General features: G+C 71.1%; 56 protein-coding genes, 1 tRNA gene, 1 other RNA gene and 1 pseudogene (2 of these 59 running past the window's edge). 34 read left to right on the top strand and 25 right to left on the bottom strand.

The features are described from left to right. The 7 genes from prfB to AB7F12_RS04325 all read left to right on the top strand — a co-directional run. On the top strand, positions 1-664 hold the 3' portion of the coding sequence (prfB, locus tag AB7F12_RS04355; protein ID WP_428499924.1) for a peptide chain release factor 2. Its footprint begins 446 nt before the window's first position; only the last 664 of its 1,110 coding nucleotides appear in the window; its start codon lies off the left edge, out of view; it ends in the stop codon at positions 662-664. A gap of 130 nt (positions 665-794) precedes the next feature. Further along, a complete protein-coding gene (ftsE, locus tag AB7F12_RS04350; RefSeq protein ID WP_428499922.1) occupies positions 795-1,490 on the top strand; it encodes a cell division ATP-binding protein FtsE in 696 nt (231 codons plus the stop codon). Positions 1,491-1,524: 34 nt separating this feature from the next. Continuing rightward, positions 1,525-2,427: a permease-like cell division protein FtsX gene (gene ftsX, locus AB7F12_RS04345; protein ID WP_428499921.1), complete on the top strand. Its 903-nt coding sequence runs from the start codon at positions 1,525-1,527 to the stop codon at positions 2,425-2,427. Positions 2,428-2,458: 31 nt separating this feature from the next. Next, positions 2,459-2,944 (top strand): SsrA-binding protein SmpB, encoded by a 486-nt coding sequence (gene smpB / locus AB7F12_RS04340; RefSeq protein WP_147102473.1) that lies wholly within the window; start codon positions 2,459-2,461, stop codon positions 2,942-2,944. Further along, positions 2,941-3,846 (top strand): amidohydrolase family protein, encoded by a 906-nt coding sequence (locus AB7F12_RS04335; RefSeq protein ID WP_428499919.1) that lies wholly within the window; start codon positions 2,941-2,943, stop codon positions 3,844-3,846. The genes smpB and AB7F12_RS04335 overlap by 4 nt, the downstream gene beginning before the upstream one ends. Positions 3,847-3,952: 106 nt before the next feature. After that, positions 3,953-4,324, top strand: a transfer-messenger RNA (tmRNA) gene (gene ssrA / locus AB7F12_RS04330). A 107-nt stretch (positions 4,325-4,431) separates the two neighbouring features. Continuing rightward, a complete protein-coding gene (locus AB7F12_RS04325) occupies positions 4,432-5,796 on the top strand; it encodes an MFS transporter (RefSeq protein WP_428499918.1) in 1,365 nt (454 codons plus the stop codon). A gap of 36 nt (positions 5,797-5,832) precedes the next feature. Here the strand turns inward: AB7F12_RS04325 and AB7F12_RS04320 are convergent, their stop codons facing one another. Then, on the bottom strand, positions 5,833-6,555 hold the full coding sequence (locus AB7F12_RS04320) for a VIT1/CCC1 transporter family protein (RefSeq protein ID WP_428499917.1): 723 nt from the start codon (positions 6,553-6,555) through the stop codon (positions 5,833-5,835). A 116-nt stretch (positions 6,556-6,671) separates the two neighbouring features. Between AB7F12_RS04320 and AB7F12_RS04315 the strand changes: the two genes are divergently transcribed. Genes AB7F12_RS04315 through AB7F12_RS04305 form a run of 3 tightly spaced genes read left to right on the top strand, consistent with a single transcriptional unit; the run spans position 6,672 to position 9,291 of the window. Then, positions 6,672-7,982 (top strand): cryptochrome/photolyase family protein, encoded by a 1,311-nt coding sequence (locus AB7F12_RS04315; protein WP_428499916.1) that lies wholly within the window; start codon positions 6,672-6,674, stop codon positions 7,980-7,982. Positions 7,983-8,039: 57 nt separating this feature from the next. After that, positions 8,040-8,534 carry a MauE/DoxX family redox-associated membrane protein gene (locus AB7F12_RS04310; RefSeq protein WP_428499915.1) on the top strand — a complete coding sequence of 165 codons (495 nt, stop codon included), beginning with the start codon at positions 8,040-8,042 and terminating at the stop codon, positions 8,532-8,534. 1 nt (position 8,535) lies between these two features. Next, positions 8,536-9,291 (top strand): DsbA family protein, encoded by a 756-nt coding sequence (locus tag AB7F12_RS04305; RefSeq protein ID WP_428499914.1) that lies wholly within the window; start codon positions 8,536-8,538, stop codon positions 9,289-9,291. Between the two features lie 51 nt (positions 9,292-9,342). Here AB7F12_RS04305 and AB7F12_RS04300 read toward each other — a convergent pair whose 3' ends face one another. Further along, complete coding sequence (locus AB7F12_RS04300; RefSeq protein ID WP_428499913.1) at positions 9,343-11,319, bottom strand: S9 family peptidase; 1,977 nt, start codon at positions 11,317-11,319, stop codon at positions 9,343-9,345. Positions 11,320-11,392: 73 nt separating this feature from the next. On the opposite strand from AB7F12_RS04300, the gene AB7F12_RS04295 reads away from it, so the two are divergent. Then, positions 11,393-11,465, top strand: a tRNA-Ala gene (locus tag AB7F12_RS04295). A gap of 91 nt (positions 11,466-11,556) precedes the next feature. Here AB7F12_RS04295 and AB7F12_RS04290 read toward each other — a convergent pair. Beyond that, positions 11,557-12,765, bottom strand: coding sequence for a tyrosine-type recombinase/integrase (locus AB7F12_RS04290; protein WP_428499912.1), 1,209 nt, complete (start codon positions 12,763-12,765; stop codon positions 11,557-11,559). Continuing rightward, the gene (locus AB7F12_RS04285; protein WP_428499911.1) at positions 12,762-12,977 is read right to left on the bottom strand and encodes a helix-turn-helix transcriptional regulator; all 216 of its coding nucleotides are present in this window, start codon (positions 12,975-12,977) and stop codon (positions 12,762-12,764) included. The genes AB7F12_RS04290 and AB7F12_RS04285 overlap by 4 nt, the downstream gene beginning before the upstream one ends. Before the next feature lie 295 nt (positions 12,978-13,272). Between AB7F12_RS04285 and AB7F12_RS04280 the strand changes: the two genes are divergently transcribed. Both AB7F12_RS04280 and AB7F12_RS04275 read left to right on the top strand, forming a co-directional pair. Beyond that, positions 13,273-15,012, top strand: coding sequence for a DUF6119 family protein (locus AB7F12_RS04280; protein ID WP_428499910.1), 1,740 nt, complete (start codon positions 13,273-13,275; stop codon positions 15,010-15,012). A gap of 31 nt (positions 15,013-15,043) precedes the next feature. Further along, positions 15,044-15,928: a nucleotidyltransferase domain-containing protein gene (locus AB7F12_RS04275; protein ID WP_428517868.1), complete on the top strand. Its 885-nt coding sequence runs from the start codon at positions 15,044-15,046 to the stop codon at positions 15,926-15,928. A 69-nt stretch (positions 15,929-15,997) separates the two neighbouring features. Here AB7F12_RS04275 and AB7F12_RS04270 read toward each other — a convergent pair whose 3' ends face one another. Genes AB7F12_RS04270 through AB7F12_RS04260 form a run of 3 tightly spaced genes read right to left on the bottom strand, consistent with a single transcriptional unit; the run spans position 15,998 to position 22,331 of the window. Further along, a complete protein-coding gene (locus AB7F12_RS04270; RefSeq protein ID WP_428499906.1) occupies positions 15,998-19,075 on the bottom strand; it encodes a type I restriction endonuclease subunit R in 3,078 nt (1,025 codons plus the stop codon). Between the two features lie 53 nt (positions 19,076-19,128). Beyond that, complete coding sequence (locus AB7F12_RS04265) at positions 19,129-20,364, bottom strand: hypothetical protein (protein ID WP_428499905.1); 1,236 nt, start codon at positions 20,362-20,364, stop codon at positions 19,129-19,131. Then, on the bottom strand, positions 20,364-22,331 hold the full coding sequence (locus tag AB7F12_RS04260; RefSeq protein WP_428499903.1) for a type I restriction-modification system subunit M: 1,968 nt from the start codon (positions 22,329-22,331) through the stop codon (positions 20,364-20,366). The genes AB7F12_RS04265 and AB7F12_RS04260 overlap by 1 nt, the downstream gene beginning before the upstream one ends. Positions 22,332-22,794: 463 nt before the next feature. Here AB7F12_RS04260 and AB7F12_RS04255 point away from each other — a divergent pair, with 463 nt between their 5' ends. Then, positions 22,795-23,943: a DUF932 domain-containing protein gene (locus AB7F12_RS04255; RefSeq protein ID WP_428499902.1), complete on the top strand. Its 1,149-nt coding sequence runs from the start codon at positions 22,795-22,797 to the stop codon at positions 23,941-23,943. Positions 23,944-24,036: 93 nt separating this feature from the next. Further along, on the top strand, positions 24,037-25,194 hold the full coding sequence (locus AB7F12_RS04250; RefSeq protein ID WP_428516531.1) for a hypothetical protein: 1,158 nt from the start codon (positions 24,037-24,039) through the stop codon (positions 25,192-25,194). Between the two features lie 75 nt (positions 25,195-25,269). Here AB7F12_RS04250 and AB7F12_RS04245 read toward each other — a convergent pair whose 3' ends face one another. Then, a complete protein-coding gene (locus tag AB7F12_RS04245; RefSeq protein ID WP_428499899.1) occupies positions 25,270-25,506 on the bottom strand; it encodes a hypothetical protein in 237 nt (78 codons plus the stop codon). Between the two features lie 77 nt (positions 25,507-25,583). On the opposite strand from AB7F12_RS04245, the gene AB7F12_RS04240 reads away from it, so the two are divergent. From AB7F12_RS04240 to AB7F12_RS04210, 7 genes are all read left to right on the top strand, one after another. Beyond that, positions 25,584-25,919, top strand: coding sequence for a hypothetical protein (locus tag AB7F12_RS04240; protein ID WP_428499898.1), 336 nt, complete (start codon positions 25,584-25,586; stop codon positions 25,917-25,919). 174 nt (positions 25,920-26,093) lie between these two features. Next, positions 26,094-27,839 (top strand): ParB/RepB/Spo0J family partition protein, encoded by a 1,746-nt coding sequence (locus AB7F12_RS04235; protein WP_428499897.1) that lies wholly within the window; start codon positions 26,094-26,096, stop codon positions 27,837-27,839. A 74-nt stretch (positions 27,840-27,913) separates the two neighbouring features. Beyond that, complete coding sequence (locus AB7F12_RS04230; RefSeq protein WP_428499896.1) at positions 27,914-28,360, top strand: hypothetical protein; 447 nt, start codon at positions 27,914-27,916, stop codon at positions 28,358-28,360. A 127-nt stretch (positions 28,361-28,487) separates the two neighbouring features. Next, positions 28,488-28,883, top strand: coding sequence for a hypothetical protein (locus AB7F12_RS04225; protein ID WP_428499895.1), 396 nt, complete (start codon positions 28,488-28,490; stop codon positions 28,881-28,883). Between the two features lie 623 nt (positions 28,884-29,506). Continuing rightward, the gene (gene ssb / locus AB7F12_RS04220; RefSeq protein WP_428516533.1) at positions 29,507-29,995 is read left to right on the top strand and encodes a single-stranded DNA-binding protein; all 489 of its coding nucleotides are present in this window, start codon (positions 29,507-29,509) and stop codon (positions 29,993-29,995) included. A gap of 265 nt (positions 29,996-30,260) precedes the next feature. After that, a complete protein-coding gene (locus tag AB7F12_RS04215; protein ID WP_428516535.1) occupies positions 30,261-31,244 on the top strand; it encodes a bifunctional DNA primase/polymerase in 984 nt (327 codons plus the stop codon). Positions 31,245-31,750: 506 nt separating this feature from the next. After that, positions 31,751-31,969 carry a hypothetical protein gene (locus AB7F12_RS04210; protein ID WP_428502121.1) on the top strand — a complete coding sequence of 73 codons (219 nt, stop codon included), beginning with the start codon at positions 31,751-31,753 and terminating at the stop codon, positions 31,967-31,969. Positions 31,970-32,077: 108 nt separating this feature from the next. Here AB7F12_RS04210 and AB7F12_RS04205 read toward each other — a convergent pair whose 3' ends face one another. Beyond that, positions 32,078-33,931, bottom strand: coding sequence for a UvrD-helicase domain-containing protein (locus AB7F12_RS04205; protein ID WP_428502120.1), 1,854 nt, complete (start codon positions 33,929-33,931; stop codon positions 32,078-32,080). Next, on the bottom strand, positions 33,924-35,858 hold the full coding sequence (locus tag AB7F12_RS04200) for an ATP-dependent nuclease (protein WP_428502119.1): 1,935 nt from the start codon (positions 35,856-35,858) through the stop codon (positions 33,924-33,926). The genes AB7F12_RS04205 and AB7F12_RS04200 overlap by 8 nt, the downstream gene beginning before the upstream one ends. 713 nt (positions 35,859-36,571) lie before the next feature. Here AB7F12_RS04200 and AB7F12_RS04195 point away from each other — a divergent pair. From AB7F12_RS04195 to AB7F12_RS04180, 4 genes are read left to right on the top strand one after another with little or no spacing between them, the layout of a single operon-like run. Next, a complete protein-coding gene (locus AB7F12_RS04195) occupies positions 36,572-36,928 on the top strand; it encodes a hypothetical protein (RefSeq protein ID WP_428517866.1) in 357 nt (118 codons plus the stop codon). Further along, positions 36,925-38,367, top strand: a complete 1,443-nt coding sequence (locus AB7F12_RS04190; protein ID WP_428502116.1) for a relaxase/mobilization nuclease domain-containing protein — start codon at positions 36,925-36,927, stop codon at positions 38,365-38,367. Before AB7F12_RS04195 ends, AB7F12_RS04190 begins: the two co-directional genes overlap by 4 nt. Positions 38,368-38,407: 40 nt before the next feature. Next, positions 38,408-39,016 carry a hypothetical protein gene (locus tag AB7F12_RS04185; protein ID WP_428502115.1) on the top strand — a complete coding sequence of 203 codons (609 nt, stop codon included), beginning with the start codon at positions 38,408-38,410 and terminating at the stop codon, positions 39,014-39,016. Further along, complete coding sequence (locus AB7F12_RS04180; protein WP_428502114.1) at positions 39,013-39,813, top strand: hypothetical protein; 801 nt, start codon at positions 39,013-39,015, stop codon at positions 39,811-39,813. Before AB7F12_RS04185 ends, AB7F12_RS04180 begins: the two co-directional genes overlap by 4 nt. Here AB7F12_RS04180 and AB7F12_RS04175 read toward each other — a convergent pair. The 13 genes from AB7F12_RS04175 to AB7F12_RS04115 form a co-directional block, all read right to left on the bottom strand. Continuing rightward, the gene (locus AB7F12_RS04175) at positions 39,765-40,352 is read right to left on the bottom strand and encodes a prepilin peptidase (protein ID WP_428502113.1); all 588 of its coding nucleotides are present in this window, start codon (positions 40,350-40,352) and stop codon (positions 39,765-39,767) included. The two genes, AB7F12_RS04180 and AB7F12_RS04175, sit on opposite strands and share 49 nt — an antisense overlap. Continuing rightward, complete coding sequence (locus AB7F12_RS04170) at positions 40,349-43,495, bottom strand: LysM peptidoglycan-binding domain-containing protein (protein WP_428502112.1); 3,147 nt, start codon at positions 43,493-43,495, stop codon at positions 40,349-40,351. Before AB7F12_RS04170 ends, AB7F12_RS04175 begins: the two co-directional genes overlap by 4 nt. Beyond that, positions 43,492-43,923 carry a hypothetical protein gene (locus AB7F12_RS04165; RefSeq protein ID WP_428502111.1) on the bottom strand — a complete coding sequence of 144 codons (432 nt, stop codon included), beginning with the start codon at positions 43,921-43,923 and terminating at the stop codon, positions 43,492-43,494. The genes AB7F12_RS04170 and AB7F12_RS04165 overlap by 4 nt, the downstream gene beginning before the upstream one ends. Further along, positions 43,920-44,363 (bottom strand): TadE/TadG family type IV pilus assembly protein, encoded by a 444-nt coding sequence (locus tag AB7F12_RS04160; RefSeq protein ID WP_428502110.1) that lies wholly within the window; start codon positions 44,361-44,363, stop codon positions 43,920-43,922. The genes AB7F12_RS04165 and AB7F12_RS04160 overlap by 4 nt, the downstream gene beginning before the upstream one ends. Next, on the bottom strand, positions 44,360-44,770 hold the full coding sequence (locus AB7F12_RS04155) for a TadE/TadG family type IV pilus assembly protein (RefSeq protein WP_428502109.1): 411 nt from the start codon (positions 44,768-44,770) through the stop codon (positions 44,360-44,362). The genes AB7F12_RS04160 and AB7F12_RS04155 overlap by 4 nt, the downstream gene beginning before the upstream one ends. A 10-nt stretch (positions 44,771-44,780) precedes the next feature. Next, positions 44,781-44,987: a hypothetical protein gene (locus AB7F12_RS04150; RefSeq protein WP_428500337.1), complete on the bottom strand. Its 207-nt coding sequence runs from the start codon at positions 44,985-44,987 to the stop codon at positions 44,781-44,783. A 31-nt stretch (positions 44,988-45,018) separates the two neighbouring features. Then, positions 45,019-45,909: a hypothetical protein gene (locus AB7F12_RS04145; protein ID WP_428500336.1), complete on the bottom strand. Its 891-nt coding sequence runs from the start codon at positions 45,907-45,909 to the stop codon at positions 45,019-45,021. Further along, on the bottom strand, positions 45,906-46,841 hold the full coding sequence (locus tag AB7F12_RS04140; protein ID WP_428500335.1) for a type II secretion system F family protein: 936 nt from the start codon (positions 46,839-46,841) through the stop codon (positions 45,906-45,908). Before AB7F12_RS04140 ends, AB7F12_RS04145 begins: the two co-directional genes overlap by 4 nt. Next, positions 46,838-48,232 carry a CpaF family protein gene (locus AB7F12_RS04135; protein ID WP_428500334.1) on the bottom strand — a complete coding sequence of 465 codons (1,395 nt, stop codon included), beginning with the start codon at positions 48,230-48,232 and terminating at the stop codon, positions 46,838-46,840. The genes AB7F12_RS04140 and AB7F12_RS04135 overlap by 4 nt, the downstream gene beginning before the upstream one ends. Continuing rightward, positions 48,229-48,972 carry a hypothetical protein gene (locus AB7F12_RS04130; RefSeq protein ID WP_428500333.1) on the bottom strand — a complete coding sequence of 248 codons (744 nt, stop codon included), beginning with the start codon at positions 48,970-48,972 and terminating at the stop codon, positions 48,229-48,231. Before AB7F12_RS04130 ends, AB7F12_RS04135 begins: the two co-directional genes overlap by 4 nt. Before the next feature lie 5 nt (positions 48,973-48,977). Further along, on the bottom strand, positions 48,978-49,601 hold the full coding sequence (locus tag AB7F12_RS04125; protein ID WP_428500332.1) for an SAF domain-containing protein: 624 nt from the start codon (positions 49,599-49,601) through the stop codon (positions 48,978-48,980). Continuing rightward, positions 49,598-50,167 carry a hypothetical protein gene (locus AB7F12_RS04120; RefSeq protein WP_428500331.1) on the bottom strand — a complete coding sequence of 190 codons (570 nt, stop codon included), beginning with the start codon at positions 50,165-50,167 and terminating at the stop codon, positions 49,598-49,600. The genes AB7F12_RS04125 and AB7F12_RS04120 overlap by 4 nt, the downstream gene beginning before the upstream one ends. Positions 50,168-50,448: 281 nt before the next feature. Beyond that, a complete protein-coding gene (locus AB7F12_RS04115) occupies positions 50,449-50,958 on the bottom strand; it encodes a hypothetical protein (protein ID WP_428500330.1) in 510 nt (169 codons plus the stop codon). Between the two features lie 462 nt (positions 50,959-51,420). On the opposite strand from AB7F12_RS04115, the gene AB7F12_RS04110 reads away from it, so the two are divergent. Continuing rightward, positions 51,421-51,642, top strand: coding sequence for a hypothetical protein (locus tag AB7F12_RS04110; RefSeq protein WP_428500342.1), 222 nt, complete (start codon positions 51,421-51,423; stop codon positions 51,640-51,642). Here the strand turns inward: AB7F12_RS04110 and AB7F12_RS04105 are convergent. Then, complete coding sequence (locus tag AB7F12_RS04105) at positions 51,628-51,795, bottom strand: hypothetical protein (RefSeq protein WP_428500341.1); 168 nt, start codon at positions 51,793-51,795, stop codon at positions 51,628-51,630. The two genes, AB7F12_RS04110 and AB7F12_RS04105, sit on opposite strands and share 15 nt — an antisense overlap. Positions 51,796-51,826: 31 nt before the next feature. Continuing rightward, positions 51,827-52,192, bottom strand: a pseudogene (locus tag AB7F12_RS04100) (hypothetical protein); the annotation flags it as partial. Here AB7F12_RS04100 and AB7F12_RS04095 point away from each other — a divergent pair. The 7 genes from AB7F12_RS04095 to AB7F12_RS04065 all read left to right on the top strand — a co-directional run. Continuing rightward, positions 52,125-52,520, top strand: coding sequence for a hypothetical protein (locus AB7F12_RS04095; RefSeq protein WP_428500329.1), 396 nt, complete (start codon positions 52,125-52,127; stop codon positions 52,518-52,520). The pseudogene AB7F12_RS04100 and the gene AB7F12_RS04095 overlap by 68 nt on opposite strands. 86 nt (positions 52,521-52,606) lie before the next feature. After that, the gene (locus AB7F12_RS04090) at positions 52,607-52,786 is read left to right on the top strand and encodes a hypothetical protein (RefSeq protein ID WP_428500328.1); all 180 of its coding nucleotides are present in this window, start codon (positions 52,607-52,609) and stop codon (positions 52,784-52,786) included. A 26-nt stretch (positions 52,787-52,812) separates the two neighbouring features. Next, positions 52,813-53,562, top strand: coding sequence for a Crp/Fnr family transcriptional regulator (locus AB7F12_RS04085; protein ID WP_428500327.1), 750 nt, complete (start codon positions 52,813-52,815; stop codon positions 53,560-53,562). Positions 53,563-53,564: 2 nt separating this feature from the next. Then, positions 53,565-53,798, top strand: coding sequence for a hypothetical protein (locus tag AB7F12_RS04080; RefSeq protein ID WP_428500326.1), 234 nt, complete (start codon positions 53,565-53,567; stop codon positions 53,796-53,798). A gap of 27 nt (positions 53,799-53,825) precedes the next feature. Continuing rightward, entirely contained in the window at positions 53,826-54,101 is a 276-nt protein-coding gene (locus AB7F12_RS04075; protein WP_428500325.1) for a TlpA family protein disulfide reductase, read from the top strand. Positions 54,102-54,105: 4 nt separating this feature from the next. Then, positions 54,106-54,975, top strand: coding sequence for a cytochrome c biogenesis CcdA family protein (locus AB7F12_RS04070; protein WP_428500324.1), 870 nt, complete (start codon positions 54,106-54,108; stop codon positions 54,973-54,975). A gap of 16 nt (positions 54,976-54,991) precedes the next feature. Continuing rightward, positions 54,992-56,141: the 5' portion of a DUF3179 domain-containing protein gene (locus tag AB7F12_RS04065; protein WP_428500323.1), read on the top strand. Its footprint extends 38 nt past the window's final position; the window shows 1,150 of its 1,188 coding nt (coding positions 1-1,150); its start codon is at positions 54,992-54,994; the stop codon falls past the right edge of the window.

The following is a 56,141-nucleotide window of genomic DNA, read 5'->3' as shown; positions in this document are numbered from 1 at the left end:
GTACCTGCGCTGGGCGGAGCGCCACGGCTACGGCGTCGACGTCTACGACACCTCGTACGCGGAGGAGGCGGGCATCAAGTCAGCGACCTTCCAGGTCCACGCCCCCTACGCCTACGGGACGCTGTCGGTCGAGCAGGGCACGCACCGGCTGGTGCGCATCTCCCCGTTCGACAACCAGGGCCGCCGCCAGACCTCGTTCGCGGGCGTCGAGGTCACCCCGGTCGTCGAGTCGACCGACCACATCGACATCGACGAGAAGGAGCTGCGTGTCGACGTGTACCGCTCGTCGGGGCCGGGTGGCCAGGGCGTCAACACGACCGACTCCGCCGTCCGGCTGACCCACATCCCCACCGGGATCGTCGTGTCCTGCCAGAACGAGCGCAGCCAGATCCAGAACAAGGCCACCGCGATGGTCGTCCTGCAGGCCAAGCTGCTGGAGCGCAAGCGCCAGGAGGAGCGGGCCCTCATGGACTCGTTGAAGGACACGGGCTCGTCGTGGGGCAACCAGATGCGCTCCTACGTCCTGCACCCGTACCAGATGGTCAAGGACCTGCGGACCGACTACGAGGTCGGCAACCCGGGAGCGGTGCTCGACGGCGACCTCGACGGCTTCATCGAGGCCGGGATCCGCTGGCGCCGCCAGCAGCAGTCCGAGGACAACTGAGCCATGTGAGTGGCTCCGGCCAATCACTCTCAGTGATGAATCCGGTGCGATCCGCGAGCGGTCGGCGCGCCGCGCCGAGGGGACGGGTCGGAGCCCGGCTGCGGGGGTCGCGACCGGTACCGTCCCAGCCGTGATCCGCCTGGAACGCGTCACCAAGATGTACAAGACGTCGACGCGCCCCGCGCTCGACCGGGTCTCGGTGTCGGTCGAGAAGGGCGAGTTCGTCTTCCTCATCGGGCCGTCGGGATCGGGCAAGTCCACGTTCCTGCGGCTGCTGCTGCGCGAGGACCTGCCGACGCGCGGGAAGATCACCGTCGCCGATCTCGACGTCGCGAAGCTGCCGCGTCGGCGGGTGCCGCGGCTGCGGCAGCGGATCGGGTGCGTCTTCCAGGACTTCCGGCTGCTGCCCAACAAGACCGTCGGCGGCAACGTCGCGTTCGCCCTCGAGGTGATCGGCAAGCCGCAGGCCACCATCGGCCGGGTCGTCCCCGAGGTGCTGGAGCTGGTCGGGCTGGAGGGCAAGGCCGACCGGATGCCGCACGAGCTCTCCGGCGGCGAGCAGCAGCGCGTCGCGATCGCGCGGGCGTTCGTGAACCGGCCGCTGCTCCTGCTGGCCGACGAGCCGACGGGCAACCTCGACCCCGACACCAGCCAGGACATCATGCTGCTGCTGGAGCGGATCAACCGCACGGGCACGACCGTGGTGATGGCCACGCACGACCACTCGATCGTCGACTCGATGCGCCGCCGGGTCGTGGAGCTCGACCTCGGCCAGGTCGTCCGCGACGAGTCGCGTGGCGTCTACGGGGTGGGCCGCGCGCAGTGAGTGTCGCCGACGTACTTCTTCCCGCGGAGGCGGAATGAGAACCGACTTCGTCCGCCGGGAGGTCGCCACCGGCCTACGCCGCAACGTCACCATGACGATCGCCATGGTGCTGACGACGGCGATCTCGCTCGCCCTCGTCGGCACCGGGCTGCTCGCGGTGCGCACGATCGACTCCACGGAGGCGATCTACGCCGACCGGCTGGAGGTGCAGGTCGCACTCACCCAGGACGTGTCGTCGGCCGACACCGACTGCAGCCAGCCCATCTGCCAGGGCATCAGGACGACGCTGCAGAACTCGCCGCTCGTCGAGTCGGTCAGCTACGAAAGCCAGCAGGCGGCCTACGAACGCTTCCAGGAGCTGTTCGCCGGCCAGTCGATCGCCGACGTCGCGCGTCCGCAGTCGTTGCCCGCCACGCTGCGGGTCAAGCTCGCCGACCAGGACAACGGCGCGGAGGCGGTCCGGCAGGCGATGGACGGCCAGGTCGGGGTGCGCACGGTCATCGACCAGCGCGACGTCGTCGGCAAGCTGTTCGACTTCCTCGGCGGCGTGCGGAACGTGACGTTCGCGCTGGCCCTGGTCCAGGCCGTCGCGGCACTGCTGCTGATCTCCAACACGGTGCAGGTGTCGGCGTACACGCGCCGCGTCGAGGTGGGTGTGATGCGCCTGGTCGGCGCGACGCGCTGGTACACGCAGCTGCCGTTCCTCATCGAGGCCGTACTCACCGGCGTCGCGGGTGCGGTGCTCGCGGGCGTCGGGCTCGTCGTCGCGAAGTTCGTGTTCATCGACGACCTGCTGGCCGGGATCGCGCAGAACGGCGTCATCCCGCCGGTCACGGTCTTCGACGTACTGGAGACGTCGATCTGGCTGGTGCCGATCGGCGCGGCGATCGCGGGCGTCACCGGCTACGTGACGCTGCGGCTGTACGTGAAGGTCTGAAACCCCTTTCCCGTCCGCGTAGGCTGGTCGGGTGAAGGAGAAAGGCCGCAAGGTGATCGCGCAGAACCGCAGGGCGCGACACGACTACGCCATCCTCGACACCTACGAGGCCGGCGTCGCGCTGATGGGCACCGAGGTGAAGAGCCTGCGGTTGGGTCGTGCCTCGCTCGCCGACGCCTTCGCCACGATCGACGACGGCGAGGTGTGGCTGCGCGGGCTGCACATTCCCGAGTACACCCACGGCAGCTGGACCAACCACGAGCCGCGGCGGACGCGCAAGCTGCTGCTGCACCGCCGGGAGATCGAGAGCCTCATCGGCAAGACCCGCGAGGGCGGCCTGACGCTCGTGCCGCTGGCCCTGTACTTCAACGAGGGCAAGGTCAAGTGCGAGGTGGCGCTGGCCAAGGGCAAGAAGTCCTACGACAAGCGCCAGGACCTCGCCAAGCGCGACGCCGACCGTGAGGTGCAGCGGGCGTTCGGTCGCGCGGCGAAGGGGCGCGCCCGGGAGTTGCGGTGACGGTTCCGCCGCCGCCGGTCGACGACGCGGACGTCGCGCGGTTCGTGGGTGAGTTGGGCCTGCCGGGGATCGTCGACACGCACACGCACTTCATGCCCGACCGGGTCATGGCCAAGGTCTGGGCGCACTTCGCGAAGGGCGAGGAGTACTACGGGCGGCCCTGGCCGATCCACTACCAGGTCCCCGAGGACGAGCGGCTGTCGATCCTGCGCGACCTGGGTGTGCTGCGGTTCGCGCCGCTGGTGTACCCGCACAAGCCCGACATGGCGGAGTGGCTCACGCAGTGGGCGCTCGACTTCGCGGCGGCCACGCCGGGCGCGGTGCCGACGGCGACGATGTTCCCGGAGCCGGGGGTCGTCGACTACCTGGGCAAGGCGGTCGACGCCGGCGCGCGGCTGGTGAAGGTGCACGTGCAGGTCGGCGGCTACGACCCGCGCGACGCGTTGCTGGCGCCGGCGTGGGGGCTGCTCGCGGAGGCGGGTGTCCCGGCCATGGTGCACTGCGGGCACGGCCCGGTGTCGGGAGCCCACACGGGTCTCGACGTGTTCGGGGAGGTCCTGGCCGCGCACCCGCGGCTGCGGGTCGTGCTGGCCCACGCGGGGATGCCCGACTTCGTCGACGCGCTGGCGCTGGTCGACCGGTATCCGGGTGTCATGATCGACACGACCGTCGTGGGGACGGGGTTCGCCGAGGAGATCGCGCCGCTGCCGCCGGACTGGCCTGCGCGGCTGGCCGGGGTGGCCGACCGCGTGGTGCTGGGGACGGACTTCCCGAACATCCCCTACGGCTACCACGAGCAGGTCGCCGTGATCGCCGGCTGGGCGGCGGCCGACGACCGGCTGGGCGTGGGGTTCCTGAGGTCGGTGCTGCACGACGCGCCTGCGCGGGTGCTCGGGGTCTGACGGCGGTCCACGGCACGACGCGCCGTCGGGCCGTCCGGGTATTCGGGATGAACCGGCGGCGCTGCCGCGTTAGGATGACGTGTCCGCCCACAACGGGTGGACGCCAGGGGGTGAACGGTTTCGACTTCGGATGTAGATCGAGGTGAAGCGTGCCGAGGAAGGCGACGATGATCTCGTTAACCACCCGTCGCAAAAAATCAAGCGCCGACAAGAGTCAGCGCGCGTACGCCCTCGCCGCCTGAGCGAGGAGCGTCGCTGTCGGACCGGGGGCTCCCTCGCCCCGGACCCCGGCATCATTCAGAGGGATCACCGTGCGGGCCGGTCGCGGGCTCGCACGGGACATCTCACAGCGACTGGGATCGTCACTCCGGCTTGTTCGCGTGACCGGAGGGTCCGAGTAGAGGCATAGCGGACTGCGCACGGAGAAGCCCTCGTGAAGCAACGGAGGACCCGGGTTCGATTCCCGGCACCTCCACACCCCTGATGCACCGGGGCCGCACCGCTCGATCGAGCGGGGCGGCCCCGGTGCTGGTTTCCGGCACTCCGCGGCGCCGACGCCCCGCCTCGATTAGCCTTGCTCACGAAATGGACGAGAGGGATCAGGTGGGAATGCGGGGCAGGTCCGGCAGCACGGGCACGACGACGGTACGGCTACCCCGGGAGATCTGGGTCCTGGTCGGTGCCTCGTTCGTCATCGCGGTCGGGTTCGGTCTCGTCGCGCCCGCCCTGCCGACGTTCGCCCGCAGCTTCGACGTCGGCGTGACCGCGGTGTCGCTCGTCATCAGCCTGTTCGCGGTGTTCCGGCTCGGGTTCGCCCCGGTCAGCGGGCGGCTGGTCAGCCGGTTCGGCGAACTGCGCGTCTACGTCGTCGGCCTCGGCATCTCCGCCGCGTCGAGCGCGCTCTGCGCGTTCGCGGCGAACTACTGGCAGCTGCTGTTCTTCCGGGCGTTCGGCGGCATCGGTTCGACGATGTTCACCGTCTCCGCGATCTCGCTGCTCGTCCGGCTCGCCCCGCCCGAGGCGCGCGGCCGGGCGTCGGGCAGCTGGGCGACGGGCTTCCTGCTGGGGAACGTCGCCGGCCCCCTGCTGGGCGGCCTGCTCATCGGGTTCGGCCTGCGGGTGCCGTTCCTCGCCTACGCCGTGGCCGTGCTCGTCGCGCTGGTCCTCACCGCCGTCATGCTGCGCGGACGTACCGGCCCGCCCGTCTCGGCCGACCCGTCCGCCGCGCCGGCCGCGACGTTCCGCTCCGCGTTCGGCCATCCCACCTACCGGGCCGCGCTGGCCGCCAGCTTCGCCAACGGCTGGGCCGTCTTCGGCGTGCGGGTCGCGATGGTGCCCCTGTTCGTGGTCGAGGTGCTGCGCTACGGCGATGCCTGGTCGGGGTACGCCCTGGGCGTCTTCGCCGCCGGCAACGCCGTGACACTGATGGTGTCCGGCCGCTGGGCGGATCGCGCCGGGCGCAAGCCCCCGGTGATGACGGGTCTGGCGATCTCCGCCGTGGGCACCGCGGTTCTCGGGCTCATCGAGTCCATGCCGGTCTTCCTGGTCCTGTCGCTGGTCTGCGGTATCGGCAGCGGGCTCGTCAATCCCGCGATGACGGCGGCGGTCGCCGACGTCATCGGGGCCAAGGCCCGCGGCGGCACCGTCCTGGCCGGCTTCCAGATGGCGGGCGACCTGGGCGCGATCATCGGCCCGCTCGCCGCCGGTGCCGTCGCCGAGCAGGCCGGGTTCGGCTGGGCGTTCGGGGTGACCGGCGCGATCTCGGCGCTGGCGCTGCTGTTCTGGCTCCGGGCCCCGGAGACCCTCCCGGCGGGGGGTGCCGTCGCCGCCGACGACTCCATCCCCGACTGCGTGGCCGCCGAGGCCGGTCCGACCGCCCTCACGACCTCGCCCGGGATGGCGCCGGTCGTCGCGCCCGCGGCGGTCCGTGAGCCCCGCGAGGAGAAGTAGCGGGCCGGCTCACCCCATGTCCGGGTGCGCGGCGGGTCAGGCCGTCGCCACCCCGATCAGGGTGCCGACGAGGTAGGTCGCGCCCGCCGCGATCGCCCCGAACATCAGCTGCCGCAGCCCGGCACCCCACCACGAACGTGCCGTGAAGCGCGAGGTCAGCGCCCCGGCGACGAACAACCCCACGGCGCCCACCGCCAGGCCCAGCCACAGCGACGACGACCCGAACAGGAACGACAGCAGCGGGATGATCCCGCCGACCGCGAAGCACAGGAACGACGACCCCGCGGCCACCCACGGCGACGGCGACTCGTCGGGGTCGACGCCGATCTCCTGGGTGACGTGCAGCTTCAGCTCGAGCTCGGGGTTGGCGTGCAGCTCCATCGCCACCGCTTCGGCCGTCGCGTCCGACAGGCCCATCTCCCGGTAGCGGTCGATGAGCTCGGCCCGCTCCGCCTCCGGGTGCCGGCGCAGCTCGTCGCGCTCGGCGGCCACCTCGGCCTGCACCGCATCGTTCTGCGCGCTGACCGACGCGAACTCGCCCAGGGCCATCGAGAAGGCGCCCGCCACCAGGCCCGCCATGCCGGTCAGGATGATGCCCTCGCGGTCGACCCCGCCGCCGCCGACACCTGCCACCAGCGCGATGTTGGTGACGAGCCCGTCCATCGCGCCGAACACGGCGGCGCGCAGCCAGCCACCGGACACGTCGGCGTGGTGATGGCCGGACGCGTGTGCGGCGGCCTCCTCGGCAGGCACGGACATGTCGCCAGGGTACCCGACTGATCGTCCATGTTGGACTCAAGTGAGCCTGCCCTCCGGTCGGGGGAGGCACACCTGCCCGACGCGCGCCGCGGGTCGAACAGCCGCATGCTGGGGCGATGCAACCGCTGCTGGTCTTCGCCGACCAGCTCGGCCGGCACGTGCACTCGACGGCACTCGAACAGGTCGGCCGGCCCGTCGTCGTGCACGAGCCGACCTCGCACGCCGCGGCCGACCTCGTCGACCGGCTGCGCAGGGACGGGCTCGTCGCCGACGTCCTGCCGACACCCACGTTCGCCCTGTCCCGGGCGGAGTTCACGCAGTGGGCCGGCGACCGCGAGACCTTCCGGATGGAGGACTTCTACCGTGCCCAGCGCACCCGGTTCGACGTGCTCATGGACGGTGAGCAACCCGTCGGCGGGAAGTGGAACCACGACCACGACAACCGCGAGCCGCCGCCCAAGGGCGCCCGCACGCTCGACGTCCGCGGCCCCTGGACGCCCACCGAGGACGACATCGACAGCCGCGTCCGCGCCGACCTCGACGCCGCCGGCCACCCCACCGTGGGCCAGGACGGCCCGCGGCTGTTCGCCGTCACCCACACCGAGGCGCGCACGGCGCTGCGGCACTTCGTCCGCCACCGCCTCGCCGCGTTCGGCCCCTACGAGGACGCCGTGCTCGGCGACGACTGGGCGATGGCGCACTCGCTGCTGTCGGTGCCGCTCAACATGGGTGTCCTGCACCCCCTCGACGCCGTGCACGCCGCCGAACAGGCCCACCGCGCCGGCGCGGTCCCCATCGCCGCGGCCGAGGGCTTCGTCCGCCAGGTCCTGGGCTGGCGCGAGTACGTGTGGCACCTGTACTGGCGGTTCGGCAAGGGCTACCTGCGCCGCAACGCCCTGCGCGCCCACGCCCCGCTGCCCGACTGGTGGGCCGACCTCGACGCCGACGCCGTCACCGCGAACTGCCTGCGCACCGCCCTGCAAGGGGTCCGCGACCGCGGCTGGACCCACCACATCCAGCGGCTCATGATCCTCGGCAACCACGCCCTGCAACGCGGCTACCAGCCCCGCGAGCTCACCGAATGGTTCGCGACGGCGTTCGTCGACGGCTACGGGTGGGTGATGCCGCCCAACGTCATCGGCATGAGCCAGCACGCCGACGGCGGCATGATGGCGACGAAGCCCTACTCCTCGGGCGGCGCGTACGTGAACCGGATGTCCGACCACTGCCACGACTGCGCCTTCGACCCCCGCAAGCGCCTCGGCGACGACGCCTGCCCCTACACCGCCGGCTACTGGGCCTGGGTGCACCGCCACGCCGACCTGCTCGCCGGCAACCACCGCACCGCCCGCGCCGTCTCCGCCATGCGCCGGCTGGCCGACCTCGACGCCGTCCTCGACCAGGAGAGCGCCCGCGAGAGGTTCTGACCCGATCGGGACAGTGCCCCCGGACGATCTCTCAGGTTTCGTCGATACGCTGATCGAGTGGAGCGCGGGCGGATCCTCGATGTCATCGGGACCCTCGCGCGGCTCGGTCTCGCCGCGGTGTGGCTCGTGTCCGGCGCCATCAAGGCCGCCGATCCCGACCAGACCTACATCGCCGTCCGCGCCTACGACGTACTGCCCACCGACGTCGTCTCCGTCGTCGCCACCGTGCTGCCCTGGCTGGAGCTCGCCCTCGGCGTGCTCCTGCTGGTCGGGCTCGGCACCCGCGCGGTCGCCGTGCTCTCGGCGCTCGTGCTCGTCGTGTTCGTCGCAGGCGTCGTCCAGGCCTGGGCGCGCGGGCTCTCCATCGACTGCGGCTGCTTCGGCGGCGGCGGCCAGGTCGCACCCGACGCGACCGCCTACGGCACGGAAGTCCTGCGCGACGTCGGATTCCTACTGCTCGCCGGGTGGCTCATCTTCCGCCCGCACACCCTGTTCGCGCTCGACGGGCGCCTGGAGACCCGGCCGCAGGTGCGGTCGGAAGAGAGGAACTGACGTGGGCGGAGCCTCGCGCAGCGAGAAGCAGCGCAAGCAGGCGGCCAACCAGCGGCTCGCCGCGGCCGGGATCACCCCGAAGCAGAGCGGGCCGTCGAGGGGCACCCGGATCGCGCTGGTCGTCGTCGCGGCCGTGGTCGTCGTCGCCGGCGTCATCGGCTACTTCGTGATCTTCAACCGCAACTCGACGGCCCCGAACTTCGCGGTCGCCGCCAGCGGCACCGTCGTCACCGCGGGCAAGGCCGACGCCCCCGTGACCGTCGACGTCTACGAGGACTACCTCTGCCCCGTCTGCGAGCGGTTCGAGTCCCGCTACGCCGACGACATCACCGCCGCGCTCAACGACGGCAAGGTCAAGGTCAACTACCACTCGACCGCGATCCTCGACAGCCTCACCACCCCGCCCGGCTACTCCACGCTCGCCGCCAACGCCGCACTCTGCGCCGTCCCGGCCGGCATCTGGCCCGCCTACCACAAGGCCCTCTACGACGAGCAGCCCGCGGAGAAGAGCGCCGGACTGACGGCGCAGCAGCTCGTCGACATCGGCACCAAGGCGGGCGCGACGAGCCCCGACTGGGCCACCTGCGTGACCGGCAACGGCAACGCCGCCGCCATCGGCGCGGCGACGAAGGCCGCCATCGCCAACCCGGCGCTGCTCACCAACGGGCAGTTCGGCACCCCGACGATCCTCGTCGGCGGTCAGAAGATCGACCTCAACGACAGCAAGTGGCTGTCGAACGCGATCGCCGGCAAGTGAGCCTGTGACCGCCCGGTGAGTGGCGACGGTCGCCGGAGCGACCATCGCCACTCACGACCTCCCGGGAGCCCGGCCGCCCAGGTGCCGGGCGAACCAGTCGAGGATGATCTCCGCCCGCTGGATGCGGTGCCGCGGCGAGCCCGTCCGGCTCAGGCCGTGGCTCTCCGAGTCGAACCGGTGGTACTCCACCGGCCTGCCCAGCATCCGCAGCGCCACGAACAGCTGGTCGGCCTGGTCGACGGGGCAGCGCAGGTCGTCCTCCGAATGCAGGACCAGCACCGGCGTCCGCACGTCCTGCACGTAGGTGATGGGCGACATCCGCCGGTAGACGTCCGGGCGCCGCACGTGGTCGACACCGATCTCGAAACGGAAGAACCCCGCCACGTCCGACGCCCACTCCAGCGACTCCAGGTTGTTCACCGCCCGCTCGCTGCACGCCGCGGCGAACCTGTCGGTGTGCCCGATCAGCCAGCTCGTCAGGTAGCCGCCGTACGAGCCGCCCAGCACCCCCACCCGGTCCGGGTCCAGGTCCGGGTTCGCGGCCAGCGCCGCGTCCAGCACCGTCAGGACGTCGTCGGCGTCGACCCCGCCCCAGCCCGTCCCCGGGTCGATCTCGGCCTCCGGTGCCCGGATCGCCCGCGCCCACGCCTGCGTGCCACCCGTCGACCCGTGCGGGTTGCAGTACACGACCGCGTACCCCGCGCCCGTCCACATCTGGAACTCGTCGAACCACGTCTCGCCGTACTGCGTCATCGGGCCACCGTGGATCGACAGCAGCACCGGCGTCCGCGCACCCGCGGGCTCCGCGGGCCGCACCAGCCACGCGTCGATCTCCCCGCCGCCCGTGGACGCCACCGTGAACCGCTCCGGCTCCCGCGGCGGCACCGCCGCGTGGAACGCGTCCCCGACCGCGGTGAGGCGCCGCTGCGTCCCGTCGGGGTCCAGCACGAACAGCTCGGGCAACGACGTCGCCGTCGACGCGGTGAACGCCAACGTGCCGCCCGCCTCGTCGTAGCCGGTCACCCACCGCCTGCCCGCGACGACCGGCGCGCTCGGCCCGCCCGCCACCGGCACCCGCCTGACGTGGACGCTGCCGTGGTCCTCGCACGAGAACAGCAGCCCGTCGCCGTCCCACACCGGCGACCGGGCCCCCGGCATCGGCAGGCACTGCCGGTCCAGCTCCGCGGTCAGCACCGTCTCCTCGCCCGTCGCGACGTCGATCACGACGACCTGGCTGTGCGTGTGCACCACCCGGGGGTCCTCGGCGAGCGCCGCGATCCGCGTCCCGTCCGGCGACCACGACGGCATCTGGTGGGCGAACGTCCGGCGCGTCAGCGCCCGCGGCTCCGTCCTGCCCGTGGGATCCACGAGATGGACGTCGGACAGGATGGGGGAGACGTCCCAGTCGTCGTAGCGGGCGGCCGTCACCGCGATCGTCGCGCCGTCCGGGGCCCATGCCGGCCCGCCGTGCTCGAACGGTCCGCCCGCCACCACGGTCGGCGCCGCCGACCCGTCCACCGGCACCACGAACACGCTGCGCGGCCGGTCGACCGTCCAGCCCTCACCGTCCAGGCGCGTGAACAACCGCTCGATCCGCCGGGGCGGGCGGGCCCTCTCGTCCGGCCCGTCCAGCCGCGACGTCCGCTCCCGCGACGCGAACGCGATCCGCGACCCGTCCGGGGACCACGCCGGCTCCTCGACCGCCTCGTCCCGGGTGCACAGCGTCCGCACCTCGCCGGGGCCGTCGACGGGCGCCACGTGCAACGTCGACCGTTTGTCGGCGCCGCGACGGCTCGTGAACGCCAGCCACCGCCCGTCCGGTGACCAGACCGGCTGCCCGTCGCCGTGCTCACCCGCCGAGAACGGCCGCGGCGGTTCCGACCCGTCGGCCGCCGCGATCCCCACCGCGCTCCGGTAGACGTTGTCGTCGAGACCGACACGGGTCACGACGAAGGCGACCAGCCTGCCGTCCGGCGACACCCGGGGGTCGTCGACCAGCGCGATCCGGGCGATGCCGACGGGCTGCACCCCCGAACCGTAGGTGAGAGGTGACCCCGTTGCAGGGGGTCGTACGGGGCCGTGTACGGTTTCCACATCGCAAGGGGCTGTGGCGCAGCTGGTAGCGCACTTGACTGGCAGTCAAGGGGTCAGGGGTTCGAATCCCCTCAGCTCCACCCTTATCTCTCGATCATCATCTCTGCGGAATCCGCAGTTCAGCGGCTCGCTGCCAGTCGTTCTGGCGTTCTCGAACTCTGATTCCATGATCTACATTGCCTGGGGCTGGGGACCACCTGGGGACCGCGGAGCGCCCAGGTACGCGGTCAGCGCGCTCCCGGCGGCCGTGATGGCCCGGTGGTCGGGGTGCAGGTACCGCTGAGTCGTGGTGATCGCCGCGTGGCCGGCGATGACCCGCAGGACGTGCACGGGGACCCCGGCGTCGGCCATCCAGGTGAGGCCGGTGTGCCGGAGATCGTGGCGACGTAGGTGTTCCAGACCGAGCCCGGCGACGACCTCGTCCCACTGCGTGGCGTCGCGGAGAACCGCCGTTGCGATCCGGCCTCCACGCGGGCCAGTAAAGAGCCGTCCGTCCGGGCGCTCCCGGCCATCGCCCATGCGCCGCCGGACGACGTCCCGCACCTCCGCGATGAGGGGGACGACCCGGGCGCGCTTGCCCTTGGTCCCCTTGTCGGCCAGGCCGCCCGGGGACGGCGTCGTCTGCCGGCGGACGGTCCAGAGCCAGGTGTCGGTGTCGATGTCCCCGACGCGGCAGCCGGCGACCTCGCCGATGCGGGCGGCGGTGCTGGCCGCGAACAGCACGACGTCGCCCCAGCCGCGGTACTGGCCGGAGGACCGCGCAACGAGGGCGTCGGCCAGCCGGGCCAGCGTGGCCCAGTCCGGGAGCGCGAGCGAACGCGGGTCGTCGAGCTCATCCTCGGCCTTGCGGAACGTGTGCTGCCACCCGGTGACCCGCGCAGGGTTGCGGTCGATCACCCCGTCACGGACAGCTTGTTCCATGATCCGGACGAGGATGGCGAGACTGTTCTTGATCGTAGAATGGCTGCAGCCGTCCGCGATCCATCCGTTCACCGCCCGATCGACGCCGCCGTTGGTGATCATCCGCGGCGCGATGTGCCCGAGCGTGGGGAGGACGCGTCGGCGCCAGCCGGCGAGGTACGGGTCGAGGGTCTTCGGCTCGAGGCCACGGATGGCCAGGCTCATCACTGACTCGCCGTACTCGGCAAGCGTCATGGTGACGGTCTCAGGGCGCACGCCGCTGTTGGCGAGGCGTTGCATCTGGTCGATCCAGGCCCGTGCGGCGTCCTCGTTGTCGAAGGCCTCGGATCTGGATGGGCGCTTGCCCGTCGAGGGGTCGGTCCAGCGCACCCGCGCGCGGTAGGGGAGAGGGCGGTCAGGCCGGTACTCGACGTCGCCACGGACGGCGACGTCGAGCGGCGGACCGACCTCTCCGCTCATGCCGCAGCGCCCGGGTCGACTCGTTGGGTCCGGAGCCAGGTCTCGACGTCCGACACGGCATAAATCGTGTGCCGGGCGGAAACCCTGACGAACGGCGGCCCCTGAGGGCGGCGTGCAGTGCGCCACCGACGCACGGAGGACGGGTCGACGCCAAGGAGCTCGGCGAGCTGCTCCGTGGTGTACCAGCGTTCGGCGGTGATGCCCGGTTCCATCGATCAGCTCCTACGGCCTGTTCGCTTCGGTCGCGGTGAGTCGCGGCCGCGACCGATCATGCCGAGCCGCGTGGCCAGATCCGTGATCGATGTGTGGTCCCTGCAGGATCGCGGTGTGGTCGTGCAGTTGCTCCACATGAGGATGCTCGGAGGAGCAATGCCCGTCCAGCCCGAAACCGGGCAAGCTGTGGACAGGTCGACCGCGTCGTGCAGACGCGCATGCGGTGGGACGTGGCAGGTTCAACGATTTCACTGGCCGTGACTGATCCGACACGATCGGGCACACTGATCTGCAATGGTGCCGGTCCACGCGATGCTCATGGTGCGGGACGCCGATGTCATGGATCTGATCGAGAAGTTTGGACCAGACACTGGTTGCGAGTGGTACGAGCTCGATGGCGCGGGGCGCGCGTTGGAAGCAGTACCGCGTCCCGCGGCAGCCGCCGCGGTCCAGGCCGTTGTACGGCGTGTCTCCCCGTCGACAGCCGCATGGAAGCCGTTCCTGGCCGGTCTGGGTGTGCCCATCGATCTAACGCCCGCTCCGGACGGGGAGTCGGCCCTCGTCGTCGTTCGGACCGAGGCCGACCCGGCCCGAACCGTCATCTTCTGCTTCGGTACCGCGTCCCAATCTGTCCCCAAGGATGTCATCGACGGCAGGTTCGGCCTGATCGTGGCACTCAACAAGCACTGCGGTGGTGCAGCGATCCCGGCTTGGCGTCCACAGCGCGAGCGATCGCGGCGGCGGGGCACGGCTGACTCCCCGGTGGCGGTGCGTCAGCTCCAAGCCGACGTCCGCGGCGGGCATCGGCACAGCCTGGTGGCGAAGAGCCCTTCGCCATCGCCGGTCGAGGGGCTCGGCTTCGACACCGTCGCCGACCTGCTCCGCGCGATCCGCGTCGTGACCGAGGACGACATGATGCCCGACCTGGATGGCGGCCGCGGGCTCCGGTTCAACACCCCGCTTGATGGGTGGTCGGACCTGGTCGACCTGGCCGAGCACCTCGTGTCGCTGCGGGCGCGCACGGACTACCGCCGTGGCTGGAACTGGGTAGACCACATCGTGCCTGTCACCCCACGGCCGGAGGTCGACCGCCTTCTCGACGTGTTGTTCGCCCGCATCGTCGACAACGAGGACGCGGCCGTCGATCTGGTCCTGCCCGACATCGACAGTGACAACGCCGATATCGGCAGGCTCTGCTTCGGTATCGGGCGAGAGGAACCGATCTCGGCGCCCGTCGAGTGGCGGCTCGTCCGCCGGCATCTCCTGGCGACGCGGTCACGCCCGTCCCGACCCCTGCACAGCCGTCTGCGCCTCCGAGCAGACGGGGCCCCTGCCGACACCGCGCAGCAGTTCGACCTGTTCGACCTGCTCGTTGCTGAGTTCGATGACGATACAGAGCACTACGTCCTCAGCGACGGTGAGCTGCTGCGGGTCGATGCCGGATTCCTCAAGCGTCTCGACGCGAGACTTCGCCGCCTGCCCTGGAGCAGGTTTCCTTTCGCGACCTACTCCGGTGGCACCGAGCGGAACTATCTGGAGTATGCAGTCACCGACAGCGACGGTCGGCTGGCGTTGCTCGATCAACGCAACATCACGCTCGAAGGCGAGACCGCGTTCGAGCCGTGCGACTTGATCTCCGACGACGGCCGGCTCGTGTTCGGCAAGCTCAAGGGCCGGTCATCCACCTTCAGCCATCTCTGTACCCAGGCTGAGGCAGCGGCCGCGTTGCTTCTGCGTCATCCGGCCGCGCGAGATGCTCTCTTGGAGAAGGTCGCGGCCAGCGGCGCATCGGCAGCCGTGGAGAACGCCGCCACGGACGCGATGGCGGCACTGGAGAACAGGCAGCCCGGTCGGGTCACCGTAACGTTGCTCCTGCTCGGAAGCTGGCGACGACGGGACCTCGGGTCGCTTCCATTGCTTTCGCGCCTCCGGCTCCAGCGCGCTGCCGATGCGATCACCGACCTCGGGTACATCCTCGAGATCGCCTCACCTGACGTAGTACTGCGTCGCGGCCGCGGTGTTGGTCGCCTTTGAGGGAAGCCAGCGGGCGGGGAGGAAGCAGTTCATGAAGCGAGCACGGGCGACCGAGTTGTTGATCGAGATGTTGCGCCGCGTCGACGCCGGTGGGACCTGGCAGCTCGACGTGATCCAGGAGCTACACCTATTCGGGTCGTACGCTCGCGGTGCCGTGGAGCCCGGTGACGTCGACGTCGTCGTCGACTTCGATCACGACCGGTCGGAGTGGAACCAGCATTTCCTCGAGTCGTTCAGCTACGGCAAGGACCCGCACGCGACGCTGCGGATGGCACTGCGGGGACGGGCGCGGTCGTTGTCGCTGATGTTCGGCAAGGACCGGCACGACGACATCCCGATGCTCCTGCTGTGGCGCCGGGGTGAGCACGTTGAGCAGGCCATCGCCCGTATCCACGCGATCGCCCCCGACTCCGCCGCGACGCGCGCAGAGCGCGACGCGATGCCCGACTACCTTCGAGGTGTCGGCGACAAGCTGCCCCGATACCTACGTCGTGAGCTGGTCGCGCTGGTCGACGATGAGGTGCTCGATCTCGCGGAGATCGTCCTGCCGGAGCGCACTCCTTCGGCGACGTGGTTCGAGGAGGTCATCCGGCATCGCTGGAGCGCCACAAGTCCTCTGCGACGTGCCGCCCTTGCAGTGTTGGCGCACTGGGAGTCTCGGGACGTCGACCTCGCGCAGGTCCACCTGCACGGGACTGATCTTGACGTGTACTCGTCGTCGACGCCCTACTGCGCAGGATTTCATCTGCGCTACTTCAAGGCAGTTCGTCAGTGCTTCGTCGACCACGGCGACCAGGAATGGATCGAAGTGGTGTCCCCAACACGCCGCGGCCCTCTGCAGGCCCTTCTGGTTCGGCGCGGCCGGAACTTCACGACATCCGGATGGCCATGGTCAGATGGCAGCTACTTCACGTGACGTCGGCTGTCCTGATCCAGTGGGCCCGGTCTGGCGGTCTAGATTCACCGATTATCCCGGCACCGTTCGCTACTCCTGCGCTTCGCCGCCGGTGGAGTTCTGGATCTTGCGGTACACCTCGCGGCGCGCCCAGGCGGTGAGCGCGTCCTTGAACTCAGGCTTGTCGAAGAACATCCGGAACAGCTCGTCATTAGCGGCCTGCCGGTCGATCAGCACCTCGGCGAACTGCTGGTCGAACACGTAGGCGAAGTTCTCCTCGGTGTTGTCAGTAGCCACGTCGCGCAGGTCCGGGTCGGCGGCGGCCGCCTCGACCTGCTGGTCGAACCAGATCTGGTCGACCTCGGTCAGTTCCGTGCCGAACCGGTCGTTGAGCAGGTCGATGACGTCGGAGAGCCGCACCTTGTCGGGTCTTGCCTGCTTGCCCTTGCCGCCGCCCTGCATGGTGGGCAGACCGTCCTCGCCGGCTCCCTCGGACAGGCCGAGGTCGTGCTCGGCGATGTACTTGGTGCGGATGTGGGTCAGGACTGCCGCATCGCTGATGTCGACGCCGCCCTCGTCCTCGGTGCGGGGTAGGCGGGTAAGCAGCACCTTCCCGTAGTAAAACAGCTCCTCGAAGTCGGTCGAGACGAGCGGGAGCACCTGGCCGAGGAAGGCGTATGTTCGGACGAAGTCACGTAACGCCGTCCGGAAGTCCTCACGGTCCTCGGCCTGCTCGATGGCCGCGTAGCGCTCGACGGCGGCGTCGGTCATCGCGTAGAGCGCGGCGTGCGCACCGGCTTCGGATGTGAGCAGTGCCGTGACCATCGTCCGCATCTCGGCTGGGTCAATTACACCGGCGTCGAGGATGCGCTGCTTGAGTGTGGAGAGCACGTTCGGGTCGGTCGGCTCGGTCCAGGTCGTCTCGTAGAACGGCGCGAACGAGGCCTTGATGTCGTCGGCCTTGTTTGCGAAGTCCAGCACGAACGTCGAGTCCTTGCCGGGGATGGTGCGGTTGAGTCGGGAGAGGGTCTGCACGGCCTTGACTCCGTCGAGCTTCTTGTCGACGTACATCGTGTGCAGCAGCGGCTCGTCGAACCCGGTCTGGTACTTCTCGGCGACGATCAGCAACTGGTAATCATCGACGTCAAACGGAGGGTCGCCCTTGAACCGGGCGGCGATCTCCGTCTCCGGGATCGAGGTGCCATCCGCACGGCGGTTCATGTTCGACTCGGTGTAGTACTTCTCCTCTACATCCGGGTCCTGCACCTTGCCGGAGAACGCGACGAGCGCGTGGACGTCGGTGTAGCGCTTGACGGCGATGTAGCGCTCGATCGCCTGCTTGTAGCGCACCGCATGCAGCCGGGACCGCGTGACGACCATGGCTTTCGCGCGCCCGCCGATCTCCCGCGCGGTGACCGAGCGGAAGTGCTCGACGATGATCTCTGCCTTCTGCGCGAGGTTCGACGGGTGGAGCGCGACGAACCGCGCCAGGGCGGCGTTGGCCTTGCCCTTGTCGACCTCGGGGTCGTCGCTGCTCAGGCCATTGGCGAGGCGGAAGTACGTGGAGTAGGTGACGTAGCTCGCCAGGACGTCGAGGATGAAGCGTTCCTCGATGGCTTGGCGCATCGAGTAGAGGTGGAACGGTTCCTGCCGGATCCCGGACGGGAGCGAGGCGTCGGCGATCTGCTCACCGAACAGGGCCAGGGTCTTCGTCTTCGGCGTTGCGGTGAACGCGAAGAACGACAGGTTGTCCTGACGGCCCCGCGCCTCCGCGCTGGCACGCAATGCACTTACGGTGTCGGCCAGCTCGTCCTGCGGGTCCACGCCCAACGCCGCGTCGTACTGCTCGGCGGCGTCGAGAACTGTGTCCTCGGTTCCGCCCGCGCCCGCACCCAGAACGGCCTTGAGATCCTTCGCCGACTCACCGGACTGCGACGAGTGGGCCTCGTCGACGATCACCGCGAAGCGCTTGGCGGACAGGTCGGTCGCGGCTTCCGCAATGACCGGGAACTTCTGCAGGGTCGTGATGATGATCTGCGCGGAGCTTCCGGACAGGGCCACCGCGAGTTGCCGACTGTCCTTGTCGATCCGCTCGACCACCCCGGGAGTGTGGTCGAACTGCCAGATGGTGTCCTGCAGCTGGCGGTCCAGAACCGTCCGGTCGGTGACGACCACGACCTTATGGAACACCTTCTCGTTCGCACCGAGTCCCGATTGCGTCGGGGTCGCGTCGGCGGGGGTGTGCAGGGTGGACAACCGATGGGCGAGCCAAGCGATGCTGTTGGACTTCCCCGATCCTGCGGAGTGCTGCGCCAGGTAGTTGCGTCCGGGGCCGTGTGCGGCCGCGGCCTGCGCAAGCCGGAGCACGAGGTCCCACTGGTGATAACGCGGAAAGATGATCTTCCCGCGGATCTTCTTGCCTTTCCCGGCGGGCTTCTCCTCGTGAACGAAGCGGGCGAGCAGGTCGAGCCAGTTGTCCCGCTGCCAGACGCGCTCCCACAGGTACGCGGTGCGATAGCCGACGCTGTTCGACCGGTTGCCCTTGCCGCCGGCCCGGCCGGGACCTTCGGACCCTTCGTTGAACGGCAGGAAGTAGGTGTCGTCGCCGCGGAGGCGAGTGGTGAGGAAGACCTGGTCCTGGTCGACCGCGAAGTGCGCCACCGTCCGCCGATCGAAGATCAGATCCTTGGCGGAGCGGTTGTTGCGGTACTGCGTCTTGGCGTGCTCGACGTTCTGGCCAGTCACCTGGTTCTTCAGCTCGGCCGTCGCGATCGGCAGACCATTGAGCAACAGGAGGACATCGAGGCTGTCGTGCGGGTTGGTCTCGCTGTGGTGTACCTGCCGGGTGATCACCAGTCGGTTCGCGTCGTAGAGGCCGACCAGTGCGGGGGTCAGCGAGTGTGCCGGCTTGAAGAAGGCCAAGCGGATCTTGATGCCCAGGTCCTCCACGCCATGGCGCAGCACCTCCATCGTGCCGCGCGAGTCGATCTCCGCAGCGAGCCTGCGGCCGAACTTCGCTTGGGCCTCGTTCGCGCCGCCATGCAGCCTGATGAGCTGAGCCCACTTCGTCGCCTGTGTGGCGCCGATGAACTCGAACAGCACCGCTGTGTCGAGGCCGAGGTCTCGGCGAAAGTTCGACGCAGCGCCCGCCACCCAGTTGTTCGCCAAAAGGTGCGACTCGATGGCGTTCTCGAACGCACTCTCTGTATGGGCACCTGGCATCAGCTCACGCTCCTCGCGGTCGTGACGTCGAACTGGCCAGTGACGGCACCAGTGATGATCGCCTGCTTCCGCTCACGGACAAGGTTCGTTTGTCGGTGGGCAAGTGAGACCGCCTGCCGACGCTGCGTCTCAATTGCAGACAAGACACCAAGAATTTCTCGCTGTCGAACTGTGCTTGGCAGGGGTAACCGAAAGCTCATAATCTTGCTGCTGTTCGTCGAGGCAAGGTTGGTTGACCTGGTGCCGGTACTCTCGAAATACCCGCGTGCGTAGTGAGTGCGAGTCATTGCCGCCAAGTATTCAGGTAGGAGCAACTCGGGACGTGGGCGTAAGGCAAAGATGTGATTTTGGTGAACACAGCCATCGAGTTGTCCCGCCCATACCGTCCCGCGTCCTAGCTTGTCGAGGTCGCCACCTTCAGTCATTAATACATCGCCTGCATGAAGAAGTGATCGCATTGCGAGCTTCGCGTCCAGTCGAACTGTCTTGACTTCCGATAGATCAAGAAATCCGTCCTGAACGTTCGCGACGCGCAGGTACGGGTATTCGTGATCTCCTCCGCGCTTCTCGTCAAGCGTAACGCCGCTCTGTAGGCGGCAAATGTATCCGAGCCTCGGAGTAGGAAGGGCGTCGCAGTCACCATCGCTAGGTGTTAGGAGATGTGAAAGCTGACTTAGCGCGCCTTCGTTGATTAGCGATATCTGATGCGACCGCTTGCTAATGATGTGATCAAGGATTGGCACCTGCTCGTCAAGAAAGCGCGCGATGGAGTTCTGCTCGGCAGGGCTGAGTTCCGGGAAAGTGGCTGCCCGGAGTCGTTCAGCGCTCAGGTGCCAGATCGCCAAGCCTTGGGCCGCGCGTGCGTAGAGCCCGCTGCCGTGAGCGTGACGGGACCACCAGTAGAGGAATCGGGGGTCCGTGCCCGGACGTGGGCGGAGACGCAGCAGCGTGTTCTGGAACATCACTTGTTCGACTTCGCCTGTCCACAGTGCCGTTTGCCCGACACTACTTCGGCTGCCGGAGGCTTCGGTGACAAGCACGTCACCCAGAGCAAGGCCGTACCGGCGCTCCTCCGCCGGCTCGAAGTGCATTGTCTTGACGTCGTCGAGTTTGAGTTCTCCATCGCCGACGTTGGCGGCGCGCAGGTAGGGGACCTGTCGGGGGCCGTGCTCGGTGCCTGGGCTCCGCATCCGCCCCAGGGTCACCTCTGCGACGGCGCGCAGGGGGACCGCCATTAGCGGGCGACCTTCTTGAGCAACTGCTGGATCTCGGCCTCCACGCGATCGATGTCGGCGTCGATCTCCGCGATGGGTCGGGGTGGGACGTAGGTGTAGAACAGGCGAGTAAACGGAATCTCGTAGCCGGTCTTAGTCTTCGTGGCGTCCACCCAGGCGTCGGGAGCGTGGGGGAGTACCTCCCGCTGCACGTATGCGTTGATTTCCTCGGTGAGCGCAACGTTCTCATTGTCGCGCAGGTCCGGGTCCGGAAGCCGGACACCCTTGCGATCGGTGATGACGTCAGCCGTCGGGTCCGCGACAGCGGCGGCCTCGACGACGACCTTCTTCACCGGTGCGGGCAACGCTGCCTGACCGCGGGTAGCGGTCTCGGTCAGCAGGCGCTTGGTGAACGCCGCCTCGGTGTCCTCAGTGACTTCCAGCAGGGCTCGCATCGCTTCGAGGACGGCAGCGTGGTCGATGTCGGCCGCCAGGAACTGCTTGGCGATCTGCACCTGCTCGATGGCGGCCTCATTGACCGTCCAGCGTCGCCGCAGCGGTTGCTCGACGGTGATGCGCTGGTAGCCGAAGTCGTCGTTGTTGAAGATCTTCACGCGGTCGTTCGGCTCGTCGAGTGCGTGGTGGTAAAGCCGGGTGATCTCGTCGATCTTCTCTGCTGTGACGTACTTGCGCTTATCGCCGAGACTCTTGCGCATCTTGGCCCACTCGCCGCGGGCGTCGATGAGTGCGACCTTGCCCTTGCGATGCTCGGCCTTGCGGTTGGTGACGATCCAGAAGTAGGTGTTGATCCCGGTGTTGTAGAACATCTGGTCCGGCAGGGCGACGATGCCCTCCAGCCAATCGCTCTCGATGATCCACCGACGGATCTCGGACTCGCCCGAACCAGCACCGCCTGAGAACAGCGGGCTGCCGGAGAACACGATCGCGATGCGGCTGCCGCCGTCCCGCTTCGGCTTCATCTTGTCGATCATGTGTTGGAGGAAGAGCAGGCTTCCGTCCGAGACGCGCGGCAGACCCGCACCGAAGCGGCCCTCGGTGCCGAACTCGGCCTTCTCATCGCGGATCTGGCGTTCGATCCGCTTCCAGTCGACGCCGAATGGTGGGTTGGCGAGCATGTAGTCGAATGTCTGGCCGGTGAACTCGTCGGCCGAGAGACTGTTTCCGAGCTGGATGCGGGTCGGGTCCTGACCCTTGATCATGAGATCCGAGCGGGCGATCGCCCAGGTCTCCGGGTTGAGTTCCTGCCCGAACACCTCCAGGCGGGCCCGGGGGTTCAGCGCTCTCATGTGCTCCTGGCCGCCAGTGAGCATTCCTCCGGTCCCGCAGGCCGGGTCGAACATCGTGCGCACCGGTGCGGTGCCGCGCAGCGCGTCGTCGTCCTCGCTGAACAGGATGTTCACCATCAGCTGGATCACCTCGCGCGGCGTGAAATGCTCTCCGGCCGTCTCGTTGCTCATCTCGGAGAACTTGCGGAGCAGCTCCTCGAAGATGTAGCCCATCGCCTCGTTGGGCACGGTGTCCGGATGCAGGTCGACGTCGGCGAACGCGCTCACGACATGGAACAGCAGGCCCGCGTTGTCGAGCCGGGTGATCTGGTTGTCGAAGCCGTACTTGTCGAGCACCTCGACTGCCCCGGTGGAGTACGCCGCGATGTAGGCGCGGAGATTGCCCGCGAGGTTCGGTGCGTCGTCGAGCAGCCGCTCGAAGTCAAGGGTGCTGACGTTGTAGAACGGCTGCTTCGCGGTCCTGAGCAGGATCGGATCGACGTTGCCGACCTTGCCGATCAGCGTGGACGCTCGGGCGACCACGGCGTCCTTCGTCGGCTTGAGCACGCAGTCGAGCCGACGCAGAACGGTCAGCGGCAGGATCACCTGGCCGTACTCATGGCGACGGTAATCGCCTCGCAGCAGGTCGGCGACCGACCAGATGAAGCTGACCTTGTCGTTGAAGCCCTGCACCTGGGTCACGCTTCAGTACTCCCCGTCACATCCTGGTCACCGAAGGGTCGACGGTAGCGCGAGGTGCGCTGATGGGCACGGACCGGCGTCTGCGATCCAGGGCGCTAATGCGACCTGTCGAACGGCCGGCGACGAGCGTCGCGGCGGTAGGAGGAGCGCAGCGGACCAATGGCGCCTCGTCTTCGGACCGCGGTGATCACCTCGGCGTCCTCGTGCCGGATGGGGCAGCCGACTCTGCCCGACGCCAGCGTCGCCGCGAAGGGCGTCCGCCCGGCCCGATCCGAGTGAGACCGGCGTCAGTTCATCCCGGCGTCGTCATCGGGCAGTCGCGCCGGTCTCGCGTCGATCGGGCGAGCGACCGGGTCCTTCGCGCTCGTGCCGGCGCCGGGCATGTGAGTCGCGCCCCACCGCGTCGCGGCGGGGTCGCCCGGCAAGCCCGCCGGGTGCCCAGCGACCCGTTGGAGCGTTCATCGTGACCAGCACCGACTCGTTCTTGACTACCCGCAACGCGACCGTCGCCGACCTTGTGGCACTGCTGCAGGCTCAGCACGCCGCGAAGCTCGACGTCGTCGCCCCGGCCCGCCACCTACTCGCCGAGAACGGCCGACTGCGGCTGATCGGGGTCGGTGAACCCCGGCTCACCCCGGACGGAGTAACGGTGGGGGAGACGGTGCTGCGACCTACCGCGACCGCCGACGCCGGCATCGCCGAGAAGCTCGGCATCCCGCTGCCCTACCTGCGCCGCCTGCGCGCCGAGCAGAACGGCCTCTACGACGCCAACGTCAACACCTGGCTGGCCGAGGAACCGGACCGTCGCTTCCTGGTCCGCGGCCTGCACGACCCGGACAGCGGGACCGGAGTGGCGCGGGCGTTCCTGTCGGACTCCTACCGCATGGTCGACAACCTCGACGTCCTGATGGCCGCCCTGGAAGGAGTCCGCACCGCCGGCGTCCCCGTGGACATCGCCGGGTGCGACCTCACCGAGCGCCGCATGTACGTCAAGGTTCGCGCCCCGCAGGTCGCCGAGTACGCCCCCGAGCTACTCGCCGGATACCGCAGCCCGTTCACCGGGGCGCGCGGAGCCGACAACCCGGTGGTGTTCGCCGGGTTCGTCCTCTCGAACTCCGAGACCGGGCACGGGTCGTTCTCGCTGACCCCGCAGCTCACCGTCCAGGTCTGCGACAACGGCATGACCATCACCCGCGACGCCGTCCGCGAGGTCCACCTCGGCGGGCGACTGTCCGACGGCGTGGTGCGCTGGTCGGCCGACACACAGGACGCGGTTCTCGACCTTGTCGTCAAGCAGGCCCGCGACGCCGTCGCGACGTTCTTGGACCACGGCTACGTCCGGGCCAAGCTCGCCGAGATCACCCGCGACGCCGGGGTCGCGATCACCGACCCGGCCGCGACGTTGGAGCACGTCGGGAAGGCGCTGCGGTTCACCACCGAGCAGCAGGCCACGATCCTGGCCCACTTCATCTCCGGCTCCGACATCACCTCGGGCGGGGTGCTGCACGCGGTGACCTCGACGGCGCAGACCCTCTCCGACGCCGACGCCGCGCATGACCTGGAGCGCCACGGGCTGCGTGCGATGGCCCTGGCCGCCGCGCATGCCGCCTGACCACGCCACGACCACGCGGCGGGGCCGGGCTCGGACGAGTCTGCCGGGACCGGCCCCGCCTCATCAGCTCATCTCCGAGAAGGGACCACCGTCATGACCGTCATCCCGCAGCACGTGAGCTCGTTCCCGACGATCCCCGCCGGGCAGTTACGCGTCGGGGATCTCATCCACAACCCCAACCACGGTGCTACCACGTACGTCCTGGTGGCCCGGGTCGCCATGATCGACAACGTGGTGCACCTGATGGTGTACGACGCCGCGCATCCCGACGGCACCCCGGTGACCTACCGCCCGCAGGACCGGGTGCTGCTGGCGTGTCGGGACCTGATCGAACCCGACGACGGGCTCCGGGCCTGGACCGACGCGAGCTGGCGTCGCGCGCACCGGCGTGGCGCGGCGTTCGCGCTGATGGACCAGATCCGGGCCCGTAGCGTCGGCCTGCCCCCGATCATCGGTGCCGACGCTGACGTCGATGCGGAGATCGATCGCCTGCGCGGACGCGATCCGCTGCCGCCCCGGGTGGTGGCGGCCACCGAGCTGGCCGGACTGGTGGCTCTGCAGCACCGCGACGGACGCCTGGTCCTGGACGTCGACCAGCCCGCGGTGCGCGCGGTGCTCGCCCTGTTCGTGGCGCTCAAGGACGCCGAGGGCAGTGACGGGTCCTGGAACGGCGGGGACGTCGTCGCGATCGTGTCCGAGTGGTTCGCCCGGATGGGTATCGACCCGGACCGAACGGTCGAACAGCTCGACCGCCGCGTGGTCACCACCGCCCCGACCCACGGTGCGGCAGACCATCGTGCACCCGACGACGACCTGCGCCCGCTAGGGCAGGCCGGTCCCGACATGACCGGCGCGGACGACGGGTTCGCGGTGATCGATCTGGACCAGGTCGCCGAGCTGGTCCGCGCCGCGGGTGTCGAGTGTGTCATCGACACCCCGGGTGGTGGGGTCGCGGTGTTGCTGGCCGGTGCGCCGACCGAGGAACCTGCGTGGGCGTTTCCGTGGGCGGTGCATGCCGGACCGGGCCGATTCAGCTGGGACGAACCGTCGCTGGCCTCGACGCGTGATCTGCGGGTCGGTCCCGACACGGCTGACAGGGACGCCGCCGTTCCGGTCCGGGAGGTCGGCGCGGTGACCGAGGAGCAGATTGCCGAGCTGGTCGTCGGCCAGGTCCGGCGCCGAGGTCTTCGTGCGACGGCCCGGGCGTCGTCCACGCGGTCCGCCGGGCGTTCGGGCGGCGATGCGGGCTGACCGGGTGGCGCTCGGCCGGCCCACGCCGGTCGAGCGCCTCAGTTGTGTCCGGTACCCGCGAGATTCTCGGAGGCGTCACAGCGGCAGGGGCCACCGGAACGCCGCCGGGTCCCGGTCGCAGAACACGTGCTGGAGCCATTCGTGGTCGTGCGCGGTGACCCGGAAGTCGGCCACGGCCGGCCGGTCGAGCTGTTCCCAGGTCACGACGGCCGCGACGACGGTGTCCCACAGGCGTTGCGGCCCGCCCTGGCGGGCGGGACGCAACCCGCCGGGCCCGGGGATCGGCGTCGACGGCGAACCCGCTGCCGTCACCGGCATGTCCTGACCAGGCGCCCGCATCGACGTCGAGGAGAAGCCCCGCAGCCCGTTTGCCGCCCAGATGCAGCTGGGTGAGCAGCCGGACGGCCGGGTCGGCGAGCAGGGCGGGATCGACGGCGGTGACGCCGCACTGCGGGTTGATCATGTCGAGAGGCTGGTCCCAGGTCTCGCTGTCGCGGTGCGGTGTGTCGTGCCGGGTGCGCAGCGGCATGAACGCGCCGGGGGAGGTCGAGGAACGTGCCCTCGACGCGGTCGTCGTCGGCGCGGTGCCGTCGACGTCGCGACTGCGCTCCAGCACCTTCACCGCCCGCCAGTGGCATGTGCGGCCCGGTGCGGGGGCGGGGCGGCGCACTCTGGCAGCGCCGCCGGGCGTGGTCGACGCCCCGCGCAGCTGGCCGCCCGGGTGAACCGGCGCAACACCGCTTCCCCTTCGGTGACGTTCGCGCTGCCGCCGGTCCACACCGTCCGGCGCAGCCCGAGGGCCCCGCCCACGCCCGCCGCGCGCCGCCCTGGCCGAGTGCGCCCCGCACCCGCGGAGCAACGAACCGCCGAGCCGCAGCGCCCGGCCCAGGGAGGACCCAGTGACCATCACCGACATCACCCAGAACACCGACGACACCACCGGTGTCACCGACACCGACGACGCGACACCAGACCACGACAGCGCGACCGACACCACCACCACCGGCGAGCCGTCCGACCCCGCTCCGTCCGACCCCGACCCGTCCGACCCCGACCCGTCCGACGCCGTGCGGGCAGCCGTCGAGATCGGCGAGCTCGTCGCCGTCGATCCACGCATCCTGGTCGTAGGCGTCAACGTGCGCCGCGACCTGGCTCTGGACAAGCCGTTCCTGCGCTCGATCGCCGAGCGCGGCGTCCGCGAGCCGATCATCGCCCGCCGCGCCGCCGACGGCGCGCTGGTGGTGCGCAAGGGCAAGCGCCGCACCGTGGCCGCCGTCGAGGTCGGCCGCGCCAGCGTGCCGGTACTGGTCGAGCCCGGATCACCGGACACCGACGACGTCCTGGACGGGCTGGATCGGGCCGCGCGGGAGGTGCGGGTCGAGCGGATCGTCGACCAGCTCGAGGAGAACCAGCACCGCACCGGCACGAGCGACACCGACGAGGTCCGCGCCCACCAGCAGCTGCTTGACCTCGGGTTGACCGCCGGGCAGATCGCCCGGCGCACCCACGTCCCGACCGCTCGGGTCAAGGTCACCACGGCAGTGGCGCGCAGCGAGCTCGCCGCCGCGGTGCTCGACCGCTATGAGGTCACCCTGGACCAGGCGGCGGTGATCGCGGAGTTCGACGACCGCACCGACACCGGCACCGACGCGGTCAAGGTCCTCACGGTGACCGCGGCGAAGAACCCCGCGCAGTTCGACCACGTCGCGCAGAAGCTCCGCGACGAGCGCGCCGACGCCGCCCTGGTCGCCGAAGCGGTCGCCGACCTGACCGGCCAGGGCCTGCAGCTGGTCGACCCCGACCAGCCCGGCGACGCCCGGCAGATCAGCGGGCTGCGCCAGAGCGAGGAGACCCCCAGCGGCACCGAGCTCACCGCCGAGGCACACACGGGCTGCCCGGGCCGCTCGGCCAGTGTCGAGGTCCGCCGCGGCTTCGACCGGCAGCCTCAGCTGCGGATCGTGCACTGGTGCCTGCACCCGGACATGCACGGGCACACCGCCCGCTGGACCCAGCTCAACGCTGACGGCAACCGCACCGGCGCCTCAGCCGCCGGGAATGGGGGAGCCGGGAGCGCGGGCGCGCTGAGCGAGGAGGAGAAGGCGCAGCGGCGGCTGGTCATCGCGAACAACCGGGAGTGGGATTCCGCGACCACCGTCCGGCGGCAGTGGCTGCGCACCTTCCTGGCCCGGAAGACTCCGCCGCGCAACGCCTGGGCGTTCATCGCCGCCACGCTCGGGCGGGCCGGGCACGACCTGCGCCGCGCGATGGAGTCCGGACACCCCACCGCGTGCGAGGTACTCGGCCACGACCCGGTCGGCAGCGTGTACACCGGCCGGCCCCACCCCATCGCCGAGGCCGCCGCGACCGCCTCGCCCCAGCGGGCCACCCAGCTGACGTTGGCGGTCCTGCTCGGCGCCGCGGAGGACGCCACCAACCGGCAGACCTGGCGATCCCCCGAGCCGGGGCACCGGGCCTACTTCACCGCGCTGCGCGACTGGGGCTACCCGCTGTCCCCGGTCGAACAGCTCGTCGTTCCCGACCCCGACCAGCCGGGCGACGACCGGGACGACGCCGAGCGCACCGACGGCAGCACCGCCGGCAGCGGTGACGCCGGACCGGTGCAGGACGGCGAAGCGAGCAGCTGATCCGCGGGTCGGTGGGGCCACCCCCGCGGCGGTGGCCCCACCGGCCAACCACTCGCATCGTTGGAAGGAGATCGATGACGTTCCCGCAGTGCTTCACCCGCTACGACTGGTGCCGCAGCTACGTCCTGCCCGCCCACGTCCTCACGACGATCCCGCGCACCGGCAGTGTCGGGATGCTCGGGGCGCACAACGCTGCCCGCGGCCTGCTCGTCGAGATCTGCCGGCACGCCGGCGCGACCCCGGTCGCGCTGGACTACCGCGAGACCGTGCTGCCCGACGGCGACATCGCCATCGCCGCTACCGCCACGGCCCGGCACCCCGACGGGACACCCCTGGTCGTCGCCGCCACGGTCCGGGCCCGGCGTTGCACACCGGACCGGGTCGGAGACTGGACGCTGAGGATGGACGGCGTGCACCAGGTCGAGCAGGACCGAGCCTGGCCGCCGTCCCCGCCGATGCAGGGCCACATGGTGGCCTGTCTGGCTCGACGTACACGCCGCGCATCTGAGCTCTCGACATGACGGCGCGACACCAATGCTTGCTCGTCGCGTTCCACGGTGGCGGAGCGCGGATCGTGACAAGCAACTGCGGTGACCGGCGTTCGTCCCGGCGTGACCGACTGTCGGGGTGGTCTGCCACGCTGCCCGGATGGCTGACCTCGACGCGCAGAAGCTGCCCGTGTGGGTGTGGCCGCTCGGTGTCGTCCTTGCGGCGGCAGCGTTGCTGCTGTTCGACCTGCAGCAGTGGGTCGGTACGCCGGTCTGGCAGGCGGTTCTGATGGCGGGCGCTCTGAGCGGTGCGGCCTACGTCGCGACGATCATCCTCCTTCGCGGTGCTCGCGGGCTGGATCGGTGGGTGGCGATCGCCATGGTGGCGGTCCCGACCGCGTTCCTGCTGTTCGGTGCTGCTGGCCCGATCGTTCAGGCTCTCGACCTGGCCGGGGTCAAGCTGCCGCTGCGGGTGGCTCTCGGAGCCATGCCGCCGATGTTGATGCTCGGTGCCGCAGTGCTGGGACACGGCCTCTACCGCAGGTCCAGCGGATGACCTTCCGGGTCGGATCGTCCACCGGTCGGCCAGGTGGAGGGCCGTGACGGCGGGACAGGCCTGCTTTCGGCGAAGCCGCCGCCGACCGGCGCCCCGGGGATGATCAGCTGTCGTGTGAGCCGTGGCCGTCCTCGGCGGAACCGTTCCCGGCCCGAGACCGCGTGTATGGGCTGCGCGTCCCACTGTCCGACCATCACGCGATGACGGTGCCGATCGCCATTGCGGACCGCCGGCGACGCCTGCTGTAGGACTGCCGGAGCGCGGCGGCAGCGCGCCGAGGGGACATCCACGGTTCGTCGTCGGCCGGGGCGCGTGAGTCGCGAGTCGATCCTCCGGGTGCGATGTGAGCTGGACCGTGCTCGTTCCGTCGATCCTGCCTTCGGTGGCGGTGTCCGGGGGGACGCCCGGAGGTCAGCACAGCACGGGTGGGGCGAGCGGCGATGAACCCGGGCCCAGGTCCGACCGGGTGGGACGAGCCTCGCTGCGCTCGGACGCCTGCGGCGTTCCCACCCCGGTCGGACGAGCCCGGAACCCCCGCCGTCCCTACGGGACCCCACCCGCGCCGCGCTGAGGCCAGGGCCGCGTCACCCACTGACACCCCGCTCCGAGAGAAGGAACCCACGATGAACAAGATCACCGTCCACGGCAACGTCACCGGCAAGCCCGAGCTGCGGTTCTCCCGCTCCGGGGTCCCGGTCGCGACCTTCACCATCGCGGCCAACCGGCGCCGGCTCAACCGCGGCACCGGCCGCTGGGTCGACCTGCCTCCGGTGTTCCACCGAGTGGTGTGCTTCAACGGCTTGGCCGAGAACATCGCGGCCAGCCTGGACAAGGGCGCCACCGTCGCGGTCACCGGCGAGTTCGCCGACGACAGCTACAAGCGCGACGACGGCACCATGGTGCGCCGGATCCAGATCGAGGCCGCTGACGTCGCCGCGAGCCTGCGCTACGCCACCGCCACCCTGGTCAAGAACGCCCGTCCTGCCCGCGACGCGGACCGGGTCGATCACGCCGAGCCCGACGGCGCGCAGCCGGACGGCGATGCGCCCGCCGAGGAGGCCGCGCCGGAGTCGGGCGCCCGGCCCGAGCTCGTCGTCGTCGGCTCGGACTGAACCGCTGCGAGCGGCGGGCCCGGACCATCCGGGCCCGCCGCCCGTGTTCTCCCACGCATCGCCGCTGTCCGCGACGATCGCCGCAACGCAACCCGTCGTTGCCCTCACGGCGGGCTACGCGGGTCTCTCGCGTCGGCCGGGCAGCGTGCCCGCCACCGACTGCCACGCGCCAGCCACGCCGCCGCCACGCGCGGGCGGCACGGTCGTGGCGCGCGGCGACGCCGGCGGCGGGCCGGTCTCGCTGCCCCGACGCGAGGAGACCGCCATGACCCGCACCCACCCGGCCGGCCACCACAGTGGGCCGCCGCGACGTGAGCGGCACCGCGACGCATCGCCACCCCTGCTGGCCGCCGCGCTCCGCGCCGCCGCCACCGGGTGGCCGGTGTTCCCCGTCCGCCCGCGGGTGAAGATCCCGGCCGTCACCGACTGGGAGAATGCGGCCACCACCGATCCCGACCGGATCACCGCCTGGTGGTCGGCCCGTGCATGGAACATCGGGCTGTGCACCGGCCGCGCCGGGCTGCTGGTCGTCGACCTCGACGTCGGCTGCGGCGACCAGCCGCCCCCGCAGTGGGCCGGCGCCCGTGACGGCGTCGACGTCCTGGACCGGCTCGCCGCCGCAGCGGGCCAGCCACCGCCGACCGGCACGTACACGGTGCTGACGCCGTCGGGCGGCCGGCACCTGTACTTCCGCCAGCCCGCCGGCACGCAGCTGCGCAACACCCAGGGCGCCCTCGGCTGGCGCATCGACACCCGCGGTCACGGCGGCTTCGTGCTCGCTGCCGGTTCCCGCTCTCCGCAGGGCCATTACCGTGCACTCCCGCACCCCGTGGCCGAGCTCCCTGACTGGATTACCGGCGCCCTGACGTCCACGCCCGAACCGGCTGTCGAGGCCCAGTCCACGGATCGGCCGGCAGTGTCCGGATGGCGGGTGCAGGCATACCTGCGGGCGGTCGTCGAGGGCGAGCGGCGCCACGTCGTCACCGCCCCCGTGGGGCAGCGACACCGCACCCTGCTTCGGGCGGCCCGACGGCTCGGGCACTGGGTCGGCGGCGGCGTCCTCGCCGAGTGCACCGCTCGGGGCGTGCTCACCACCGCCGCCGCCTGCTACATCGGAGTCGGCGGCTACACCAGCGAGCAGGTCGACCGCGACATCACCGACGGACTTGCCTACGGCGCCCACCGACCCCGCCACGTCGACAGCATCCCGGACCGCCCCACCCCAGACCGGGACGGCCCGGGCCGTTGAGCGCGAGGCGGCGGCCGAGGGTTCGTCGAGCGCGCCGCCGTGAACGACACGCAGCGGAGCGCCGACGCCGGTCCGCCCGGCGCGACTGAGCGGCCTCGACGGTGTCCGCGGCTCTCCTCCGCAAGCCAGCACGCCACCCCCGGCCGTAGTCGTCCCGTGGTTCCGGCCGGTGGCCGATGCGTGGTTCAGCCGGATCCGCGCTCAATCGTCGCCGCATCGGACCGGGCCGCGCTCGTCGGGAGGTCGGCTGCGCAGGTGGCGACGGGGGCGGGCCTCCGGCGCACGGCACCGATGGACCGCCCCAAGGGTCAGCACACCGGGGCGGGGCAGGCGGCGATGAACCCGTGCCCATCCGACCGGGTGGGACGAGCCTCGCTGCGCTCGGACGCCCTGCGGGCGTTCCCACCCGGTCGGACGAGCCCGGACCCCCGCCGGCCCTGCGGGCCCCCGCGCCGGCGTGCTGAGGCAGAGCCGCGTTCCAGCGACACCGAGCACCGGAGGCCCTCATGTACGTCACCACCCGCGAGATCACCGAGACTGACACCCGCGCGACCCGCCTGGAGGCCCTCGAAGCCCAGGTCTGCCGGGCCCGCGACGACCTCGCCTGCGCCGCAGCCAGCGCCGACATCGGCTACGCCCTGCACACCACCGAACAGCTCGCGACCCTGCTGCAGCACACGCTGCAGGAACTCGCCTGCCTCGCCCGCGAGGTCAGCCCACGCTGACCCTCCAGGCGGTCCGCGCCGGTGGAGCGGACCGCATCGGGCCGCCTGGCCCATCCGACCTCCTCCGTGCCGACAACTCCTTCGTCGACTGCGACGATCGGTGCCATCTCACTGGGCTATCTCGCGTACGTCTGCGGAATGAAGCAAGGCGTACAAGTCAGACACTCGATCCGTCGCGCCTCGCGTGTGTGCGTGGCTGAACAGCATCCGCTGCTTGGCCCGCGAGATCGCGACGAACAGGGTCGACGCTCCTTCTCGATCGTCGCGGCGGTGACTCCACCAAGTGTTGTCGTCGAGGCCGAGCATGATCACGGTGTCGTACTCGAGCCCCTTGCTCTTGTGAATGGTCAGTAGTGACACGGCATCGCGTCCGGCGAAGTGGTCGAACACGCCCGGCCATGTTGGCATGCCGCTGCACTTCCCGAGCTGGTGGCGGAGGGCGTCGACGGTGCTGTCGAGCAGCCACTTGTCGCGATACGCGGGATGGATGCTGCGGAATGTCGCCGGACCCCCCACGTATTCCAATGCGTGGTCGACGAGCGACCTGGCGCGCGGTTCGTCGGGCGGACAGCTCGCGACGCTCTGCCGCCACCGGTCGACGTATCTGCCGAGGTCCTCGGAGACCTGTCGTCGCTCGACGTCAGCATCGACATCTCGGAGCCAAGTGAGGTGCTCAGTGACCGCCGTCCATGCGCCTGGGTCGCGCGCGCCGGCCATCAGCCTGAGCAGCGGAAGGACGATCCCGGTCAGGGGCGAGGCGAGTAGGTCCTGGAGCGGGACTCCCGGGACCACGTCCTTGCTGTCGTTCCGCACGCGAAGCCCGACCTTCGCGAATGCGTCGGAGATCTCGCCCTCGGCCTGTTCCGACTTCTGCCGGACGAGGAGGGCGTAGTCGCCCGGTACAGTTCCTCGCTCGGCGACGTCATCGTGGATCCACGCCGCGATCGTCTCGGCTTCGTCGCGTCGCCGACGGAACCGCCAGATCCACGCGTGATCGCCGTCGATCGTCGTCGTGGTCGACGACTCCACCACGGGCGAATCACTGTCGATACTCACGGCGACCACGTGCTGCAACGCCACTAGGCCCGTGGAGGAACGGCGGTTCAGGCGGAGGGTGAAGGCCTGTGCGACGAACGAGGACGCGAACTGATCGAAGGCGTCCGGCCGGGCACCGGCCCAGCCCATGATGCGCTGCTTGTTGTCCCCCACTGCCGTCACGACGACGTCCGAGCCGCCGAACAGCGACTCGAGCAGATCGAACTGGGCGTAGGTCGTGTCCTGGAATTCGTCGACGAACACGTACGGGAAGCTGACCCGGATGGCACGCGCGAGCGGAGCCGAGGCCCGCTGTGCGAGCTCCGCGAGCCGGTTGATCATGAAGAAGGTCAGTTGTCCGGTCGAGACCGGATCGTTGCTGGACCACCAGGCGGCGATCTTCGCGGCGTGCGAATCCGTGGGCCGGTCGGTGTCGCTCAGGCGGTGCCGGCCCAGGACCCTCGACTCGAAGTCGAGGCCCGCTTCTTCCGTCACCTCTGAGTTCGATGCGAGAGTCTCCAATAAAGTCCTGCCGCGCACGTTCGGCACCTTGATCCACTCGTAGTCGGGGCGGGGCCGGTGCTCGGGCGGAAGGCACAGCCGGAACCGGTCGAGCATCGACTTCGCGAAGGCATCGAAGGTCATCGAGACGAACCGGCGGCCGAGGGCCGGGCCGACGCGGGAACGGACCCGCTTTCTGAGGTTGTCGGCGGCGTCCTTCTTGAACGAGATGGCGAGGATCCGCTGCGGCGGCGCACACCGTCCGGTCATCAGTAGGTAGGCCGCTCGCTGGGCGAGGAACTCGCTCTTTCCCGCGCCGGGTCCGGCCTTGACGTATGCGTTGCCCGGGTGGCGGACGGCGTCCATGGCGGCGGGCTCCAGGTCGTCGATGCCGACCGGGGCCCACTCGTCAGTCGGCTCAGGCATCGGCCACCTTCTCGATGTAGCCCTGCACGTAACGAAGGAGAGCCGTGATCTCGGCCGGTGCGTGCGCGGCGAGTCCCTGGTCTGGGATGACGGCCAGCGCGCGGGCGTGGGTCGAGGGCTTGCCCCGCCCGAGGAACAGGTAGCGGTAGAAGTCGTAGTCGAGTCCCGCGACGGGCGCCCGCTCCTCGTACCCGCTGCCGAGCACCGAGTTCTGCGCGTCACCGCGTCCGCCCGGTCCGTACTGGCCCGGCTCGAGCTGCCGGTACTCGTCGGGAAAGGCGGTCAGCATGCTCATGTCCAGGTCCAGCGGGTCGCAGAAGAAGATTCCGTACTCGCGCAGGTGCGTAACCCACGCCGTCAAGACCGCATCGTGTTCCGGGGTGCTGGGCTCAGCGCCGGCGAGCGACTCCGCCGACAACGGGCCCTCGCCGTACACCGCCGCGTCGGGCCGGTACTTGCCGAACTCCTGGACCGCGGTCCTGATCCGCCCGATTCCTGCAGCGTGGCGCCCACGATCAAGGTCGAGCAACGTGGCGTGCGGGATGTCGAGGTCGGTCAGCAGCTTCCACAGGTGGTTGACGTGCCGCCCACCCAGCGGGACGACGGCAACGCTCGACCGGTCGACCGGGATCCCCAGCGCGTCGCCGATCCTCGGCAGCACGGCTTGCTCCGAACTGCCCTCACCAAGGATCACGAAGCTCGCGAAGTACATCTCGGGGAAGCGCATGATGGCTTCCTGGACGTACTTGGCCTCCACTTCGGGGTCGGCCGGCAGGGTGATGCGTCTGATGAGCGAGCGTCCCTCGTCGTACCGGAAGTAGCGGACCTGATTCGGTCGGATCCGCGACATCACGCTCGCCGAGTGGCTGGAGATGACGGCCTGCACCCGATTCCGTCCCGCAAGGTCCTGCAGTTGCCCGACAATGCGGGCGAGGTAGAAGGGCGAGAGGTTGTTCTCCGGCTCCTCGACCGCGACGATGGTGAGCGCCGGCAGCTGCAACCCGGCGCTCTCGAATCGCTCGGCGTCGGCGGCGGCGACCTGCTCGACGTCGATGGTGGCGGACGTGAGGGCGAGGTAAAACAGCGACCGCTGACCGTCGCTGAGGTCGTCGACGTCCCGCTCTCGGCCCTCCTCGTCAGGTCGCAGGAAGAAGGACGCCCCGCGGACGAACTCCTCGAGCCGCACGTCGATCGCCCGGATTCCCAGGTGGGCATCGGTGTTGGCCGAGTGGACCTCCTTCCACCTGGAGTCCATCGCAGCCACGATCGATTTCAATCCCTTCTCGGCGGCGAACACGTCGCCGAGCGCCTTCCCGGTCGTGTTGAGTGCCGCCTTCAGCTCAGGGGACCACTTGATCGCGTTCCAAAGACGGCCCTTCATGAGCGCTCCCACTTGGGACATGGCGTCGCGTACGGCAGGGACGTAGACGACCTGCAGGTAGCTGCGCTCGTGCAGGGGGAGCGGGAACCGGTTGTCGTCCGACGGCTCGTCCTCGAACGAAGTGATCGCATCAATGCGCGAGTCGATCAGGCCGTCGAGGCCGTTGTCCTGCCAGGTGGCCTCCAGTCGGACTCGGCATCGCATGTCGCCGTTCACATCCGCGCAGACGTGTTGGAAGAACGCGGGAACGCCTGACTCGGCCGCCGTCTCGTCTTGGTCCAGCTCCGGGAATGACAGGTGCACCTCGATCGAGAGTCGGCGCTCGGCAGCTGGGCTCTCACCCCGCCGGACGTGGAAGTCACCCCGTCGAAGATTCCGCTGCGCGGTCGTCGAGCCGAACACCCGGAGCAGGGCCTGCATGGCCGCGGTCTTCCCGGATCCGTTTGCTCCTAAGAGTGCTGTGAGGTCGGGGTCGAGGTCGATCTCGGTCCGCTCGCCGAAGCAGCGGAAGCCCTCGACGACGAGTCGGTCGATGCGCACGGTCATTCAGCTCCTGTGTTTCTCTGGCTCGATTGTCTTCGCGCGGCGTCACTGATCCGCTACACGTAGGTGGTGGTCGGCGGTACGACCCCGGCAAGGCAGGTCGCGGCCCATCTCGCGGCGTCGGTGACCGCGGTGTGATCACGTACCATCAGACGAACGTCCGGCCAGCCGGGGTGTGTTGCCGTAGACACCCGGGGTGCAGCACGATCGACATCCAGCGCAGCGGGCGGGATCGGCACCGTGCCGTGGCGATCAGCGATCGGATCCGGTGGACGGCGAGCCAGCTCGGCACGCCTTCCCATTCGCTCCGTGCTGCAGCGCGTGCGGGGTGACCTGGCCAACCGGCCTCACGTCGGATGCGGGCACCTAGCACCAGCTGTGGTCGAACCCGCAGGCGATCGGGCATGATCATCAGAAGTCCGTACGAAGCGGACGCGATACGGGTTTCAGCGACCGAAAGGCGTCGGGTTCGTTCTGAAGGCAGATCATGCAGGCTGGACCCGTGGACAACGGGGCAGCGAGATATCGACCTTGCGATTCTTTGAAGGTGTGGTCGATGCGTGGTCACCGCGGAACGGGGGCGTTCCTTGGTCGGCGCGGTCGCGAAAACGCGCAAATGCTGCAGGCCGCTGATTGAGAGGAATCGTTCACGATTTGTAATTCGCGGTCGCCCGTGACCACGCTCCCGCAGCGCCCGGCTGATGTCATCGGCGGTCATGGAGCGCGTCATCGGGGAGGGTTCTGCGTCGGCGCGTCGTCGGCTGCCGGCTGACGGCCGTCGGGGGCGTCAGGTCGTGGTGCGGTTCTCCGAGGCGGAGCTGGTCCTGATCCGGGAGCGCGCCGCGGTGGCTGGTCTGGCGGTGGGTGCCTGGATCGGTGAGACGGTGCTCGGCGTCGCGCTGCGCGGTGCAGATGACCCGATTGGCCTGCTGGACCTTGTGCGGCTGCACGCGGACGTCGTCGCCGTCGCGGGGGTCGCGGGTATCCGGCACGAGGACGTAGCGAAGATGCTTGTCCGGCTCGATGCCGCCATCGACGCGGTCGTCGCCGCGAGCGAGAGCGCACCGCGGTGATCACGAAGGTGGTTCGTGGGTGGCGGGTCGGCGGGCTGATCACCTACCTGATGGGACCCGGCCGCGCGCAGGAGCACGTGCAGCCGCGGGTGGTGGCGAGCTGGGACGGCCGGGACGCCGCGTGGCAGCCACCGCAGGTCGGCGAGGGTGAGTTCGACCGTGATCTTGGGCCGCTGATCCGGGCGCTGCGCGCGCCCGCGGTGGCGGCCGGTTTGCCCGAGCATGGCGACGAGGGCAAGCGCGGGTATGTGTGGCACTGCTCGGCGCGCGTGGCGGCGGCGGATCGTGTGTTGTCGGACGCCGAGTGGGCCGAGGTTGCGCGGGATCTGCTCGACGGTGCCGGTGTGGCCGCGCGGGGTGACGCGGGTGGGCCGCGGTGGGTGGCCATCCGGCACGCCGATGATCACATCCACATCGCGGTGGTGCTGGTGCGGCAGGACACCGGTCGGCGGATCTGGCCCGCGCACGACTATCCGCGGTTGCGGGAGGCGGCGCGGGGTGTGGAGCGGCGGCTGGGGTTGACCGTGACCGCGCCCGCGGACGGGACGGCGGCGAAGGCTCCGCAGCGGGGGGAGCTCGAGAAGGCTCGCCGGCAGGGGCGCCTGCCTGCGCGCGTCGAGTTGACCAGGGCCGTGCGCGCGGCGGCGGTGGGAGCGGAGAATCTCGTCGGGTTCCTCGCCGCCCTGCGCGCTGACGGGTACCTGGTCGAGGTGCGGAGAGGCCCGTCGGGTGACCCGCTGGGTTACAAGATCGCCCGGCCCGGGGATGTCAGCGCCTCGGGGGAGCCGGTGTTCTACAGCGGCAGCAAGCTCGCTCCCGACCTGTCGCTGCCACGGCTGTTGCGCTCGTGGGAGTCGGCCGCGCGGGGGACGGAGGCCGCGGCGCCGCTCCAGGCGGCGCGACGGCGGGTTGACGCGGCCCGCGCGCTCGTCGGCTCGGTCCGGCACGGCGGAGCCGAGCGCGATGCGCAGGGCATTGCCCAGGCCACGCTGCCCGTCCTGTCGGCCGTCGGTCTCTGGTCCGACGAGCTCCGCGCGGCGGCCGAGACCTTCGACCGGGCCGCGCGCTCACCGCGTGGCGTTGCCAGCCGCGAGGGTGCGCGGGCCGCAGGGTTGCGGCGGGTGGCGCGCCAGCTCGTCCGGCAGCGCCGGATGCTCGATGTCCGTGACGAGCCCGGGGCGGCCGCGGTCGCCCTGGTCGTGGCGCTGTCGGCGCTGGTTCGTGAGATCGCCGCCTGGCAGCAGGACACCAGCCGGCCGCACCAGGCGGTCGCCGCCTCCGCGGCGGCGGACGCGCTGGACCGGTGGGCGGCGCACCGGGCCATCCCGAGTGCGCGTGACGCCGACCTGGTCGACCACGGGTTCACAGCGCGTCGACCACGGCTCGAACCACGTCCCGACCGAGGGGCGCGGCGACCCTCCATATCGCCTCGCGGCTGATTCGGCCGCCGGGTCGGCGAACGGGTGGAGGGTGGCGCGCATGTCAGGCAGCGGCCAGGCGATCAAGGTCGTCGTCTCGCTGGTCGGCCCGCAGGACATCGCGGTCGTGGCCCACCGGCCGGGCACCGATGGTGCCGCGATCAGCGTGCGGGTCGGTGGGTCGTTGATCTACATCCATGACGCGGAGACCGCCAGCAGTTTCCATCGGGCGTGGCAGGCAGGCGCCCGGCAGGCCAGGTCGTTGCCGGTCCGGTCGGATCCGACGCGGGTGATGCCGGTGGCTGGTGTCGCCGAGCCGGCGGTGATGATGGAAGCAGCGGAGGCTCCACCGGCCGGGGCTCGCTTGGACCAGGCGCCCGGCCGGAGGACCAGCCTGTGGGTCACGCTCGGCCGGATCGGGTTCGATGTGCGGGACCATGCCGCTCTTCGCTCGACCATCGTGGCGTTCCGACGGGCCGATCACCTGGCCGCATCGGTGTTCCCGCCGACTGCGGACGAGCGGGCCTGCGATCAGGCTGCCCGCATGGCGGCGCGATTGTTCGCGACTCCGCCCCGTGTTCCGGCCACCCCGGCGAGGGTCGCGTCGAGGCCGACCCCGCCGGCGAGAGCGCTTCCCGCCGCCCGGGCGGCAATCGAGAGGGCGACGTGACCACGCCGGACTACCCGCTGATGGCGTTGGGGAGCTACGAGACCTATCAGCTCGCGCACATCGCCACCTACATCGCCGAGCGGCTCGGCCGGCACCACCGGTCCGGTCGGGGTCGCGACGGGCGAGTGGCGCGCGCGGAAGCGGTGCGCGACATCGCCGGTGCGGCCACCGCGCTGGGCAACGCCAACGGCAGGTCGATCCCGGACGACGACCTGCCTCGCCCTCTGGACATGGACACGTTCACCGCGGCGCGACAGCTGCTCGCTACCGGGCCACGGTCCGCGGACGTCGTCGCCTTGGCGGGCCTGGGCCAGGCCGGGTTCGCGGTCGTCGGGCACGTTCCGGGGCTCGGCGCCGTCGGCGCCACGGCCGCGTCAAGGGACATCGTCGATGCGCTGCGCACGCATTTCCTCACCCGGCCGTGTGACGAGCTGGCCCCGTGGGCGGTTACCCGGACCCCGCAGCGGGTCCCGACCCTGCCCCAGCAGGTCGACCTGGCTGCGTTCGTGGAACACCTCGACCCCGCCCGGGACGACGACCGCGCTGTGGCGCGCAATCTGCGCGGCGACAACCGGCGTACGGACGCGGCCATCCGCGGCCGCTTCGCCGGTGTCGATCTTGATGCCCCGGCTGTCGTCGCCCCGCCGGCGATACCTTCCGACTCCCGGCCCCGTGGCGTGGTTCGCCCGCGGCGCCCGGCCGCTGCCAGGGCGCGCGGGCGCGCACCGGGTATCCGCCGGCCGGCTGGTCAGAGCGCCGCGGCGCCCACTGTGCCGACGACCAGCGCCGGCCCGTAGGGCACCAGCGCGGAGCGGTTGGTTGCCCCGATGCCGACGATGAACGCGGTGACCGCGACGAGCACCGACATCGACACGACCCCGGTGACGATCGCGTCGTGCCGGACCAGCACGACGGCGAGTGTCGGGACGAGCTTGGCGTCGCCCCACCCGAATCCGGCGCTGATCAGCATCTTCAGCATGACCGCGACGCACCCGCCGGCCAGAGCGCTGAGAACGGCGGTGGCTGCGACGCCTGTGGAGACCCCGGCCAGCACCGTCACGGCCAGCAGCGGCCAGGTGAGAACGTCGGGTAGCCGCCCCTCGTGGACGTCCACGACCGCCGCGGCACACCCCAGCACGGCCAGCGGCAGCAGTACGACCGCGCGCTCCGGCGGGAGGGCGAGGACCAGCCCGGCCATCAGCCCGGCCACCGCGGAGACGGCGGTGACCTCGATCGGCCGGAGCCGGAGGACGGTTCGCACGGAGTGCCGGGCGATCAGCAGCACCGTCGGTCCGGCGAGGACGGCGACGGGGACCGTGCTCCCGATGCCGGTCATGGACGGGGACGGCGTGGGCCGGCGGGCAGCAGGTCATTGAGCACGGCGAAGCTGTCGGGCGCGAGCTCCTCCGGCACGTCGAAGCCGCGGGCGTCGAGCAGGACCGCCGCGTAGAGCTCCAGCTCGGACTGGTTGTCCTCGGCGTGCGCGATGCGCATCAGGTCGGTCAACGGGCGGTCGAACGCGACGTCGATATCGATCATCCGCGCTCGCTCTGCCGCCCACCGGGCCAGCCCGAGATCGCCTGCGCCGAGCGCGATGTCGACGAGCTCGTGCGCGGTGTCGACGATGAAGCCCGGTATCTGCAGGTCGTGACGCTGGTCGTGGTTGTTGAGCCAGCCGTACCCACCGGGTCGCAGCGAGCTGAACACCGGCCCGCGCACGAGGTTCAGGGCCGCCTCGTAGTCGGTGGTCGCACCGGGATGGCCCGCCTCGTGGCGGGCCTGGCCGCGCTTGCGCAGCCGCCGGAACAGGTCCCAGTCCAGCAGGTGGCCGCGGAGCCGGTAGCTGCTGTCGTGCTGCATGTCGCTGACGAACGACGCGTCCGGATCGCCGTTCAGCCCGTGGCCGGCCCACTTGCGGGCCCCGTAGAGCGCGTGCCGAAGGGTCGCCGGGCTGATCCGGCGACCGTCGGGCCACAGGTCCGTGACGGCCTTCGCCGCGGTCACCCCGGCCGGGTGCAGGCTCAGGTAGACGAGAACTTCGGCGAACCAGGTTCTGCGCGTTGTGGGAGTCGGCCCGGGCGCGGCGATGGTCGGCTCGCCGAGGATCGCGATCATCGGTCTGGACGGCGGGCCGGTGTGGTGCCATGAGGTGAGGTCGTCGTCCAGGCCGGGGTCCTGGTGGTCGACGATTGTGAGTCGCCGGATGGCCGCTGGATCTGGGGCGGAACGGGTCGGCAGCTCGGAGTCCTCCGCGCTGCCGGGTTCGGGATTGCTCTTGGCAGGCGAATCCGACGAGAGGGGATCGCCGGTGCCGAGGGAGCCGTCCTCGTTCATGTCCGCGGCCCACGGTTCGGCGGAGGCTGTCGGACCGACGGGAACCGCCGGGGCGTTGGTGGGTCCGAGGATGGCCGCGAGGTGGGTGCCCGCGTTCTCGGTCAGTTGCGCGACCTCCCACGGGCCGTCGGTGACGTCCGGCAGGTCGAGTAGCCCGTCATCACCGACTCGCAGATCGGGGTGGACGGCGTCGATGACGACCACGGCGATCGCGTTCCGCTGCGGCTCGGCAGCCAGTGCCTCCAGCCGGGCGCGGTGCCCGTCGTCAGGTTCCTCCGTGGCGAGCAGCACCGTGGGCAGCCAGGAGTCGGAGGCGATGTCGCGCAGTCGCCCTTCCACGACCGTCTCGATCTGCCACTGGTCCAGCGCGGCGCGAACCGTCGAGGCTCGACGTTCGATCTCCGCGAGCGCGGTGTCGAGGTCGGGTGCGGTGGCCAGACGATCGGGGTTGAGGGTCACGACCTCCTCCTCGAGGCCGACGAGCAGGACCTCGACGTCCTCCGCAGTGCCGCTCGTGGCCAGCTCGGCGGCGAGATGGCGCAGCAGCGCGACGCACCGCGCCCGATCACCGCTGATCCGCAGGACGCCGCGCTGTTCGAGGTCGATCATGAGGGTGCGGTCGTCGTCGGTGGCGATCGACACCAGGGTCGGGAACGGGGCGCAGCACCCGGCGACCTCCGCGGCGGGTTCCGGCAGCGGGTCGTCGGCGTCGAGGCCCCACACGCCGTCGCCCGGCTCGACCGCCGTGAACGGTGGCGGCAGCCGGGTCTCGGTCGAGGTCGCGAGGACGGCGTCCGAGGCGGTCAACCGTGCCGAGACCAGCACCGGTGCGGGCGCGCCGTCGTCGATCTCCCGGTCGGGGTGGGCGAGCGAGCGCAGGGCCAGGTCCAGGTGGCGAGCGGCGGACACGGCTCCCTCGTGGGTGTCGGGTGTGTTCAGCGACCATTCCACGCGTCCGTCATCGTCCGCGGGCACCGCGATGCGGTGTCGCTGGGGGCGGAGCCGCAGCTGCCGGCGGCGGCCCACGAGGAGCGACGCGAGAACCCCGCTCGCGACGAGCGCGGACACGCCGAGCGCGGTGACCGCGAGAGCCGGTCCTGAGTCCTCGCCCCGGTCGGCGGTGTCGTGTGTGGTGGCTGTCGATCCGGTTGGTGCCTCGACCGGCGTGGTTGACGGCCGCGTGGGGTCGGACGTCGGCACGTCGACCGACGGAGGCCCTGGAGGTCGCGATGTCTCGGGTAGGGGGACCGCTGTCGTCGGGGATGCCACGTCGGGTTGCACGACTTCGTCACCGGGTGGGAGGTCTCGCGACGGTGCGGGGTCGGGAAGGACGAGTGTCCATCCCGGTCGGATCAGGTCGGGGTCGGCGAGGGACTCGCCGCCGGGTTGCGGCACGGAGATGCTGGCCGCGAACACCTCGTCGGACCGGGTGGGATCGCCGAGGTGTTCGCCGGCGATCCCGCTCAGGGTGTCGCCAGACTCCACCCGCACGGTTGCTCGGGCGTCGGGAGGCAGGACGAGGCGCCAGCCCACGACGAGCTCCGCCGCCTCGGTGAGGCGCCCACCGTCGGGCTGGATCCGGCCGGCGTTGAGGTCGTAGATCTCGCGCCAGCGCAGGGGGTCGCCGAGGCTTGTCTCCGCGATCCGCCACAGGGTGTCCCGACGTTCCACGGTGTGCACAGGTCCCGCCGGTACCGCGTCGACGGCTCGGGCGGGAGCGGCGACGGCGGGTTCGGACACGGTGGCCGTCAGGACCGTCGCCGCGGCCGATGTCGCGGGTGCGGCCATCGCCGGGCCCGCACCGAGTATCGCGGCGACCAGCGCGGCCGCGATGCTGCGACCCAGCCGGAAGCCGGGCAGGTCGATCCGCGGCGAGGGCCGGTTGGTCACAGCGGCGGCCAACTCGAGCACGATCGAGGCGGCGAGCACCACCCACGTTCCGGCAGCGACAACGGTGAGGAACCCGATCAGCGCGGTGCCGTCGTCGGGCGCCAGCAGCATGTCGACGACAGACGTTCCCGCCGGGAGGCCGCCGTCCAGCAAAGAGCTGCTCAGCAGCCAGAGAGCGATCGGGACGCCGAACAGGATGCCGATGGTGACCGCCGCGGCGGCAACCGCGGCGGCGATCCGGGACGCGACTCTCATGACGCGCTTCCTTCCGGAGGTACCGGGACCAACAGAGCCTCCGCTGCTCCTGTGCTGGTGACTTCGTTGTGACCGACCAGGCCCAGGAGCACCGTGGGGTGGGTGACGCGGGCCTCGACCCGGATGCGCTGCGGACCGATCACGGTGACGGTGCCGTCGACCCCGGCAGCGGCCAGGTGTTCCTGGGCGGCAGCGACGGCGGCCGCCGGATCGACGGCGGTTGTGCCCCGACGCAGCTGGTTGATGTCGAGTGCCTGGCCGGCGGCCCGTGCGGCCTCCTCGGCGACCGAGTCGGCCGTCGCGAGGCCCTGGGCCGCTCGCACACCGTCGATGCCCAGCCCGATCGCGGCGAGCAGCGCGAGCGCGGCGATCGCCATCGGCGCGCTGACCGCACCCCCGCCGCGTTCCCGATCCTGGTGAGTTGTCATGCCCGCTCCCGCCAACGGTCGATCGGGCTGACCGCGTTGGCTTCGATGGTCCGGGTGCCGGTTGCCCCGGGCAGGCCGAGGTCGGACCAGTCGACGTCGCACCGCACCGTCGCGGTGACCGAGGCGGGCGTGCCCAGCGGCGCGGCGAAGCCCGCGGTATCGAGCGTGATCCGCAGATCGGCGCAGCGCAGGCCCTGTTCGGCGAGGCCGGCTTCCGCCGCCTGCCGAGCTGCCACGGTGGCGGTGCCCGGCTCCCGGTGCAGGGACGCCACGCGGGCGGCGGAGCGCGCCGCGTGGTCGGCGGCCGCCTCCGCGGTGACCAGGCGGCCGCCCGCGATGGCGAACGCGAGGAGCAGCCCGAGCACCACGGCGAGGACGGCCGCCTCGACAGACGGGCTCCCTCCCCGTTCGCCCGCGTACTCCGGCATCGGCGGCCTCACGGGGCGACCCTCTCGACGCCACCGACAGCCTCGCGGCTGATCGCGAGCGGTACGCCCGGCACCAGGGACAAGGCCGACCCGGTGACCCGCACGCGGAGGATCCCGCCGTCGTCGTCGAGCGACGCGGTGACGACGACGTCAGTCAGGACGGTGCCACCGGCGCGGGACAGGAACGCCTCCGCGTCCCGCCGGGCGGCATCGGTGGTCGACTCCGCCAGGTAGGCGCGCCCGGACCGCAGCCCGTCCTGGGCGCCGGTCAGTGCCAGCTGGCCGGCGTAGAAGATCAGCGCGACCTGCACCACCGCGAGGATGAGCCCGATGAGGACGACCCAGAGCAGCGCCATCTCGACGCCGGTGGCGCCGCCACGCTCACCGTCGTCAGCCGTGCCCGGGCGCAGACAGTCCACAGCGGGGCACCTACTTCAAGGCGCCGAGCTTGTTCGCGATGAACGCGCCGACCCCGGCGGCGATCGTGCCGGCGATCACCGCGCCGGCACCGATGTGCATGCCTTCGTCGGAGTTGCGGCCGCCGCCGCGCTCGTCGAGCGGTTCGAGCCGCAGCCGGACCGCCCAGATCATCCGGTGGACGAGGTCTCGGGTTCGGGTGCAGAGTTCGTGGATCATGTCGGGTTCCTTCCCGGTCGGATCGCTGTGGTCAGACGGTGGTGAGCAGTGCCGCTCCAGCGGGGAAGAGCACCCAGGCGGCGATGAGGAAGACCTGCAGCGCGCCCGGGGTGCTCATCTGCCCGCTCGCGCGGTTGGCCTCGGCGTGCTCGTCGGCGAGCAGCTCGTCGCTCAGGCTCTCCGCGCGGGCCAGGAGCGTCCCGACGACGGCCGCGCCGTCCTGTCCGGCGGTCGCGGCGATGGCCGAGAGGTCGGTCAGCTCGTCGATGTCGATGCGCTCGCCGAACCTGCGCAGCCCGTCCCACGGCATGTCCCCGGCGCGTTCGGCGAGTTCGAGTTCGTCGCGCAGACGCCGCATCGGCCAACTGTCGGCCAGCAACTGTCCGGGCACGGTCAGCGCGGTCGAGACTCCCGCCCCGCCTCGTCGCAGGAGGCTGACCTGCTGCAGGTAGGCGACCAGTGCCGAGCGCAGCTGCTCGCGGGCATCGTCAGCACGGTCGCGGATGCGGCGAGCGTGTCCGGTCCAGCCGACCAGCAGGCCCACGGCCGTGAGACCGGCCGGGACGACGAGCGGTAGTCCGGTGTCGAGGAGTGTCAGCACCGCGGCGAGCGCCGGACCTGCAGCGGCGAGCCCGGCCGCCGAACCCGCTGCGGTGACGAGGAAACGGTCCCGGCTCAGTCCGAGCAGCACCAGATCAGCGGACGGCACGTCCACCGGCAGCCGGCGCAGCAGCGGCAAGAGGATCCGCGCCGGGTCCCGTGCCCCGTCGTTCGGCTCGTCCGGTCGAGGCGTGCGCTCGTCGAGTGCGGCGAGGGCGTCGACCAGCACCGGGTGCCGGCGGCTGCCCGCGACGAGCGCGAGCGCCACCGCGACGCCGATGAGGCCGCCGCTGACCAGCGCCAGCCCCGCACCGCTGTTCACGGCGCACCCGTCTTCGCGAACTCTCCAGAACTCCCGAAGAACCGTGGCGCGGGTCGGCCCAAGCCCAGCCGACGCATCCAGACCAGCAGGAACGCCGACCCGGACAGCAGGACGGCCATCACAGCCTGCCCGACGGGTGTGTTGTAGGGCGCGGCGAAGTTCGGGGTGAGGCCGATGAGCACGAGTAGCGCAGCCTGGATGATCAGCAGGATGCGGATCGACTGCCTCGACTCCGCGCGGGCGGCCTCGATGTCGCGCCGAGCGCGCACATCTCGTGCGACCCCGTCGGCGAGCTGACGCAGAACGCCGGCGATGCCGCCGCTCTGCTGGTGCAGAGCGAGGAGCAAGGCGGCCGCGACGACGTCGCCGGTGCGGTCGTCGACGTCGTCGGCGAACTCGCGCATCGCCGCGGCGTGGTAATCGCTCCGGTCCCCGGCCCCGTCGCGCAGGCGGCGGGCCAGCGTGCGCACCGCCGGGGCGATCGGTTCGTCGACGCGAGCCGCGGTCGTGACGACGGCCTGCGCCAGGCCGATCGCCCCGCCGCCGCTGAGTGTGTCGGCCATCCGGCGACACCAGCCCTCCAGGGCCTCGAGCTTCTCAATTCGGGCGCGCACGACCCGCGTCGAGCCCAGCAGCCATGGCATCCACAGCCCCGCGACGGTCGTCGCCAACCCCGCGACCGGCCAGCCCGACAGTGCCCACACGACGACACCCGCGACGGCCCACCCCAGGGCCCGGCGCCGTCGATCGACGTGGGGCCGCGCGGGATCACCGGTGACGGCCCAGGCGCGGCGGAGCCGCCGTGTCCATGGTGACGCTGGTGCGGCGACAGGCCTGCCGTCGGTCGAGCCGCGCCGGCCCGTGACGAGCAGCGCGACGGCCACCGCGACGCAGCCACCTGCCGCGGCGGCGGCCAGTTCGGCCGGCGTCACCGGGTCCACCCGCTCGGCTCGTGCAGGAATCCGAGGTCGATGCCCGCCTCGTCGAAGGGGCGGCGGTTCTGCGGGAGCAGCTGGAAGACCGCGCGCGGATCGTCGCCTGGCGCCGGCGCGAAGACGCGGTTCATCGCGACCCCGCCGCCCTCCCCGACGGAGGTCACCTCCGCGACCTCGGCGACGAACCGTGCCCGCCGGCCTCCCGGGGTGCTGGTGTGGCGCAGGTGGACGACGTAGTCGATGCCCTGCGCGGCCAGCCTGGTCACGAACGTGTCGGACCACCCCGCCCCGGCGCCCTTCATCGTCGCGGTGACGAGTCGCTCGAACGCCTCGGCCGCCGATCCCGCGTGCAGCGTGCACATCGAGCCGGGCATGCCGGCGTTCATGGCCTCCAGCATGGGTAGCGCCTCGGCGCCCCGGACCTCGCCGACGATCACGCGGGTGACCGACATCCGCAGCGTCTGGTGCAGCAGGTCCGACAGCGTCATCTCGCCCGCCGGGCGGCCGGTCGCGGGGTCGCGCTCGGTCGACCCCGAGCGGCACTCGGCGGCGTAGAGCAGCGGGTGCTTGTCCGGCAGGCGGTGCAGGTTCAGCTCGAACTCGGTCTCCAGCGTCGCGAAACGTTCGTCCGGGCTGATCTCGCGCGCCAGCGCCCGCAGCAGCGTGGTCTTGCCGCTCGACGGCATGCCCGTGACCAGGATGCTCCGACGGGCGTTCACCAGCGCGGCGAGGAACCGCGCGAGCTGCAGCGACACCGTGTCCAGACGGATCAGGTCCCGCAGGCGGACGTCGACGAGCTTGTGCTTGCGAATCGTCACGACCGGGCGGGGGACGACCTCGCGCATCGCGGCCAGACGGGACCCGTCCGGCAGCTGCATGTTCAGGCACGGCTGGGCAGGTGAGAATGCCCGCTCGGAGCTGCCGTGGTGGGCGGCGATGTGCTGCAGCTGCTGCACCAGGTCGGCGTCGGTGTCCGCCACGGGTACCCCGGCGGTGCGAACCGATCCGTCGGACATTCGCAAGACCGGCAGGTCGCACCCGGTGATGTGGATGTCCTCCACGCCTGGCAGGTCGAGCAGTTCCTGTATCCGGCCGAGCCCCCACAGCGAGTTCTCCACCGCGCGGGCCATGGCGCGTTCGGTCGCCTGGTCGAGCTGTGGTTCGCCGTTCACCGCGCGTCGTCGAGCCTCGGCGTCGAGTTCGGCCTGGATCCAGGCCAGCACGAGCTGGCGCTGATCGGTCGGGTCGAGCGCGCGGCCGTCGAGCTCCTCGGCCAGCCGCGCCAGGACGGCGGCATGGATCCGCCGGGTCGACGCCTGGTCCACCGCGGGCCCGGGCGGTCTCCGGGACCCGGCACGCTGGGACACACCGTTGATCCCGCGCGTCATGCCGCACCTCGCCGGCCGCCGGATGCCGCAAGCGCTCCCGCGAGCCCCCGGGCCTCGCGTTGTAGGGGACTGCGCCCGAAGCCGCGGCCCGGCCGATCCCCATCGCTCCAGACCGCCGCGGCACGCGGGTCGTCGGGCAGCTCGCCCAGCAACGGCAGTCGGCACGCCCCGGCGATCTCCGCCGCCGGGTACGGGGCGCCCGCGTCCACGACGAGCACCGACACCCGCGGATCCCCAGCACGTACCTCCAGTTCCTCCTGCAGCAGCGGCGCGATCCGCGACGCCGCGCGGACCGCCCGCAGCGAGGAACCCGTCACTACGACGATCACGTCGCACGCCCGCAGCAGCGGTGTCACGCCGTCCGCGACGGCGAACCGCCCGCAGTCCGCGACGACATCGGCACCCGGCAGGCGCGCCAACGCCGCCCCGATCCGGGACCACGGCAGCGTCGAGGCCTGCCCGACGCAGCCGATCCCGGCCAGCACCGCTGGCGAGTACTCGGTGGGCCGGTGCACCCGGCGACCCAATGCCGCGTCGAGATCCGTCGAACGCAGGTCGACGACGGCTTCCATGATCCCGGCGGTGGGCGGCCACTCGCCGTTGCCGAGTCCGGCCCGGACGTCACCCCCGAACGGGTCCGCTTCCAGCATCAGCGATCTGCGCGGCCACTGCGACGCCAGCGCGAGCGCGGACGTCGTCACGCCCGGGCTGCCTTTCGCCGAGACCAGTCCGACCAGCACGCCGCTCACCCCCGCCCCAGCAGCACGATCGCCACGCGGTCGTCGACGGATGCCAGCGCCAGCTCCTCCGCGTCGGCCTGCGGCACGAGCACGTCGACGGTGCGGCGGCCCGACACGTCGACGTCGCCCGCCCGGACGACCGTGGCGCGTCTCGGCGGGGACCCGGTTCCGGTGACGACCAGAACCTCGTCCCGCGGGGCAAGCGTCGCGGAGGGCGCCCGCCCCGCCTCCACCGACAACCCGACGACCGCCTCGCCGGGAGCGGGAACGCGATTCGACGTCACCGAGTCCGGTGTCACCGTCTGCCCCACCCGCAGGTCAGTGGCGGCAAGCTGCCCGACCACGGTGCCGACGTCGTCCCACGCCACCGACATCAGTCCCGAGTCGAGCGGGAGCTGGATCTCGCGCAGGTCGGTGAGCTGGACGACCGAACCGAACGGCAGCGGTCGTGCCATCACCACGACCCCCTCGCGCGCCACGGCGCCGCGGTAGGCGTAGGCACCGAGCAGCGCGCCGATCACGCCCAGCGTCACGGCCAGCAGCAGGCGCCGCGACGAGCGGCGGCGACGCAGCGGACGAGGGGCCGCGGCGTCCCCTCGTTCCGGGTTGCGGGTCGCTGTCGCGGTCATCGCGCGCCTCCGACGAGTACCTGGACCTCACCGACGCCCAGGGTCGTATCCGCCGATACGCGGACGGTCTGCTCTCCGGCGACCGGTACCCCGCCGCTCACCCCGGTCCACGTCACCGTCCACACGCTGGTGGCGGTGACCGTCCAGCGGCCCGCGCCACCGGTCCGCTCCGGCAGGGAGCGCAGTTCGTAGGTGTAGCCGCAGTCCGGCGAAGAGCCCACCTGCCCGGTCCAGGGTGTCCCCGGGCCTGTGCACCGGACGTCGGCGCTGGGCGGCCCCATGGACCACTCGACCGCGGTCAGCCGACCGGTCGCCGTCACCCGCGCCGCTCCGGCGGTCGCCGTGGCCGACACCGGGCCGGTAGAAGCGACGTCGTCCTCGATCCACAGCCACACCGGCACCCCCACGTAGCCGGAGCCCTCGACCGAGGTGCGTGGCTCGGGAGGGTCGAGCAGCAACTCCTCGATCGCCCGTTGCGACAGGGCCTGCGCGACGGCCTCGGGGTCGGCGGCCTGCCGGGCGCCAGCGGGCAGGGGACCGAGGAAGTCGGCGGGGTTGGGTGCCACCTGCTGAGTCCACCCGCCGTCGCCGAACGGCACCGCCTGCAGGCGAGGTCGTTCCCGCTGCGGTGGTGTCGCGGAGTCGGCGCCAGGATCGTCACCGCGGGGATCGGAGGCTCCCGAGGGCTCGTCGCGATCCGGGGCAGCGGGACGTCCCGGACGACCCGGATCGACGGCGATGACCAGGCAGCGGCCGTGGCTGTCGGTGACGGCACATCCGGGCGGTTCGGGACCGCCCGCCGCTGCGACGATCAGCATCGGCAACACGACGCTCAGTCCCGCTGCGGTCAGCACGGCTCCTCCAACATCGGTTCGGTGCGGTACACCAACCACCGGTCGCCGCTCCGAACGACCTCGGCGCGGAAGCGGTAGCGGGGCGCACGGTTGGCCAGGTCGTCGAGCACCTCGCCGGTGGCGTCCGAGACGAGGCGCGAGTCGCCGAGCTGGACGCAGTCGACGACCTCGACCCGGTCGTCCGCCGCGGTGCCGACAGCGGGGGATCGGGTCACGGCCCCCTCGGTGTGCGCCGGGAAGTCGGCGTAGTTCCGGACGTCCGCGAGCAAGCTGTCCAGCGCGGACCCCGACGCCACTCCTCCAAGCTCCGCCGTCCAGTCACGCTCGCCCGGTGCGGAGAACGCCTCCTGCGACACCGACCAGTAGCGCTCGTACGCGAGCAACGCCTGCTGCGACGCCGTGGTCGGCACGGGCTCGGCCGGTGTCGACGTCGCGGTGCAGCTCGTCGACAACACCGCGGCGAGCAGCAGTGGCAGGAACGCGATCCGTTGCGTTGTGGTCACGCGACCCCCTCGTGTCCTGGACGAGTCGATGATGCGGTCGGACGTGGTCGTCGCGTTGCTTCTCCGTGGTTCCCGCGTGGTCACCGCCGGTCGTGACGCCGGTCACAGACGTACCAGTGCGTCCGGGACTTCGTGGGCGAACGGGACCGTGTCCCTCGAATGGACCAACGTTGACGGTCGAAGGCCGCGCGGCCCCACGGGAACGAAACGCGCTCCGTGTGGACCTTGCCTTCTCTCACTGTCGCCTCGATGTGGTTGCGGGGCGCCCCGGGGAGCACAGGTTCTCGTCGTAGCCAGGCGACGATGCGGTTCGATGCCGCCAGGGAACGCGTAGCGATGAGGGCACCTCGGTGGCCGATGAGATCGGGTGAACCGGCTGTTGATTCATGATCAACGGATCGGTGTCCTCGCGCTGCGGCCAGCCGCCCCGTCAGCGCGGACGAAGCGCAGACGGAGTACCGCGTGCCGGCCGATCTCGTGCCCACCGTGTTGGGCCAGCTCGACACCCTCGCCCTCGCACCGACGATCTATCTCGCCCTGGTGGCGGTCGTGGCCCTGGCCGCGGTGACGAACAACACCGGCCGTCGCCGAGCAGCGATCAGCGTCCTGCGGCTCCTGCTGCCGCGCCGCAGGCCGTCCGACCAGGACAATCCGCCTGGTCCTGGTCTTTCAGGCGATCCGTGAGGCCCCGGCCGGCGGGGTGGTTAGGTCGGTCAGGGTACCGGCGGGGGTGAGGTCGTAGTCGCCGAGCGCGGCGATCGCGGCGCGGACGTCGGGGTCGGTGACGGCGGTGATCAGCGGGCGGGCGGCGCCGAGCGCGGCGCGGGGTAGGGCCATGTCGTAGGACTCCCAGGCCAGCCGGGATGAACTTGAGCCCGAGCTCGGCGAGGGTGGCGCGCAGCCCGAGCGCGGCGTCCGCGATGCGGGAGGCAACCGCCAGGGCGATCTCCAGGTGCGAGGTCAGTTCGCCCTGTTGGGCCGTCGTCGTGCGGTTACAGCGCGCACCGGGGTCGAAACGACTTTCGTCGGTTGTGTATCCCAGGTCACCGACAGCCTCGAATGGCCGGGGCAGGTTGTCCGCACATGGCCTGCACCCGCGGGTCCGAGAACAGGAGTCGATGATGGTCTCAGGTGTGCGGACGGGGGCGGCAATGCTGACCCGGGCGATGAACGGTGTGCTGGCCGGCCTCGGGGGCGGGCTGGTGTTCGGCGCGCTGATGGCGATGATGGGCATGTTGCCGATGGTGGCGATGTTGGTCGGCTCTACCAGTGCGGTGGTCGGAGCGGTGGTGCACTTGGTGATCTCGGCCGGTCTCGGCACGCTGTTCGCCCTGGTGGTGCCGTCGCTGAGCACGGGGATGATGGTGGTGGCCGGTGCTGTCTACGGCGTGGTCTGGTGGGTACTCGGCCCGCTGCTGATCATGCCGACCCTGCTGGGCATGACACAGATGATTTTCACTGTCGACTCCGCGGCCCTCATGAGCCTGGTCGGGCACGTGCTGTTCGGGGTCGTCGCCGCCGGCGTGCTGCTGGCGTTGCGCCGCCGCGCCGTCCGGGCGTGATCGGCCGGCTCCCGCTGCGGGTGTTCGTCTCGGCCGGTTGCGCGGCGTGTCGCCGGGCTGCCGAACTGGTCGAGACGGTGCGGCGGATGCGGCCGTCCCAGCCGATCGAGATGATCGATCTCGACCACCACTCGGCTCCGGTGCCCGATGGGGTCGTCGGTGCTCCGACGTTCCTGCTCGGGCAGCAGGTCGTGTCACTGGGGAACCCCACTCTGGAGATGTTGCTCGCCACACTGGACGCGACGGCGCCGGCGACCGGGTCGTGACGAAGCTGCGGGCGGAGGTGCCGGGGGTGGATGAAGGTCATTACTGCCTATCGGAGGTCGCGCTGTTCCGCGACCTGTCACGCCGGGACATGGCCGCGATGGCAGCGGCCGCGCCGATGCGGACGGTGGCGACCGGTCAGGTCGTCTACGACCCCGGCCGCCCGGTCAGCGTGCTGTTCATCGTCAAGACCGGCCGATTCCGGCTCCACCGGGTGCTGGCGCACGGCCGAACGGTCACCACCGCGGTCCCGGGTCCGGGTGCGATCTTCGGCGAGATGGATCTGCTCGGGATGAGGATGGGCGGCACGTGGGCGCAGGCGTTGGAGCCTGGCGACCTGTGCCTGATGAGTCGTGGCGACGTCCGCTCGATGTTGCTCGGCGATCCCCGGATCGCGATGCGGATCGCCGAGCAGCTCGGCGCCCGGATCGCCGATCTGGAGCAGCGACTGGCCGACCTGGTGGGCAAGTCGGTGATCGAGCGCACGGCCCACACGCTGGGTGTCCTTGTCGGCGCGGCGCCTGCAAGCGGTGATCCGGGGCCGGTTCGGCTGACCCACGAGCAACTGGCCGGGCTGGTGGGGGCCACCCGCGAGCGCACCACGACCGCGCTCGGCGAGCTCGCCGAGCGCGGGCTGGTGTCACTGCACCGCGGCCGGATCCGGATCCGGGACCGGGCGGGGCTGGTGGCGCTCGCCGACGGCGCCGCGCGCGGCGACGCGACCGGTGGCCGATCGGAGGGAAGCAATGATGGAGACGAGGGGTTCCCGCGGTCGTGAGCATGTTTTCGAGATCGACCCGCGGCGGGTTCGTCCTGCTCGTCGCGCTCACGTTGGGTCTGTCGGGGTGTTCCTCGGGTGCGGGCCCGGCTTCGGCTCCCGGCGCCGGGAGCGCGCAGGAGGTGGCGGCGGTCGGCCCGCTCGCCTTCACCGGGGCCACCCTCGACGGCTCGATGCTGGATGCGGCCACGCTGGCCGGGACTCCGGTGGTGTTGTGGTTCTGGGCCCCGTTTTGACCCTCGTGTCGGGTCGAGGGACCCGGCGTGGCGGCGGTCGCTGCCGAGTACGAGGGACGCGTCACCTTCCTGGGGATGCCCGGACGGGGCGCGGTGGGGGAGATGCGGGAGTTCGTGGCCGACACCGGCACCGGTGGCCTGACCCACATCGTGGACGGCGACGGCGCGCTGTGGCAGCGCTTCGAGGTCTTCTCGCAGCCGGCGTTCGCGTTCATCGGTGCCGACGGGACGGCGCGGACCTTCTCCGGGAGCCTCGATCCCGAGTCGCTGCGTCAGGCTGCCGACGAGCTGCTGGCCGGGTGAGGCGGTGAGCACCGCAGCGCTGGCGTTCGCCCTCGTTGCGGGTGCGGTGGCGGCGTTCAACCCGTGCGGGTTCGCGCTGCTGCCGGCGTATCTGGGGCTGCTGGTCTCCGACGAGGCGCCCGGTGGGCGGGCGGCGGCGATACGTCGGGCTGCTCGGTTCGCCGCGGGGATGACTGTGGGTCTCGTGGCGGTGTTCGGGCTCGTCGGGGCCGTACTGGCTCCGCTGGCGCTGTCGATCGAGCGCTACCTGCCGATCGTCACGGTCGTGATGGGCGTGGTGCTGGTCGGGTTGGGCGGCTGGCTGCTGGCCGGGCGGCAGCTGGGGATCCCGGGGCTGGCCGGCCACGGGTCGGCGCCGACGGCGGCGAGCTGGTTCTCCCAGATCGGGTACGGGGTGTCGTTCGCGCTGGCCTCGCTGTCCTGCACGATCGCGCCGTTCCTGGCGGTCACGGCGGGGGCGCTGAGCAGCGGCGGTGCGCTGGGGGTGGCCTCGGCGTTCCTGGCCTACGCGCTGGGCATGGGGATCGTGGTGCTGGTGCTGGCCCTGGCCGTGGTCACCGCGCGGACCTCGTTGGTCGGGTCCATGCGCCGGGTGGGGGCGCTGATCAGCCGCGGGAGCGGGGTCCTGCTGGTCGTGGCGGGTGCCTACGTCGCGTGGTACGGCTGGTTCGAGATCCGGGTGCTCGCCGGGGCCACCACGTCGGACCCGGTGATCTCCGCGGCGGTGTCGGTGCAGTCTGCGGTGGCGCGCTGGGTGAGCGGGTTCGGACCCGCCGGGCTGCTCGGTGTCGCCGCCGTGCTGGCCGCGATCGGGGCGGCGGCGGTGCTCGCGCGCCGGTCCCGTGCGGCGCATCGGGAGGAGCGGGTCGGATGAGGACGGCGGCGGTCCGATGAGGGCGGCACTGGTGTCGACGGCCCTGGCGGTGGTCGTCCTGCTGGCGGCCTGCGCGGCGCCGGAGCCGGCGCCGCCCCCCGGGTCCGCCCCGTCCGCGGTGACCCTGGAGCCGGTGACCGGATCGCCCCGCGAGGAGGTGCCGTCGGCACTGGACCGGATCGACGACCCGGCGCTGCCGGCACCGCTGGTGGACCCGGCCCGGGTGATCTCCGGCGGGCCGCCGCCCGACGGCATTCCGCCGATCGACGAGCCCACCTTCTCCCGCGCCGCCGAAGTGGACTGGCTGGCCGACGACGAGCCGGTGCTGGCACCGGCGATCGGCGCTCCCGCCCGGGCCTACCCGGTACAGATCCTGGTCTGGCATGAGATCGTCAACGACACCATCGACGGGCGCCCGGTGGCGATCACCTACTGCCCGCTGTGCAACTCCGCGCTGGGCTTCGACCGGCGCCTGGGGGAGCGGCTGCTGACCTTCGGCACCTCGGGCAGCCTCTACCAGTCCGACCTGGTGATGTACGACCGGCAGACCGAGTCGCTGTTCTCCCAGCTCGAGGGCCGCGCGATCGCCGGCGTGCTCGCGGGGGAGGAACTCGACCGGGTCCCGGTGCAGACCATCACCTGGGCACAGTTCCGCGACGCGAACCCGGACGGGTTCGTGCTTAGCCGCGACACCGGCGTCGACCGGGACTACGGCGCCAACCCCTACACCGGCTACGACGACCCGTCGTCGCAGCCGTTCCTGTTCGACGGCGAACCCGATCCCAGGCTGCCGCCCAAGGAGCGTGTCGCCGGGCTGGGCGGGGACACCGACCCGGTCGCCGTGCCACTGCCGGCCCTCGTCGAGGCCGGTGTCCTCGAGCTTCAGGTGGCCGGGCGGCCGGTCGTCGTGTGGTCGGTGGAGGGGCTGCGGTCCGCGCTGGACACCCGGGAGATCACGCGGGGCCGCACCATCGGGGCGACGGGGGCGTTCGACCCGGTGCTCGACGGGCGGCGCCTGAGCTTCACCCGGACCGCGAGCGGGGAGTTCACCGACGCGGGGACCGGTTCGACATGGAACGTGCTCGGCCAGGCCGTCGACGGCCCGCTGACCGGAGCGCGGCTCGACCCGGTCGAGCACGTGGACACGTTCTGGTTCGCCTGGGCGG

The sequence above is a fragment of the Pseudonocardia sp. genome, assembly GCF_050250275.1.
Taxonomy (GTDB): Bacteria; Actinomycetota; Actinomycetes; order Mycobacteriales; family Pseudonocardiaceae; genus Pseudonocardia.
This window is presented reverse-complemented; position numbering and strand designations above follow the sequence as displayed.

Bases quoted from the DNA above. Each gene is read 5' to 3' on its own strand.
- ftsX (WP_428499921.1), top strand. From the start codon at position 1,525: ATGAGAACCGACTTCGTCCGCCGGGAGGTCGCCACCGGCCTACGCCGC.
- AB7F12_RS04325 (WP_428499918.1), top strand. From the start codon at position 4,432: ATGGACGAGAGGGATCAGGTGGGAATGCGGGGCAGGTCCGGCAGCACG.
- AB7F12_RS04320 (WP_428499917.1), bottom strand. From the start codon at position 6,555: ATGTCCGTGCCTGCCGAGGAGGCCGCCGCACACGCGTCCGGCCATCAC.
- AB7F12_RS04315 (WP_428499916.1), top strand. From the start codon at position 6,672: ATGCAACCGCTGCTGGTCTTCGCCGACCAGCTCGGCCGGCACGTGCAC.
- AB7F12_RS04290 (WP_428499912.1), bottom strand. From the start codon at position 12,765: ATGAGCGGAGAGGTCGGTCCGCCGCTCGACGTCGCCGTCCGTGGCGAC.
- AB7F12_RS04285 (WP_428499911.1), bottom strand. From the start codon at position 12,977: ATGGAACCGGGCATCACCGCCGAACGCTGGTACACCACGGAGCAGCTC.
- AB7F12_RS04280 (WP_428499910.1), top strand. From the start codon at position 13,273: ATGGTGCCGGTCCACGCGATGCTCATGGTGCGGGACGCCGATGTCATG.
- AB7F12_RS04275 (WP_428517868.1), top strand. From the start codon at position 15,044: ATGAAGCGAGCACGGGCGACCGAGTTGTTGATCGAGATGTTGCGCCGC.
- AB7F12_RS04265 (WP_428499905.1), bottom strand. From the start codon at position 20,364: ATGGCGGTCCCCCTGCGCGCCGTCGCAGAGGTGACCCTGGGGCGGATG.
- AB7F12_RS04250 (WP_428516531.1), top strand. From the start codon at position 24,037: ATGACCGTCATCCCGCAGCACGTGAGCTCGTTCCCGACGATCCCCGCC.
- AB7F12_RS04230 (WP_428499896.1), top strand. From the start codon at position 27,914: ATGACGTTCCCGCAGTGCTTCACCCGCTACGACTGGTGCCGCAGCTAC.
- AB7F12_RS04225 (WP_428499895.1), top strand. From the start codon at position 28,488: ATGGCTGACCTCGACGCGCAGAAGCTGCCCGTGTGGGTGTGGCCGCTC.
- ssb (WP_428516533.1), top strand. From the start codon at position 29,507: ATGAACAAGATCACCGTCCACGGCAACGTCACCGGCAAGCCCGAGCTG.
- AB7F12_RS04215 (WP_428516535.1), top strand. From the start codon at position 30,261: ATGACCCGCACCCACCCGGCCGGCCACCACAGTGGGCCGCCGCGACGT.
- AB7F12_RS04210 (WP_428502121.1), top strand. From the start codon at position 31,751: ATGTACGTCACCACCCGCGAGATCACCGAGACTGACACCCGCGCGACC.
- AB7F12_RS04205 (WP_428502120.1), bottom strand. From the start codon at position 33,931: ATGCCTGAGCCGACTGACGAGTGGGCCCCGGTCGGCATCGACGACCTG.
- AB7F12_RS04200 (WP_428502119.1), bottom strand. From the start codon at position 35,858: ATGACCGTGCGCATCGACCGACTCGTCGTCGAGGGCTTCCGCTGCTTC.
- AB7F12_RS04195 (WP_428517866.1), top strand. From the start codon at position 36,572: ATGGAGCGCGTCATCGGGGAGGGTTCTGCGTCGGCGCGTCGTCGGCTG.
- AB7F12_RS04185 (WP_428502115.1), top strand. From the start codon at position 38,408: ATGTCAGGCAGCGGCCAGGCGATCAAGGTCGTCGTCTCGCTGGTCGGC.
- AB7F12_RS04175 (WP_428502113.1), bottom strand. From the start codon at position 40,352: ATGACCGGCATCGGGAGCACGGTCCCCGTCGCCGTCCTCGCCGGACCG.
- AB7F12_RS04170 (WP_428502112.1), bottom strand. From the start codon at position 43,495: ATGAGAGTCGCGTCCCGGATCGCCGCCGCGGTTGCCGCCGCGGCGGTC.
- AB7F12_RS04165 (WP_428502111.1), bottom strand. From the start codon at position 43,923: ATGACAACTCACCAGGATCGGGAACGCGGCGGGGGTGCGGTCAGCGCG.
- AB7F12_RS04150 (WP_428500337.1), bottom strand. From the start codon at position 44,987: ATGATCCACGAACTCTGCACCCGAACCCGAGACCTCGTCCACCGGATG.
- AB7F12_RS04135 (WP_428500334.1), bottom strand. From the start codon at position 48,232: ATGACGCGCGGGATCAACGGTGTGTCCCAGCGTGCCGGGTCCCGGAGA.
- AB7F12_RS04125 (WP_428500332.1), bottom strand. From the start codon at position 49,601: ATGACCGCGACAGCGACCCGCAACCCGGAACGAGGGGACGCCGCGGCC.
- AB7F12_RS04105 (WP_428500341.1), bottom strand. From the start codon at position 51,795: ATGGCCCTACCCCGCGCCGCGCTCGGCGCCGCCCGCCCGCTGATCACC.
- AB7F12_RS04095 (WP_428500329.1), top strand. From the start codon at position 52,125: ATGAACGGTGTGCTGGCCGGCCTCGGGGGCGGGCTGGTGTTCGGCGCG.
- AB7F12_RS04090 (WP_428500328.1), top strand. From the start codon at position 52,607: ATGCGGCCGTCCCAGCCGATCGAGATGATCGATCTCGACCACCACTCG.
- AB7F12_RS04080 (WP_428500326.1), top strand. From the start codon at position 53,565: ATGTTTTCGAGATCGACCCGCGGCGGGTTCGTCCTGCTCGTCGCGCTC.